Source organism: Caballeronia arvi, from assembly GCF_001544695.2.
GTDB lineage: Bacteria > Pseudomonadota > Gammaproteobacteria > Burkholderiales > Burkholderiaceae > Caballeronia > Caballeronia arvi.
In genome coordinates this window covers 56,367-114,037 of sequence record NZ_FCOM02000014.1, presented here as the reverse complement: position 1 = coordinate 114,037, position 57,671 = coordinate 56,367, and the positions used below count along the sequence as shown (strand labels likewise).

53 protein-coding genes (2 of these 53 cut by a window edge) are annotated in these 57,671 nt (G+C 63.9%); 8 read left to right on the top strand and 45 right to left on the bottom strand.

The window, feature by feature from the left end; translation table 11 throughout:
• The 9 genes from AWB74_RS18225 to AWB74_RS18185 all read right to left on the bottom strand — a co-directional run.
• On the bottom strand, positions 1–371 hold the 5' portion of the coding sequence (locus AWB74_RS18225; RefSeq protein ID WP_061148137.1) for a LysR substrate-binding domain-containing protein. Its footprint begins 538 nt before the window's first position; 371 of the gene's 909 nt are visible here — the first part of the coding sequence; the start codon lies at positions 369–371; its stop codon lies off the left edge, out of view.
• Positions 372–427: 56 nt separating this feature from the next.
• Positions 428–1,099 carry a GntR family transcriptional regulator gene (locus AWB74_RS18220; protein WP_061148136.1) on the bottom strand — a complete coding sequence of 224 codons (672 nt, stop codon included), beginning with the start codon at positions 1,097–1,099 and terminating at the stop codon, positions 428–430.
• A gap of 82 nt (positions 1,100–1,181) precedes the next feature.
• Positions 1,182–1,403 carry a dodecin gene (locus AWB74_RS18215; protein WP_061148135.1) on the bottom strand — a complete coding sequence of 74 codons (222 nt, stop codon included), beginning with the start codon at positions 1,401–1,403 and terminating at the stop codon, positions 1,182–1,184.
• A gap of 16 nt (positions 1,404–1,419) precedes the next feature.
• Positions 1,420–2,433, bottom strand: a complete 1,014-nt coding sequence (gene ilvC, locus AWB74_RS18210; RefSeq protein ID WP_061148134.1) for a ketol-acid reductoisomerase — start codon at positions 2,431–2,433, stop codon at positions 1,420–1,422.
• A 46-nt stretch (positions 2,434–2,479) separates the two neighbouring features.
• Entirely contained in the window at positions 2,480–3,478 is a 999-nt protein-coding gene (locus AWB74_RS18205; RefSeq protein WP_061148133.1) for a PDR/VanB family oxidoreductase, read from the bottom strand.
• An 84-nt stretch (positions 3,479–3,562) separates the two neighbouring features.
• Positions 3,563–5,110 carry a Rieske 2Fe-2S domain-containing protein gene (locus tag AWB74_RS18200; protein WP_061148132.1) on the bottom strand — a complete coding sequence of 516 codons (1,548 nt, stop codon included), beginning with the start codon at positions 5,108–5,110 and terminating at the stop codon, positions 3,563–3,565.
• A gap of 158 nt (positions 5,111–5,268) precedes the next feature.
• The gene (locus AWB74_RS18195) at positions 5,269–6,585 is read right to left on the bottom strand and encodes an MFS transporter (protein ID WP_061148183.1); all 1,317 of its coding nucleotides are present in this window, start codon (positions 6,583–6,585) and stop codon (positions 5,269–5,271) included.
• A gap of 103 nt (positions 6,586–6,688) precedes the next feature.
• Positions 6,689–7,531, bottom strand: coding sequence for a class II aldolase/adducin family protein (locus tag AWB74_RS18190; RefSeq protein WP_061148131.1), 843 nt, complete (start codon positions 7,529–7,531; stop codon positions 6,689–6,691).
• Between the two features lie 213 nt (positions 7,532–7,744).
• Positions 7,745–8,680 (bottom strand): LysR family transcriptional regulator, encoded by a 936-nt coding sequence (locus tag AWB74_RS18185; protein ID WP_061148130.1) that lies wholly within the window; start codon positions 8,678–8,680, stop codon positions 7,745–7,747.
• Positions 8,681–8,853: 173 nt separating this feature from the next.
• Here AWB74_RS18185 and AWB74_RS18180 point away from each other — a divergent pair, with 173 nt between their 5' ends.
• Entirely contained in the window at positions 8,854–10,071 is a 1,218-nt protein-coding gene (locus AWB74_RS18180) for an FAD-dependent monooxygenase (protein WP_061148129.1), read from the top strand.
• 169 nt (positions 10,072–10,240) lie between these two features.
• A complete protein-coding gene (locus AWB74_RS18175) occupies positions 10,241–10,888 on the top strand; it encodes a hypothetical protein (RefSeq protein WP_143749274.1) in 648 nt (215 codons plus the stop codon).
• Between the two features lie 51 nt (positions 10,889–10,939).
• On the opposite strand, the gene AWB74_RS18170 is transcribed toward AWB74_RS18175, so the two are convergent.
• The 7 genes from AWB74_RS18170 to AWB74_RS18140 form a co-directional block, all read right to left on the bottom strand.
• Positions 10,940–12,064 (bottom strand): branched-chain amino acid ABC transporter substrate-binding protein, encoded by a 1,125-nt coding sequence (locus tag AWB74_RS18170; protein WP_061148127.1) that lies wholly within the window; start codon positions 12,062–12,064, stop codon positions 10,940–10,942.
• Between the two features lie 68 nt (positions 12,065–12,132).
• The gene (locus tag AWB74_RS18165) at positions 12,133–12,483 is read right to left on the bottom strand and encodes a cupin domain-containing protein (RefSeq protein WP_061148126.1); all 351 of its coding nucleotides are present in this window, start codon (positions 12,481–12,483) and stop codon (positions 12,133–12,135) included.
• A gap of 14 nt (positions 12,484–12,497) precedes the next feature.
• On the bottom strand, positions 12,498–13,880 hold the full coding sequence (locus AWB74_RS18160; RefSeq protein WP_061148125.1) for an NAD(P)/FAD-dependent oxidoreductase: 1,383 nt from the start codon (positions 13,878–13,880) through the stop codon (positions 12,498–12,500).
• Between the two features lie 42 nt (positions 13,881–13,922).
• Positions 13,923–15,323, bottom strand: a complete 1,401-nt coding sequence (locus AWB74_RS18155; RefSeq protein ID WP_061148124.1) for an amino acid permease — start codon at positions 15,321–15,323, stop codon at positions 13,923–13,925.
• A 115-nt stretch (positions 15,324–15,438) separates the two neighbouring features.
• A complete protein-coding gene (locus tag AWB74_RS18150) occupies positions 15,439–16,908 on the bottom strand; it encodes a PucR family transcriptional regulator (RefSeq protein WP_061148123.1) in 1,470 nt (489 codons plus the stop codon).
• Positions 16,909–17,301: 393 nt separating this feature from the next.
• On the bottom strand, positions 17,302–18,291 hold the full coding sequence (locus AWB74_RS18145; RefSeq protein WP_061148122.1) for a D-2-hydroxyacid dehydrogenase family protein: 990 nt from the start codon (positions 18,289–18,291) through the stop codon (positions 17,302–17,304).
• A gap of 66 nt (positions 18,292–18,357) precedes the next feature.
• On the bottom strand, positions 18,358–19,719 hold the full coding sequence (locus tag AWB74_RS18140) for an MFS transporter (RefSeq protein ID WP_061148121.1): 1,362 nt from the start codon (positions 19,717–19,719) through the stop codon (positions 18,358–18,360).
• A 308-nt stretch (positions 19,720–20,027) separates the two neighbouring features.
• Between AWB74_RS18140 and AWB74_RS18135 the strand changes: the two genes are divergently transcribed.
• Positions 20,028–20,789 carry an alpha/beta fold hydrolase gene (locus tag AWB74_RS18135; protein WP_061148120.1) on the top strand — a complete coding sequence of 254 codons (762 nt, stop codon included), beginning with the start codon at positions 20,028–20,030 and terminating at the stop codon, positions 20,787–20,789.
• 20 nt (positions 20,790–20,809) lie between these two features.
• Here the strand turns inward: AWB74_RS18135 and AWB74_RS18130 are convergent, their stop codons facing one another.
• The 6 genes from AWB74_RS18130 to AWB74_RS18105 are packed head-to-tail and all read right to left on the bottom strand — an operon-like array spanning position 20,810 to position 28,929.
• Positions 20,810–21,745: a hydroxymethylglutaryl-CoA lyase gene (locus AWB74_RS18130; RefSeq protein WP_061148119.1), complete on the bottom strand. Its 936-nt coding sequence runs from the start codon at positions 21,743–21,745 to the stop codon at positions 20,810–20,812.
• A gap of 12 nt (positions 21,746–21,757) precedes the next feature.
• Positions 21,758–23,119 carry an MFS transporter gene (locus tag AWB74_RS18125; RefSeq protein WP_061148118.1) on the bottom strand — a complete coding sequence of 454 codons (1,362 nt, stop codon included), beginning with the start codon at positions 23,117–23,119 and terminating at the stop codon, positions 21,758–21,760.
• 51 nt (positions 23,120–23,170) lie between these two features.
• Complete coding sequence (locus tag AWB74_RS18120; protein WP_061148117.1) at positions 23,171–23,983, bottom strand: enoyl-CoA hydratase-related protein; 813 nt, start codon at positions 23,981–23,983, stop codon at positions 23,171–23,173.
• Positions 23,980–25,131 carry a CaiB/BaiF CoA transferase family protein gene (locus tag AWB74_RS18115; RefSeq protein ID WP_407642450.1) on the bottom strand — a complete coding sequence of 384 codons (1,152 nt, stop codon included), beginning with the start codon at positions 25,129–25,131 and terminating at the stop codon, positions 23,980–23,982. Before AWB74_RS18115 ends, AWB74_RS18120 begins: the two co-directional genes overlap by 4 nt.
• Before the next feature lie 14 nt (positions 25,132–25,145).
• The gene (locus tag AWB74_RS18110) at positions 25,146–26,879 is read right to left on the bottom strand and encodes a hydantoinase B/oxoprolinase family protein (RefSeq protein ID WP_061148116.1); all 1,734 of its coding nucleotides are present in this window, start codon (positions 26,877–26,879) and stop codon (positions 25,146–25,148) included.
• Between the two features lie 4 nt (positions 26,880–26,883).
• Complete coding sequence (locus tag AWB74_RS18105; RefSeq protein ID WP_061148115.1) at positions 26,884–28,929, bottom strand: hydantoinase/oxoprolinase family protein; 2,046 nt, start codon at positions 28,927–28,929, stop codon at positions 26,884–26,886.
• A 187-nt stretch (positions 28,930–29,116) separates the two neighbouring features.
• Here AWB74_RS18105 and AWB74_RS18100 point away from each other — a divergent pair, with 187 nt between their 5' ends.
• Positions 29,117–30,058, top strand: a complete 942-nt coding sequence (locus tag AWB74_RS18100; protein ID WP_061148114.1) for a LysR family transcriptional regulator — start codon at positions 29,117–29,119, stop codon at positions 30,056–30,058.
• A 20-nt stretch (positions 30,059–30,078) separates the two neighbouring features.
• On the opposite strand, the gene AWB74_RS18095 is transcribed toward AWB74_RS18100, so the two are convergent.
• From AWB74_RS18095 to AWB74_RS18065, 7 genes are all read right to left on the bottom strand, one after another.
• Positions 30,079–30,837 carry a glucose 1-dehydrogenase gene (locus AWB74_RS18095; RefSeq protein WP_061148113.1) on the bottom strand — a complete coding sequence of 253 codons (759 nt, stop codon included), beginning with the start codon at positions 30,835–30,837 and terminating at the stop codon, positions 30,079–30,081.
• Between the two features lie 119 nt (positions 30,838–30,956).
• Positions 30,957–32,213 carry a cytochrome P450 gene (locus AWB74_RS18090; protein WP_235024615.1) on the bottom strand — a complete coding sequence of 419 codons (1,257 nt, stop codon included), beginning with the start codon at positions 32,211–32,213 and terminating at the stop codon, positions 30,957–30,959.
• Positions 32,214–32,257: 44 nt separating this feature from the next.
• A complete protein-coding gene (locus AWB74_RS18085) occupies positions 32,258–33,475 on the bottom strand; it encodes a porin (protein WP_061148112.1) in 1,218 nt (405 codons plus the stop codon).
• Positions 33,476–33,572: 97 nt separating this feature from the next.
• Positions 33,573–34,064: a hotdog family protein gene (locus tag AWB74_RS47335; protein WP_235024614.1), complete on the bottom strand. Its 492-nt coding sequence runs from the start codon at positions 34,062–34,064 to the stop codon at positions 33,573–33,575.
• 19 nt (positions 34,065–34,083) lie between these two features.
• On the bottom strand, positions 34,084–35,232 hold the full coding sequence (locus AWB74_RS18075) for a CaiB/BaiF CoA transferase family protein (protein WP_061148111.1): 1,149 nt from the start codon (positions 35,230–35,232) through the stop codon (positions 34,084–34,086).
• The gene (locus AWB74_RS18070) at positions 35,229–36,236 is read right to left on the bottom strand and encodes a ketopantoate reductase family protein (protein ID WP_061148110.1); all 1,008 of its coding nucleotides are present in this window, start codon (positions 36,234–36,236) and stop codon (positions 35,229–35,231) included. The genes AWB74_RS18075 and AWB74_RS18070 overlap by 4 nt, the downstream gene beginning before the upstream one ends.
• Before the next feature lie 162 nt (positions 36,237–36,398).
• Positions 36,399–37,331 (bottom strand): AraC family transcriptional regulator, encoded by a 933-nt coding sequence (locus tag AWB74_RS18065; RefSeq protein ID WP_087039078.1) that lies wholly within the window; start codon positions 37,329–37,331, stop codon positions 36,399–36,401.
• Between the two features lie 118 nt (positions 37,332–37,449).
• Between AWB74_RS18065 and AWB74_RS18060 the strand changes: the two genes are divergently transcribed.
• From AWB74_RS18060 to AWB74_RS18050, 3 genes are read left to right on the top strand one after another with little or no spacing between them, the layout of a single operon-like run.
• The gene (locus AWB74_RS18060) at positions 37,450–38,247 is read left to right on the top strand and encodes an SDR family NAD(P)-dependent oxidoreductase (protein ID WP_061148109.1); all 798 of its coding nucleotides are present in this window, start codon (positions 37,450–37,452) and stop codon (positions 38,245–38,247) included.
• A gap of 19 nt (positions 38,248–38,266) precedes the next feature.
• Complete coding sequence (locus AWB74_RS18055) at positions 38,267–38,473, top strand: hypothetical protein (RefSeq protein ID WP_061148108.1); 207 nt, start codon at positions 38,267–38,269, stop codon at positions 38,471–38,473.
• 1 nt (position 38,474) lies between these two features.
• On the top strand, positions 38,475–39,434 hold the full coding sequence (locus AWB74_RS18050; protein ID WP_061148107.1) for a LysR substrate-binding domain-containing protein: 960 nt from the start codon (positions 38,475–38,477) through the stop codon (positions 39,432–39,434).
• A 4-nt stretch (positions 39,435–39,438) separates the two neighbouring features.
• Here AWB74_RS18050 and AWB74_RS18045 read toward each other — a convergent pair whose 3' ends face one another.
• The 16 genes from AWB74_RS18045 to AWB74_RS17970 form a co-directional block, all read right to left on the bottom strand.
• The gene (locus tag AWB74_RS18045) at positions 39,439–40,614 is read right to left on the bottom strand and encodes a CaiB/BaiF CoA transferase family protein (RefSeq protein ID WP_061148106.1); all 1,176 of its coding nucleotides are present in this window, start codon (positions 40,612–40,614) and stop codon (positions 39,439–39,441) included.
• 24 nt (positions 40,615–40,638) lie between these two features.
• The gene (locus AWB74_RS18040; RefSeq protein ID WP_061148105.1) at positions 40,639–41,886 is read right to left on the bottom strand and encodes an NAD(P)/FAD-dependent oxidoreductase; all 1,248 of its coding nucleotides are present in this window, start codon (positions 41,884–41,886) and stop codon (positions 40,639–40,641) included.
• Positions 41,883–42,134: a ferredoxin gene (locus AWB74_RS18035; RefSeq protein ID WP_061148104.1), complete on the bottom strand. Its 252-nt coding sequence runs from the start codon at positions 42,132–42,134 to the stop codon at positions 41,883–41,885. The genes AWB74_RS18040 and AWB74_RS18035 overlap by 4 nt, the downstream gene beginning before the upstream one ends.
• A 43-nt stretch (positions 42,135–42,177) precedes the next feature.
• A complete protein-coding gene (locus tag AWB74_RS18030) occupies positions 42,178–43,353 on the bottom strand; it encodes a cytochrome P450 (RefSeq protein WP_235024613.1) in 1,176 nt (391 codons plus the stop codon).
• Between the two features lie 87 nt (positions 43,354–43,440).
• Positions 43,441–44,136, bottom strand: a complete 696-nt coding sequence (locus tag AWB74_RS18025) for an SDR family NAD(P)-dependent oxidoreductase (RefSeq protein WP_061148102.1) — start codon at positions 44,134–44,136, stop codon at positions 43,441–43,443.
• A gap of 176 nt (positions 44,137–44,312) precedes the next feature.
• A complete protein-coding gene (locus AWB74_RS18020; RefSeq protein ID WP_235024612.1) occupies positions 44,313–45,980 on the bottom strand; it encodes an ATP-dependent acyl-CoA ligase in 1,668 nt (555 codons plus the stop codon).
• Positions 45,977–46,873, bottom strand: coding sequence for an acyl-CoA thioesterase (locus AWB74_RS18015; RefSeq protein WP_061148101.1), 897 nt, complete (start codon positions 46,871–46,873; stop codon positions 45,977–45,979). The genes AWB74_RS18020 and AWB74_RS18015 overlap by 4 nt, the downstream gene beginning before the upstream one ends.
• Positions 46,873–47,184: a 2Fe-2S iron-sulfur cluster-binding protein gene (locus tag AWB74_RS18010; protein ID WP_061148100.1), complete on the bottom strand. Its 312-nt coding sequence runs from the start codon at positions 47,182–47,184 to the stop codon at positions 46,873–46,875. The genes AWB74_RS18015 and AWB74_RS18010 overlap by 1 nt, the downstream gene beginning before the upstream one ends.
• Before the next feature lie 36 nt (positions 47,185–47,220).
• Complete coding sequence (locus tag AWB74_RS18005; protein ID WP_061148099.1) at positions 47,221–48,480, bottom strand: NAD(P)/FAD-dependent oxidoreductase; 1,260 nt, start codon at positions 48,478–48,480, stop codon at positions 47,221–47,223.
• On the bottom strand, positions 48,477–49,640 hold the full coding sequence (locus AWB74_RS18000; RefSeq protein WP_061148098.1) for a CaiB/BaiF CoA transferase family protein: 1,164 nt from the start codon (positions 49,638–49,640) through the stop codon (positions 48,477–48,479). Before AWB74_RS18000 ends, AWB74_RS18005 begins: the two co-directional genes overlap by 4 nt.
• Complete coding sequence (locus tag AWB74_RS17995) at positions 49,637–50,503, bottom strand: enoyl-CoA hydratase-related protein (RefSeq protein WP_061148097.1); 867 nt, start codon at positions 50,501–50,503, stop codon at positions 49,637–49,639. The genes AWB74_RS18000 and AWB74_RS17995 overlap by 4 nt, the downstream gene beginning before the upstream one ends.
• 29 nt (positions 50,504–50,532) lie before the next feature.
• On the bottom strand, positions 50,533–52,032 hold the full coding sequence (locus AWB74_RS17990; protein WP_061148177.1) for an aldehyde dehydrogenase family protein: 1,500 nt from the start codon (positions 52,030–52,032) through the stop codon (positions 50,533–50,535).
• A 36-nt stretch (positions 52,033–52,068) separates the two neighbouring features.
• Positions 52,069–53,211, bottom strand: coding sequence for an acyl-CoA dehydrogenase family protein (locus AWB74_RS17985; protein ID WP_061148096.1), 1,143 nt, complete (start codon positions 53,209–53,211; stop codon positions 52,069–52,071).
• 24 nt (positions 53,212–53,235) lie between these two features.
• Positions 53,236–54,174: a cupin domain-containing protein gene (locus AWB74_RS17980; RefSeq protein ID WP_061148095.1), complete on the bottom strand. Its 939-nt coding sequence runs from the start codon at positions 54,172–54,174 to the stop codon at positions 53,236–53,238.
• A gap of 42 nt (positions 54,175–54,216) precedes the next feature.
• The gene (locus AWB74_RS17975) at positions 54,217–55,134 is read right to left on the bottom strand and encodes a fumarylacetoacetate hydrolase family protein (RefSeq protein WP_061148094.1); all 918 of its coding nucleotides are present in this window, start codon (positions 55,132–55,134) and stop codon (positions 54,217–54,219) included.
• Entirely contained in the window at positions 55,131–56,810 is a 1,680-nt protein-coding gene (locus AWB74_RS17970; RefSeq protein WP_061148093.1) for an FAD-dependent oxidoreductase, read from the bottom strand. Before AWB74_RS17970 ends, AWB74_RS17975 begins: the two co-directional genes overlap by 4 nt.
• 440 nt (positions 56,811–57,250) lie before the next feature.
• Between AWB74_RS17970 and AWB74_RS17965 the strand changes: the two genes are divergently transcribed.
• On the top strand, positions 57,251–57,671 hold the beginning of the coding sequence (locus tag AWB74_RS17965; RefSeq protein ID WP_061148176.1) for a spinster family MFS transporter. Its footprint extends 1,235 nt past the window's final position; the window shows 421 of its 1,656 coding nt (coding positions 1–421); its start codon is at positions 57,251–57,253; the stop codon falls past the right edge of the window.

Here is a 57,671-nt window from a genome sequence, read left to right as displayed (position 1 = left end):
ATCGTTACGTCGGGATGGTCTCGCATGAACTCGGGCAGTCGCGGGCCAAGCCATTTCGCCGCGAAACTCGGCGCGCAGTGGACCACCAGAACTTGCGCCTTCGGGGAAAGCGCCACGTCGCCGCACGCTGCCTCAATCACATCGAAGACACGGCCGAGACTTTCCTGCAGCCGCAATGCTTCCTGCGTCAGCTCGACTCGCCGATTCCGCCGATGGAAGAGCTTGCGGCCGAAATACTCTTCGAGCTCTTTGACCTGATGACTGATCGCAGATTGCGTCAGATGCAGTTCTTCTGCAGCAAGCGTGAAGCTTTGCAGACGCGCCGCCGCCTCGAAGGCGCGCAGCAACACGAAATTCGGGATCCGCCTCATCGTTGCAACTCTCGTGGCGTGTCGAACGCCGACGCGGCGGCATCCGACTTAACAGTCTAGTTTTGGTGCGCGAGGGCCTCCTCAACTCTTGGGATGAGGTTCTCGCGCGCCATCCGAACGTGGCGCTCGCTGAGTTCCATTGCCAGCGCCTCGTCGCCATCGGCGATGGCGGACGCGATTCCCGCATGCTCGTCCCAGATGGACTTGCGTTGGGTCGATGATTGCAGCACCGCCCCCATGACCCGCCGAAGATGAACCCAATGCGAACGGGCGGTCTCCGCGATCAATGGATTTCCCGATGCAGCGTAAATGGAGAAATGGAACGCCACGTCGGCTTCGATCATCGCGCTCACATCCCGCCCCTTCGCCACCTTCCGCCCGTTCGCCATGATCTGCGGATCGATCTTCCAGCGCTTCTGGGCAGCGAGACGCGCCGCGAGAGAATCCAGCGCTCCCCTGATCTCATAGAGGTGACTGATCCACTCGGGGTCCAGCGGTGCAACCAGCAGCCCACGTCCGGGCGCGTCCCTGACCAGACCATCCTTCTTCAGCAGACGCAGCGCCTGGAGAACCGGCGAGCGAGAAACGGCGAGCTGCTCCGCGATTTCCTCCTGCGTAATCCGGCTTCCGGGTGGAAGCGATCCATCGCTGATCGCGTCCAGCAGGACCTTGTACACTTCATCGACATAGTCGGTGCGGGCCTGAAGCCTGACCAGAGTTGCGGCCATGATTGTGCTCTTTGGATACTGAATACTCCAGCATATCGCCGTGCGCTAGCACATGCAATAGTCGCTGGCGTAGCCCCTTTCTCTAGTCATCCGAGACGTGCTCGATGCGCATCCCGACTTTGACGGTCACCTGCCAATGCATGACCTTTCCGTCTTCGATCTGACCGCGCGTCTCCACGACTTCGAACCAATGGAGGTGCCGCAGGGTCGTCGATGCCTTGGTCAACGCTACGCGCACCGCGTCATCGCTCGAAGTCGGCGATGAACCCGTCAATTCAATCAGCTTGTACACATGTTCAGACATGATGTCCTCCAGGACTCTAGTTGCGCGACTTGTCCACCAAAGCATTCTTCGCGATCCACGGCATCATCGAACGCAACTGAGCGCCCACCGTTTCGATCGGGTGCTCCGCCATCAACCGTCGACGTGCCGCCAGGGTCGGTGCGCCCGCGCGATTCTCGAGGATGAAGCGCTTTGCATATTCACCCGTCTGGATATCGCGGAGCACCTGTTTCATCGCTGCTTTGGTCTCCGCTGTGACGATGCGCGGTCCCGTTTCATACTCGCCGAACTCGGCATTGTTCGAGATGCCGTAGTTCATATTGCCGATGCCTCCCTCGTAGATGAGATCGACGATCAGCTTGAGTTCATGCAGGCACTCGAAGTACGCCATTTCAGGCGCATAACCTGCTTCGACCAGGACCTCGAAGCCGGCCTTGATCAGATCGACGGTGCCACCGCAGAGCACCGTCTGCTCCCCGAAGAGATCCGTTTCAGTCTCCTCTCGAAAGGTGGTCTCGATGATGCCCGCGCGACCGCCGCCCGTAGCCACGGCGTAGGCCAATGCGATTGCGCGTGCCGTACCGGACGCATCCTGTGCGACCGCGATCAAATGGGGCACGCCGCCGCCTTCGGCATAGGTGCTTCGGACAGTGTGGCCGGGTGCTTTCGGCGCGATCATGATCACATCGAGGTCTGCGCGCGGCGCTACTTGTCCATAGTGGATGTTGAAGCCGTGCGCGAAGCCCAATGCAGCGCCTTGCTTCGCCCGCCGAGCCACCTCCTTTTGGTAGACATCGGCGATATGCTCATCGGGCAGCAGCAGCATGATGATATCGGCATCCTCTACGGCATCGCCGATGGCGCTCACCTTAAGTCCCGCGTTTTCGGCCTTCGACCACGACGGACCTTCGCGCAATCCGACGATCACATCGATGCCGCTATCTCTCAGGTTGAGCGCGTGCGCATGACCTTGCGAGCCGTATCCGATGACTGCAACCTTCTTGTCTTTCAACAGCGTCAAATCCGCGTCTTTATCGTAGAAGACTTTCATTTAAACATCGCCTTTGATTTTGAACTGACCCACCACCACAGAAACCTCACAGGTCGAGTACCAGTTCCTTGCTCGTCGCTCTCGACACGCATGTCGTGAGGTACTCCGTCTTTGCCTCGTCGCTCAGGATGAAGTCGTTGTGCTCGACTTCGCCCTCCAGATAGCGGACCTTGCAGGTCGCGCATAATCCGGCGCAGCACGATGTCTCGACGGTAACGCCCGCGGCGCTCAGGGCATCGGCGATACTCTGATCCCGCTGGACAGGAATCACCTGGCCCGAACTGGCGATCTTCACGCTGAAGTCGCCCGCAGCGTCAGACGCTTCTCTCTCGCTGACCGGCCGCGCGGGCGCCTTGAAGTGCTCGAAATGAACGCTGCCTGCCGGCCAATGGGCGGACGCATCCGCACACGCTTTCATGAAGCCGCCGGGGCCGCAGTAGTACACGTGCGTTCCGGGTCTCGGTTCGCTCAGCAAGCGACCGATGTCGAGGCCGGCGCCGGGTTGACCGCCATCGAAGTGGTAATGGAGCTTCCCGCGATCTCTCAGCGCTTCGAGTTCGGCGGTGAAGGCCGCATACGCGAACTCCTTCGCGCAGTAGTGCATCTCGAAGTCGATGCCACTCGCTTCGAGTTCGTGCGCCATCGCCTTCAACGGCGTCACGCCGATGCCGCCGGCAATGAGGATCACTCTCCGCGCATCCTGAATCAGATGAAAGTGATTCCGTGGCTCGCTGATCTTCACGATATCCTGCACGCGGATCTTGTCGTGAACGGCTTTCGAGCCGCCCCGTCCGCTCTCGTCGCGCAGCACGGCGATGACGTAGCGCTTGCGATCGCCTGGCGAATTGCACAGGGAATATTGCCGGATCAGGCCATCGCCGACATAGATATCGATATGCGCGCCTGCGTCGAACGGAGGCAGATCCTCGCCTTCAGGGTCAACCAGTTCGTAAGAGTTGATTCCTTTTCCCTCGAATCGGATTTGCTTGACCAGAAGCTTCAGCGTCGTCTTCGTGGGATTCGGCTCTTCCATTACGGTGTCCATTTCTGTTCCTGTCTGCTGCTGTCAATGAAGCTGAGGTTCAACCGGGCGGTTAAGGCAAGGCCCACCCGCTCCGCCCGTGCCTGCTTACCCCCTGGTCGATTGCTCCATCTCATCCAGCTTCGCGCGCACGAAATCGGCACGCTCCTGCCCCTTCAGATTGAGGCTTTCGCTTTCGGCGAGGATGGCGACGACCTTCTTGGTGACGGCACGGCGTTGCGCGACCTCGCCCTCGACCGTTGCACCGATCGGAATGTCGAAGACATTGCCGGTACAGAAGCTGTTCGGCGCGCCGGCGTTGTCCCGCAACCATTGCGCAAAGCCTTGTGCTGACGCAGCGGCGTTCGTCCCGCGCACCGCATCGCGAAGCAGTTTGCGGAACTGGTAGACGCCCGCATCGAACTTGGTGGGATTCTCGAGCGCATGAACGGCGATCGGACGCTGGCTGATGATCGCTTCGTAATCGCCCGGCGCATGCTGCGCATCCTTGTAGTTCGCCCGCTCGCGATGGTTCGAGGGAATCGGAACCAGCTCGTCGATCTTGTACTTACCGAAGCGCTCCGGACGACGCATGGCGACCTGACCATCGAGAAAGTCGATGCTCTCGTAGCCCACCAGTTCCTTCTTCCCGATGCCACGCGTGTCGATGCCGGGGCCCATGACGCGCCAGCCGATCATCTTGCTGTTTTCATCGTCGACGGGCACGGTCCAGCGGATGATGTGGAAGCGGCTGAACAGCTTCTTCTTTTTGCCGTCTTCGGACGTGTAGGCATGCAGGCTCAGATTGGGCAACACCTGATGCTGCACCCGGACGAAGAGCCGGTCGTCATCGACACGGCGCGCACCCGCGCAGGCCAGGCTTCGGCCGCCTTGCACCGGAACGAACTGCATGTCCGGCGCGACTTCCATCGATGCAGCGCCGACCTCGTCGAACGTGGTCTCCTGGAATTTTCCATTCACCACGTTCTTCGCGGCGTGCAGGGCGGTCGGGTGGAAGTTGTCTGCCGCGTTGTCCTGCACTTGCAGCCAGTTGCAGTGCTGGAAGTTGCTGTAGGGAACGAGTTCATCGCCGGGGGCGACCGTGAAATCACCCTCCCACTCCGGGAACGGCGGCTCGGCGTCGGGCGGTCCCATATAGGCGAAGACGAGCCCGTTGCGCTCGACGGCCTTGTAAGCGCCTTGCTGAATGGAGCAGGCGTATTTCTCGGCTTCCTTTTCTTCGCCCTTCGGAAAAGGTACGTGCAGGCACGAGCCGTCGACATCGAACACCATGCCGTGATAGCAGCACTGAATGCCCTTGTCGAGAATCTTTCCGTATTCGAGCGATGCGCCACGATGCACGCAATGAGCGTGCAGAACACCGACCGCGCCACTGCCGTCGCGGAAGGCGACCAGCTCTTCTCCGAGGATCTTCAGAAAGCGCGGCGTGTCGGTGAGCTCCATCGACATGCACACCGGATGCCAGAAGGCGCGCATGTATTCGCCCATCGGCGTGCCCGGACCCGTCTCGGTCAGCTCGGGGTCGTGGCCGGGCACCTTGCTCGCGTAGTAACCACCGTACGGAATCAGCTTCTTCACCGTCGGTGCGCCGCCGGCGCTCTTCTGACCCTCGACCTTTTCGCACTTGACGCTCATGTCCTGCTCCTTTCAATGTGGGAATCTGAGTACGGCATTCTGTGGTCCGAACTCTGTATCCAAAGATTAGGCTCAAATTTGGGCAGTGTCTTTATGGGTAAACACTAGTTCAGGCACGCCCAAAGCCCTTCGTAACGGCCTCCGTCCGAGGGGACGGTTCAGTTGCGCGTCTTGCGGGAAGAATTGACGAGCTTCGCGGGCACGGTGAACACGAGAACACTGCCGATCACGAGGCTCGCTGCCAGTGCGAGCACGGCGTTGCCTGTGTTGCCTGTCGCGGTTTGGACGAACCCGATCAGCGACGGACTCACTACACCCGAGATGCTTCCCACCGAATTCGCCAGGGCGAGTCCCGCGGCAGCAGCGGCGCCGCTGAAGATTGCCGGTGGCAACACCCAGAATTGCGAGATCGTCGTCATGACGCCCATCGTGCCGACCGTCAGCGCGATCATGGCAAGCGCCGTCGAATTGGCGTACATCACGCTGAAAACCAGTCCCGCAGCCCCGACCAGTCCTGGAATGGCGAGGTGCCAGCGACGTTCACCGCTCGCATCGGAGGTTCGGCTGACGAAGATCATGGCGACTACCGCCGCGCCATACGGTATCGCCGTCAGCAAACCGATATTCATCGGGCTCGATACGCCGCTGGCTTTGATCAGCGTCGGCAACCAGAAACTCACGCCGTACAGGCCCATCGTGAAAAAGAAGTAAATCGCGCTGAGCAGAAGAATCTTGGGATTGATCAAACCGTCTCGGACAGAATGCAGGCTGTGCTCGGGGGTTTCGTCGCTCAGATTGCGCTCGATCATTTGCTTCTGCGAATCCGTCAGCCAGTTCGCGTCCTTGACTTTATCGTCGAGATAAAAGAATGCGACGACGCCGAGTATGACTGTCGGAACGCCTTCCAGCAAAAAGAGCCATTGCCATCCGCTCAATCCGTACGAACCCGAGAGACGCGTCATGATCCAGCCGGAAATCGGCCCGCCCAGCACGCCCGACATCGGAATGCCTGTCAGAAAAAGCGCGGTGACTTTGCTGCGCCGGGAAGCCGGGAACCAATACGTCAGATACAAAAGAATCGCCGGAATAAACCCTGCTTCAGCGACGCCCAGCAAGAACCGCATGATGTAGAAGCTGGTCGGGGATTTGACGAAAAGCATGCACGCGGAAAGCGCGCCCCACGTGACCATGATTCGCGCGATCCAGCGTCTTGCGCCTACTCGCAGTAAAAGCAGATTACTGGGAACCTCGAATAGCAGATATCCGACGAAAAACACACTCGCGCCGAGTCCATAAACCGCATCGCTGAATCCGAGATCCTTCAGCATTTGCAGCTTCGCGAATGCGACGTTGATCCGATCGAGATAGGCGAATAGATAACAAATAAATAGAAACGGCAAAATCCGCCACATGACCTTGCCATACGTGGAGGTTTCGTCGGTTGCAAAGAATGCGGCCTGACTGGGGGAACTCATCATGTGTCTCCTGTTTTGAATAGCAGTGAAGGCGTCGACGCTCATGCGTTCTTTTCGCCAACACTTCGCTTCGGCGGACTTGTGCCGGGCCTGCCTCGACCGATCAGTCGAACATGTCCGGCTGGGTCGCCACGAGGTCGGTCCAGATGGTCTGGAAATGCAGCCAGCCGATGTAGTCGCTGCCGACGTGCTCGCGGCTGTAGCGCGCGCGATCTTCGGGCACGAGCTTCGGCGTGATGCCGGTCGCGTCGATCATCAACTGTTGCTGGCAGCAGCGCTCGAGCGCGATGAACCAGAACGCGGCCGACTCGATGCTATGACGGCTCGCCGTGAGCAGTCCGTGATTCTGGTGGATCGCGGCCTTCACGCCCTTGAACGCATTCGCGACCTTGTTGCCGCCCTTCACTTCGACGGCGACCTTGCCCGCCTCGTCGCCGATCACGACATGGTCTTCGAAGAACGCGCACGCATCCTGCGTGATCGGCGCGAGCGGCTTGCCGAGCGCCGCGAAGGCCGTTCCGTACGTCGTGTGCGCGTGACACATGGCGACGATATCCTGATGCTGTTCGTGGACGGCCGCATGCAGAACGAAGCCGGCGCGATTGAGCGCATAGTCCCCTTCGACGACGATGCCTTCATGGTCCGCACAGATGAGGTTCGACAACTTCACTTGCGAGAAATGCACCGCCATCGGATTCGTCCAGTAGAGGCTCGGGTTCTCCGGATCGCGCACCGTCAGGTGGCCGGCGAAGCCATAGTCGTAACCCTGGAGCGCGAACGCGCGGCAAGCCGCAACCAGACGTTCCTTCAGATACTGGCGATGCTCGGCCATGTTATTGAACTCGGGCACCGCGGGATAAATCAGGCCTTCCTGGTCGGGTTCATAAATCGAGGTCTTGCCCGGTTTGACGATCGACTGCGGCTTTTCAATGACTTCGCTGGACATGGGGTTTCGCTCCTGTGATGGTGGTTAGACGATGCAGCCCTTCGATACGTCTGTTGGGGGCTGCTCAGAACCGGTTGATTCCGGCTCGTCGATGACACCATCTTGAGCGGCGCGTCGGGTCGTGACAAACGACAGTTGTTCATTCGCGCATGAGTCAGCGTCATGTATCGGTGGAAACGATGAGCGCGCGTCGCAGCACATTGACGCACTGTCTCACACGGTCTTCGTCTTGCGCGTCTCTTTCGCAGAGTCCGCGAAGAGGTCGATCACCATCCCGCGCAGCCAACGATTGCCTTCGTCCTGGTGGACTCGCGCGTGCCAGAGCAAATGGATCGGCGCGGCGGGCAAGGTCGAGGGCAAAGCGCGCAGGCTCAGTGAGAACGGCGCTGCAAGTTGCAAGGCCAGTCGCTCCGGCACCGTGGCGATCAGATCCGTGCGTTGCAGGATGTAGCCGACGCTCATGAAGTGCGGCACCGTCAAACGCACGCGGCGCTGCACGCCTCGCCGTTTCAGCCAGTCGTCCACCTGACCGTGCCCGGTGCCGGCGGACACCACCACCAGATGCTCGGCTTCACGCCACGCAGCGAGCGTGAGCGGCGCGTCTTCGAGCGCATGGCCGCGCCTGAAAAGGCAGACATACCGCTGATCGAACAGGCGGCGCTGATAGAAACCGCCCTTGAGTTGCGGCAGCAGGCCGATGGCGAGATCGACCCGGCCCTCGGCCATCTCGTTGCTCAGATCGACGGTCGTGTCGCGCACGGTATTGAGCGCGATGCCCGGCGCCTCGCGCGAGAGTCGTTCGACGAGTGCGGGCAGAAAGACGACTTCGCCGATATCGGTCATGCCGATCGTTATCGTGCGTGTGGCGCGCAGCGGATCGAACCCCGTCTCGGGATTGAGTGCGGCGTGCAGGATCGCGAGCGCATGAGTCACCGGCTCTGCCAGGCGCAACGCGAACGGCGTGGGCACCACGCCGCCCGGCCCGCGCACGAACAGCGGATCGCCGAGCCGCCGACGCAGTTTGGCGAGCGCGTTGCTCACGCCCGGCTGACTCATGTTCATCTGCTCGGCCACCGTCGATACGCGCCGTTCCTGCATCAGGCGTTGAAAAAGCAGCAGCAGATTCAGATCGACATCGCTCAGGTTCATGGCGCGGATATCCCAGGCTCATTGATTTCAGTGATGACGCGGATTCACGCCATTTTATTGTGGAATGGACGATCAGTGACGAGAATTCAGACAAGGCCCCACGCATCCGACTGTCAGCACAGCAAGCGTGCCGCGCCGACTCAAACACACAGTCTGAACACTGGAGACACCTCATGGGACAGTTGGACCTGAAGATCGCAATCATCGGTGCGGGCATCGGCGGGCTCACGCTCGCGCTCGCACTGCGAGAACGTGGCGTCGACGCGCAGCTCTACGAGCAGACCGACGAGCTTCGCGAGGTCGGTGCGGCGGTCGCGCTGTCGGCGAATGCAACGCGGTTCTACGAGCGCATGGGACTGCGCGCGGCCTTCGACGCGGTGTGCGCCGAAATTCCCGCGCTGATCTATCGGGACGGGCGCAGCGGCGATGTCATCGGCGCGCATCGCGGCGAACCGAGCTATCGCCAGCAGTTCGGAGGGTCCTATTGGGGCGTGCATCGCGCGGACCTGCAGGCCGTGCTGTCGAACGCGGTCGGCCGGGAGCGCATCAATCTGAGCCATCGGCTGACCGATCTCGTGCAGCATCCGGATCGTGTGAGCCTGAGTTTCGCCAACGGTCGACAGATCGACGCCGATCTGGTCATCGGTGCGGACGGAGCGCGCTCGATCACGCGGCGCTGGATGCTCGGCTACGACGATGCCCTGTATTCGGGCTGCTCAGGCTTTCGCGGCGTGGTGCCGGCCGAACGCATGGATCTGCTGCCCGATCCCGAGGCCATTCAGTTCTGGGTCGGGCCACAGGGCCATCTGCTTCATTATCCGATCGGCGATAAAGGCGATCAGAACTTTCTGCTCGTCGAGCGTCATCCTTCGCCGTGGCCGTCGCGCGAATGGGTCGCGCCCGCGAGCGAAGGTGAGCAGATGCGGCTATTCAAGAACTGGCATCCGGCGGTGGTGCAGATGATCACCGCGGTGCCCATCAGCCAGCGCTGGGGTTTGTTCCATCGCCCCCCGCTCGGGCGCTGGAGCAAGGGGCGCGTGACGCTCATCGGCGATGCCGCGCATGCGCTCGTGCCGCACCACGGCCAGGGCGCCAATCAGTCGATCGAAGATGCGGTGGTACTGGCCGCGCAACTGGCTAAGGCAGGCCCGGGTCGCTGGCGCGAGGCGCAGGAGGCCTACGAGCGCTTGCGGCGCGGTCGTACGCGCAAGGTGCAATACGCTTCGATCACGACGGCTGACGTGCTGCATCTGCCGGACGGACCCGAAGCGCAGGCCCGCAACGCCCGCCTTCGTGGGCGCGAGAGCCTGATGAATCACCTGGACTGGATTCACGATTTCGACGCTCTGGAGCAAGAGCCGACTGAACGCCAGGGCGGTACGTGGCTTTGAATTGCGCGCTCGCGGGCATCGGCCGATGTCTTTGCTTGCGAAAGCGATATGCCCGTCTATGATTGAGACGGCAGACGGACACGCGATTCTTTCGATGGAGACCGCGATGGATGCATTCCTGTCACGCCGGAGAGGATTCATCAACGCGGTTGCCGGCGTATCGAGCGTGGTGAGCGTTGCGCTGTTGAGTCTGGCAGCGCCGCGCGATCTGCTCGCGCAAACCGGCGGAACCTGCATTCCCGTGAGCGAACGAACGACCGAATTCGGATGCTTCGTCCATGCGGAGCAGCACCTTCAGGAACTGCCAAGCGGTCCGATCTATTGGCATATCGATCGTTTTCCGAGCCGCGCATCCGCGGAAGCTGCTAGACAAACCAATGGAACGGTCGTCGAGATCCTCGGGCACGTCTGGCTCTTCACCATCGCGGGCAAGTCTCGGGCTTCATCGGCGGGCGAACATATCGCCGATGTCGGTCCTTTGGCGCTTCCCCAGGCCCGGTCCCTGATGGCCACCTACATGGAAGGAGACTTCAAACCCGGCATGCAGTCGACGATCCATCGGCATCCCGGCACCGAAGCCTGGTTTGTTCTCAGTGGCGCACAGTGTCTCGAAACGCCACACGGCGAACAGATCGGCCGGCCGGGCGCGCCGCCCGTAGTCGTTCCTCCCGGCGAACCGATGCTCCTTACCGGAATCGGCAAGGAGCGGGGACACTGGCTGGTGCTCATCCTGATGGATGCGACGATGCCCCGTGGGTCGCCTGCCGACGACTGGACGCCGAAGCATACGTGTGAACGCATCGGTTCCAGTGGCTGATTGGCCGCAGGTTACGCGGATCGAGATCACGTCTTTCCGTGACGTCGCCGCTTACCTGACATAAGGAACGGGCAAGCCGTTTCGAATGACATACACGGTTGTCGGCGCGCCCTTCAGATTCCCCTCGGCATCGAAGGAATACGTGCCGGCTATCCCCTTGTATTGTTCCTTCGCCAGTTGCGCGATCAGCTTGCTTTTGTCGGTCGTCGTCGCCGCCTTCGACATGGCGTCGGCCAACATCTTGACGCCATCGTAGTAATTGACCGCATAGACTTGCATGTCGATGTGATAAGTGTCTTTGTACTTCTTGATGAATTCTCTGCCTTCCTCGGTCCGGTCCAGGGCGGTTCCACCCTGGGAGCAGTAGACAATCGAGGCCGCATCGCCTGCCACTCTGCCCATATCGGCTGTACAGATGGCATCTCCTCCAAGCAGCTTCGCTTTCAGACCGCGCTGCCGCATCTGTTTGACCATCGGCGCAGCTTGAGATGCGTAGCCACCGAAGAAAATGACATCGGGGTTCTTCGCTTTCAGCGCCGTGAGGACGCCAAGGAAATCGGTCGCCTGGCCGTTGGTGAATTGCTTGTCGATGATTTCGAGGCCGTTCGCCTTGGCTGATTCCTCGAACTGTTCCGCGATGCCCTGTCCATAGGCAGAACGGTCGTCGATGATCGCAACCGTCTTCGCCTTCAACTCCTTCGCCGCAAAGTCTCCCATCGTCCCGCCGAGCTGGGCGTCGCTGGCGCCGATCCGGAAGATGTTCTTGAAGCCTTGCTTCGTGATCGCGGGATTCGAAGCCACAGGCAGGAGCGGAACCCCTGCATTGTTATAAACGCGAGACGCGGGAATAGCCACGCCCGAGTTGTACGGCCCCAGAACAGCGACGACATTGCGGTCAACGAGAATCTGCGCAATCTGAACGCCGGTTTTGGGGTCGGCCTGATCATCTTGCGACTCCAGTTTGAAAGTGACCTTCTTGCCCGCTACCAGCACGCCTTGCTTATTGAGTTCGTCAACGGCCATTCGCGCGCCGTTTTCATTGTCCTTGCCGTTCGCCGCTTGCGGTCCCGTGAGCGGGGCCGAGTGTCCGATCACGACGACTTCCTGTGCCATTGCCGGCAGCGTCAGCGTGACCGCTGCGCAGGCTGTCACGCCAAGCGAAATCAATTTATGCATGCTTCGTCTCCAGACAACAGGTCGGTGTGATAGATGCCGTGCCGTCTGTGCCGACGGCGTGCATCGCGTTAATAAATAGCGTAGATCTTGCGAACGGGTTCGAGTACATCCCAGCGCCCCGTCCATCCGAGCGGCAGGATGACGAGGTCCCCACCGGTGATTTCGGTCACCTCGCCCGTCGAGTCATCGGTGAGCCTGGCGCGGCCGGAAATGATGTACGTGAACTCCGTATCGGGGCGGTTGATTACCGGCCAGCCGCCTGGCTGACATTCCCATATGCCCAGATTGCCGACCGCCTCCGGCGCAACAGACTTGACGGCAATCTGGGGATCGCCGCTATCGGCCCCGGCGCGCTGGCCGGCTGAGGCGAGTCGGGCCGAAGCAATATCGGCGGCTTTGACGATGGTGAACTTCGCCATGTATCACTCCTTTTTCAATGAGCACCGGTCAGCTTTTCGAGAACCCGTGCTGTACGCGATGGTTGGTTGGTTACACGTTCTTCGAAATCACTGAAGCCCGCCGCCGTGAGACCGCCATTGATGCCGATCCAGCGAAAAGGCTCCGGCTCCCAGGCCGGCGAGCGATGGTTCACGACAGGCAACCGGTTGATCTCTTCTTCGCGATCGAGAATCAGATTGCGCAGGATGCGGCCCGCCAGGTTGCTCGTGGCGACGCCATCGCCGACGTAGTTTCCCGCCCAGGCGATGCGCGCGTCCTTGTCCATACTCACGGTCGGACACCAGTCCCGCGACACCCCCAGCGCGCCGCCCCAGCGATGCGTGATGCGGGCATCGGCGAGATCGGGGAAGAACTCGAGCATCGCGGCGTGGATGTTGGCATGCACCTTGTCGACCAGTTCATCCTCGGGTGCGATTCTGGAGCCGAAGCGGTAAGGCGCGCCGCGACCGCCAAACACCAACCGGCCTTCCGCCGTCACCTGTCCGTACACCCTCAGGTGGCGCATGTCATTGAACGCCAGGCGATGATCGAGCCTCAGCCGTTGACGAAGCGCCTGCGGCAGAGGCTCTGTCGCCAGCACCAGCGAATAAAGCGGAATGACGGAGCGGCTGTTCGACGGCAACTGGCAGGAAAATGCCTCGGTTGCACGCACCACCGTCCTCGCCTTGACGCCACCGTGCGCCGTGCTCACCTTTCCAGGCGCGATGTGCAGCGCGGCCGTCTTCTCGAAGATTCGCGCGCCCATTGCTTCCACGACGGCTCCCAGTCCACGCACCAGCTTGCCGGGATGAATCAGCGCGCAATGCTCGGTATAAATGCCGCCCAGCACACGCTCGGCGCCGATCCGCATCGAAGCTTCCTTTGCATCGAGCGCGCGCCATTGATCCGGCAATCCAAAGCGAACCGATGCATCGACCGAGGCTTGAATTCGATCGAACTGCGGCCGGCTGCGTGCAAGCGAAAGAAAACCTTGCTTTGCATAATCAGCATCGATGCCTTCGAGATCGAGCACACGCCCGATTTCGTTCACGGTCTCGTTCATCGCTGCCTGCAGATGCAATGCCGCGGCGTGCGAATACATGTGCGCCACGCGTTCGAGCGAGATCGGAAATATCGCCGACGCCCAGCCGCCGTTGCGGCCCGAAGCGCCGAAGCCGACCGTTTCCCGCTCCAGTAGAACGACGTTCAGCGACGGCTGCGCCTTCAGCAGATAGTACGCAGTCCATAGCCCCGTATAACCTGCGCCGACGATGACGACATCGGCCTGCTCTTCCCGCTCCAGCGTTTCGCGCGCGCGCAAATGTTCATGCCACAGCGGGCGGTTCGGAAGTTGCGTCAGTTCTTGTGCCGATGGCATCCCTCTCTCCTACCAATCCAGGTTCTTGTTCCGATTCCCACGTCATGTCCGATTTGCCACCGATGGCGTCGCGGTCCGCGCCTGCTTGCGCTTGCCCTTGACGCAGAACACCGGGTACGAGGCCAGGATGACGATCAGCGCGATGACGCTTTGAAGAAGGCTGATCTGGCTCTTCGGATCGAGCGCCATGCTGACCAGTACGGCGACGATGGTGACGGTCACGAGGAGCGGCAGCCACGGATGGCCCCACATCCGGAGCTTCAGCAGGCCCCGACGTTCCCACTCGCTCCTCAGCCTGAGTTGCGACAGACAGATCATCAGATAGACGAACAGAAACACCGCACCCGACGAGTTGATCAGGAACAGGAAGACCGTGTCGGGCCAGAGCGCTGCGATCACCACACATCCGTAGCCGACTACCGTCGAAGCGATCACGCCCCGTGCAGGCACGCCACGGCCATTGACACGTCCCAGCCACTTCGGCGCCTCGTTGTTGGAACTGAGGACCAGAAGCAGACGCGACGATGTATAGAGTCCGGCGTTGAGCACGGACAGCACGGCCACGAGGATGACGGCTGTCAATACGGTTGCGGCACCCGGAATGCCGATCCTCTCGAGCGTCGCCACGAACGGGGATTTGCCCGGCACGATGTCCGTCCACGGCTGAGCCACGACGATGAAGAACGCTGAGAGAACGAAGAAGACCAGGATGCGGGCCATCACCGTGTTGACTGCACGGCGGACGTTGCGCTCGGGGTGCTCGGATTCCGCCGCCGCGATGGTGGCGACTTCCACGCCGGTCATCGAGAAGATCACGACCACGACGCCCGTGAACAGCTTGCCCACGCCTTTGGGAAAGAAGCCACCGTGTGCGGTGAGGTTGGAGAACGTCGCCGTCGATGCTGGCCAGACATGGAAGACGTAGGCGCCCGCAATGATCAGAAAAGCGGCGATGGCGATGATCTTGACGCCCGCAAACCAGTATTCGGCTTCTCCGAATGACTTGACGGACAACAGATTCAGTGCCGTCATCATGACCATCAGCCCTAGCGAGATGATCCAGACGGGAATGGCAGGAAACCATGCATGGATGGTCTGCCCGCCTACGACGGCCTCGAAGCCGACCACGATCACCCAGAAATACCAGTAGAGCCAGCCCATCGCATAACCGGCGATATCGCCATAAGCGAGGCGCGCGTAATCGACGAATGAACCCTTCATCGGTTGCGCCGCGGCCATTTCGCCCAACATGCGCATGATCAGCGCGACGATCAACCCTGTGATGGCATAGGTGATGAACGCGCCGGGGCCCGTCGACGCAATGACTGCGCTAGAGCCTACGAACAAGCCAGCGCCGATCACGCCTCCGAGCGCCAGCATGCTGATATGCCGGGTTTTGAGGGCGTGTTTCAGCCGCGGATCGAGCTCCGTCTGGACAGGCATGAGGTTGTCTCCTGGAAACGATTTGTCTTTTGTGACCTCCATTAAAAGCAATATGAGCCGGCAAAACCATGCGCAAAATTCCGGCTCGGAGACCGGCTTTTGTACAAATGTATGACTATCGATCCGAAGATTTCGATAGATCATCCGACAGCAGATTGGCAGCCTTCCCCGCCTGAATGGCCAGCCACAGCCGGGTGATGCCGTCGGTGGTGGTCGATTTGACGCCACTCAGCTGCTCGATCTGCTTCAGGCGATAGACAAGCGTCTGACGATGAATCGCCAGGTCGAAGGCGGTGGATTTCCAGTTGCCGTCGTTCTCAAGAAAGGTCATGAGCGTCGTGAGCAGCGCGGTCGCGTGGACGCGGTCGTACTCGATCACGGGACCGAGATAGCGGCCCACCAGCGCGCTCGCCTCGGCGAGCGACCTCGGCATCGTGATGGTGCCGGTTTCGATTTCACCGTAGCGCACGACGCCCGTTCCGACTTCACGCGCCTGTGCGAGCGCGAGGCGCGCCTGTCGCACGCTTTCGCGAAAGCCGGCTGTCTCCGTGACCGGCCCGCTGATGCCGAGCACCGTGCCCTTGCCCAGATCGAGCCGCAGGCATTCGATCGTGTCGGCGTCATCCTGAGCCAGCGCGAGCAGCACGTCGTCTTCCAGCAGCAACGGCGGGCGGGCCTGCAAAGCGGGCGCATGATGAATCTCTGCGACGCTCCACGTCCCTTGCTTTCCTGGAGAGACCGCGAGCACGACGAGCGTTCCCGTCAACCCGCGTCGCTCCAGAACCGGACGAAAGGAGAACTCGGCCTCGCCGCGCAACAGACTGCGCAGAAGCGCCGCGCCTTCTTTTCGAAGGTTGTCGCGGTCGATCATCATGCGTTCCAGCTCGATCTCGAGCAGGCCGAGAAGAGAGCGCACCAGCAGCGGGTCTTGCAGGGCTTCCGCGTCCCGGCGGCAAATGACCAGATTCGCCCTCGCCCGGCCGCCGATGGCGACGCGTTCCACGAAGCCCGGATGGGTCTCATCGGAAGACGGCAAGGCGCGCGAGGAAACGATGATCGAGCCGCTGCCAGCATCTTCGATTGCGAGACCGAGCCGCAACCGGTCCGAGAGAACGGTCAGTCGTCCGGCCATGTCCGGCACTTCGCGCAGTGCCGTCGCATATGTTTCGAACAGTTGTTCGCTGGCCCTGAAGCGGTCGCGCTGCGCTTGCAGCACACTTTCGATCACATGCCTCGACAACTGCACGAATTCGAGCTCGAAGCTCGCTGCGAGTACGGGAAACATGAGACGGTCTGCCGCTTCGAGCATCTCGCGCGACAGCTCCGGCGCATCGGCCTGGCGTGCGACAACCAATGCACTGGCATTGCTATGGGCCAGTTTCTCGAGCCAGCTCACCTGGTCCGACGCGTTGCGCGGCATGCCCACACCCGTCGTCATGACCAGATTGCCGGCAGCAATCCATCTCCAGGGATCGGGAAGGTCGACGGCATGGGCCCAGTTGATCGTTCGCATCAGTCCGGAGACGCCGCCAAGGACCGCCAGCTTCAGAGATTCGGTATCGAGCAACGCCTGCACGGTAATCATCGGTCGCACTTGGTAGGTAGATAGCGGGGATGAATGGAACGCGTCGTCATGCCGTCGACCTTGTAACCGGTCAGGCATGACATGGCATCGCCAGTCTTCAGAAGTCCTGGCGTGGCGTAAGTGTGAACTATCGTGGGGGCGGGATAAAGCCTGACGGGATCTGAAAGCGAAGCGCATCCGCAAGCGCTGAGCTGGGACACGGCGCGGAGCGCAGGCGGCGCGGCTTCCGGTTGGGGACGGTTTGACTTGCCGCTGCGGCGGGCTCGGCGCCGGGATCAACTCGGGCGCCTGGCGCGCAGTCTCGGATCATGCAGCGGGCGGCATCGTTATCGTGGAACAGCCGTCGCGCCCAATGGGCATCATTGGACGTCCGTGGCCTCAGCGATCGACCCGCTATGCAATTTGTGTCGTATAACTGATTTCACGTCGCGCAGGCGTAAGCACACGGACAGGCGTACCGCTTATCCAGGCTCGAATGTTTTCGACCGACTCGCCATAGTAGAGGCGATAAGACTCATCGGTTACGTAACCAATATGCGAGGTCGCAATCACATTGTCCAGAGACCGGAAAGGATGCTCTGCCGGCAACGGCTCCTGATCGAAGACATCGAGCGCGGCGCACGCAATCCGCTTCTCGCGCAGGGCATCGATCAGGGCTTGCTCGTTGACGATCGGTCCGCGCGCAGTGTTCACCAGCAGGGCGTGCCGCTGCATCATGCGCAGCTCCCTCGCGCCGATCAGATCGCGTGTCCGGTCCGATAGCCGCACGTGAACCGAAAGGATGTCGCTTTCGGCGAGCAATGCTTCCTTCGACACGTAGAGCGCGCCACACTTTGCGGCTGACTCTTGCGTCATATTCTGGCTCCATGCGATCGCGCGCATCCCGAAAGCCTGGGCTACCCGTGCGGTCGCGCCACCGGTGTAGCCGAGGCCCAGCAGTCCGATGGTCTTGCCATGCAGGTCGCTGCCCACCGAGACTTGCCAGCCTCCTCTTCTGAACGACGCGACTTCGCGTGGAATGTGCCGCGTCGCCGCAAGAATGAGCGCCCACGCAAGTTCCGCCGCCGCAGTAGGTGAGGATGCGGTTCCGCACACCGTGATGCCGAGGTCCTGGGCCGCTTCGATATCGATGGCTGCGTTCCAGGGCCCCGTGCTCGCCAGCAACTTCAGATTCGGCAACCTCGACAGGACGCTGCGCGTGAACCAGGTGCGCTCGCGCATCACGCAGAGGATGTCGTAGGGTTGCAGACGTTCGATCAGATCGTTCTCGTCACTGATCGTGTCCGTGAAGACGGTGATGTCGGCGTGTTCACGCAAGCTGTCCCAGTCTCCGAACCGAAGCGCGGTGTTCTGGAAGTCATCGAGAATGGCAATGTTGTGCATGTGTGGGTCTTTTCCTGTCGAAACGATTCGGGCCGCGACGACCACCGTCCTGTCCACCAGTGCGGTTCATGCCCGCGCTTGCGTATGACGTCTGAAGCCGAGCAGCATGACGAGAATGCCCGCCACGAGTATCGCCGTCATCACGTAAAGGCCGCTGACGAGCGTTCCCGTCGCGGTCTTGAGCCATCCGATGACGAACGGACTGCAAAAGCCGCTGAGCAAGCCGATGCAATTGACGAAAGCGATGCTCGTCGCCGCCGCCGGAGAGCCGTTCAGATAATCCGCCGCGAGCGACCAGATGAGCACGTTGGTGGCGAAGATGCCGACGCAGGCGACCGTCAACAGCGCAACGGTCAAAGCGGGAGAGTTCGTCGGATGCGATACGAGCAACAAGGCGGCGGCGCCTATGAAACCCGCGATGGCCGCATGCCAGCGGCGCTCGAGCATCCGGTCCGAGCTTCGGCTGATCGCGACCATGCCGATCGCGCCCATGCCGTACGGTATGACGGAAAGCCATCCGAGCACGGAGAGATTTGAAACGCCCGAGTCTTTCAAGACAGTCGGAAGCCAGAACGTCACCGAATAGGTTCCGCAGACGAAGGCGAAGTCGATGAACGCGAGCATGTAGACCTTGGGGTCCGAAAGCGCCTCCGCCAGTTTCGCGTGTCCCTGATGCCCGGCTCTGCGTTTTCGCTCCGTCTCGACTTCGAAACCCTGACGCAGCACGCTCTTCTCCGCTTCAGTGAGCCACCGCGCCTTGTCGATGTTGTCGTCCAGCAGAAACAAGGTGACCAGACCGAGCACGACCGCCGGCAACGCTTCGACGATATAAAGCCATTGCCATCCGGCGAGATTGGCGACATGGGCAAGACTCGTCATCGCCCATCCCGACACCGGGCCGCCGACGAGACCCGCGACCGGAAAGCCCACCATGAAGCACGCAATGATCACGCCGCGCCTTCGCTCCGGAAACCATGAGCTCAGGTAGAAGATCACGCCGGGGAAGAAGCCCGCCTCGAAGACGCCCAAGAGCAAACGAACGATATAAAACTGCGTGACGTTCGTCACGAACGCGGAGCACGCCCCGACGATTCCCCAGCAGATCATGATGCGCGCGATGGTTCGCTTCGCGCCCATGCGCCTGAGCAGCATGGCGCTCGGTACCTCCAGCAGGCAATACGACAGAAAGAAGATGCCGGCACCCAGGCCATACACGCTGTCGCTGAAGCCGAGCGCATCCTGCATCTGAAGCTTCGCGTAGCCGACATTGATGCGGTCCAGGAACGCGACGACATAGCACACGAAAAGCAAGGGCACGATGCGAAGCGTGACTCGCAGGTAGAGCGCTCGCTCATGCGCGCTCGTCATCGAGCCGGACTGCGGAGATTCGGCTGACGCCGCATCGGAATCTAGAACGGACTGGTTCACTCGCTGTCTCCACGTTTTACGGCCTGGGCCAATGTGATCGACTTACTCCTGCTCCATCCCTGCATGCTTCGACGGTCCCGGCAATCAGGCCAGTCTAGGGAACATCGATGCGCGACGAAATTGAAAAGTACCGATCAGGTGAGACGCCGCGGTTATATCGGTGATAACCAGTAAGCGGCGATCTTCAACGCATCGCGTGATCGGTTGCATGGCGGCTTCATCTCTGAGACGATTTGCACAGCGCGGCATCACGATGAAATCGCAAGACCGCTTCGATCTTTCGCGCGCACATCGATCAGGAGACCGACTTGAAAAGCAGCACACCGAACGACCGGCCGCGTAACGCATTCAACTTCGTCCTGATCCACGGCGCCTGGCACGGCGGCTGGGTCTGGCGATTCGTAGCGGATGAACTCATCGCGCGCGGCCATCGCGTCATGGCGCCGACCATGACCGGACTCGGCGAGCGCCGCCATTTGCTTGCGTCGGCAACGTCGCTCGATGTGAACATCGCCGATATCGTCAACGTCATCGAAGCCGAGGAACTGAACGATGTCGTGCTCGTCGGCCACAGTTACGGCGGTCTCGTCGCGTCGGGCGTCGCCGACCGTGTTCCACGCGCGCTGCGTACCATCGTATTCCTCGACAGCCTGCTCGTGGAAAGCGGACGATGCGCGTTCGATGTCCTGCCTGCGACCGTCGTCGACGAGCGCATGGAATCGGTCAGAGCGAGCGGCCAGTCCCTCGCGATGCCCGTCAGCGGCCTGAAGGGGACCGGCATTCCGGACGATCATCCGCGTGCCGGCTGGGTCCATCGGCGACTCACGCCGCATCCGCTTGCGACCTACACCACGCCGCTCCTGCTCGAACATCCGCTCGGCAATGCACTGCCTTGCACTTATGTGCATTGCGCGAATCCCTCGTACGACACGCTGGCGCCCGTGCGCGAACATGTTCGCTCGCATCATCCGGACTGGGGCTGGGAGAGCATCGACACCGGCCACGACGCGATGGTGCTCGCGCCCGGCCTGCTTGTCGATCTGCTCGAACGGCTCGCAGCGGCAGTCTAGCCCGTTTCGCACCAGCGGGCTCATGCGGCGATCGCTTCCCGATGCACGAAGGTCTTCGGCAATCCCGCGCGGGCGATCGCGCCCGTGAACGGCTCGCCCGGCAGCCATGCGGCGATCGTCTCGCGAATCGCCAGCAGCCTGCCGATATCGATGCCCGTGCGCAGCCCTTGCGCGTCGAGCATGAACACCGTGTCCTCGGTATTGATGTTGCCCGTTGCGTTGGGCGCGAACGGGCAGCCGCCGAGCCCGCCGAGCGATGCATCGAATGCGCGCACGCCCGCATCGAGCGCGGCCATGACGTTGGCCAGGCCCAGACCGCGCGTATCGTGGAAGTGGCAGGCCACGGGCACTTGCCCCGTGAGCGCCAGGACCCGCCGCATCAGCGCATGCACCTGTGAGGGATTGGCGTAGCCCACCGTGTCGGCGATGGTGATCTCCTGCGCGCCGGCTTCCATGAGTGTTTCGACGAGCCCGAGCACGATGCTTTCTTCGACCTTGCCCGCGATCGTGCAGCCGAACGCGGTCGCCACGCCCGCGCCGAGCACGACGTCGCGGTCCAGTTCGTCGCGCGCCGCCGCAATGCGCACGAAGTCCTCCACCGACTCCGCCGTGCTGCGCCGCACGTTCTTCAGGTTGTGCTCGTTGCTCGCGGAGAGCACGTAATGCACCTTGCTCAGGCCTACGTCGAATGCGCGCTGCGCGCCCTTCAGGTTCGGCACCAGCGCCGCGGCATGCAGGCCGTCGATGGCAAGCGCCCCTGCCGCGACCTCGGCCGCGTCCGCAAATTGCGGCACGACTTTGGGCGGCACGAACGACGTCACTTCGATATCCGTCACGCCCGCGTCGACGAGGCGCGCGCACCATTCGAGCTTCTGCCCGCTCGTGAGGATGGTTCGCACCATCTGCAGGCCGTCGCGCAAGCCGACTTCGCGTATCTGCACGTCTCTATCGTTCATGGTCCCTCCGGTTCAGATCGTCGCGTCCGCGACGGCGTCGCTGCCTTCATCCGCATGACCGGCGCCGGCCGCGCGGCCCGAGGTCGACGGCGCGAGCACCACGGCGGCGATGGCGCCGAGCACCATCAGCAGCGCGATCGCGCCGAGGCCGCCCGCCATGCTGTTGGTCATGGTCTTGATCCCGCCGATGATCATCGGGCTGACGAAGCCGCCGAGCAGGCCCACGCAATTGATCACCGCGACGCCGCCCGCCGCGCCGCTGCCGCGGATGTAATCGGTCGAGATCGCCCAGATCAGCGGGTTCGGTGCGAGGATGCCCGCCGTCGCCACCGACAGCGCCGCCAGCGACAGCGCGAGATTGCCCGTCGTGAATCCCGCGACGACCAGGCCGGCCGCGCCGCACACCATCGCGACGGCGCAATGCCAGCGCCGCTCCATCGTGCGGTCCGAATGACGGTTCAGCGCGATGAGCGCGATCCAGCTCACGAAATACGGGATCGCCGAATAGCAGCCGATCTGCAACGCGCCCGACACGCCCGCGCTCTTGATGAGCGTCGGCAGCCAGAAACCGATCGCAAACACGCCCGCGATCTGCGTGAACCACACGAAGCCCATCACGTAGACGCGAAAGTCCTTCAGCGCGCGGCCGAAGGTGTGCTCCGCGTGCTTCGTCGAGACGCTCGAACTCCTGCGGATGTCGTCGAGCACGACGGCCTTCTCGCTCTCGGTGAGCCACTTCGCCTGCTGCGGGCCGTCATCGAGAAAGAAGAACGCGATCACGCCGAGCACGCTCGCGGGCAAGCCCTGCACGATGAACATCCACTGCCAGCCGTGCAGGCCGAAGTAGCCGTCGAAGTAGGTCATCAGCGCGCCCGACAACGGCCCGCCGAACAGACCCGCGATGCCCGTCGCACAGGTGAAGATGGCGATCACCTTGGCGCGCCGCTCGACCGGATACCAGCGCGTGAGATAGAAGATCACGCCGGGATACAGCCCCGCCTCCGCGAGCCCGAGAAAGAAGCGCACGGTGTAGAGATGCGACGGCAGCGTGACGAACGCCGTGCCCGCCGCGATCAAGCCCCACAGGATCATGATGCGCGAGAAGGTGCGCTTCACGCCGATACGCGCGAGCAGCAGATTGCTGGGCACTTCCATCAGCACGTAGCCGAGAAAGAAGATGCCCGCGCCGATGCTGTAGGTGAGATCGCTGAAGCCCACGTCGTGCTTCATGTCGAGCTGCGCGATGCCGATGTTGATGCGGTCGAGAAACGCGAACACGTAGCACAGGAACAGGAACGGGATGAGCCTGCGCGTGATCTTGCTGTAGGTCGCTTCGGCCTTTGGTCGGTCGAAGCTGCCGATGTCGGGTGTCATGTCTGTCTCCTCCGGTGAGTCCGGAATTTGGTTAGGCCGTGCTGTTATGGTCTAGCGGCCTTTGAACCGGGGCGCGCGCTTCTCGTTGTAGGCGCTGATGCCTTCGAGGCGATCCTCGGTCGGAATCAGCCGGTTGTACGCTTCGATTTCCAGATACAGCCCGGTGCGCAGATCGCCCTGCATGCCGAGGTCGATCGCCTTCTTCGCCTGCGCGACCGACAGCGGCGCACTGGTGCAGATGTCGCGCGCCGCGTCGATGGCGTCGGCCAGGACCCGCCCCGGCTCGCACAGCCGGTTGACGACGCCCCATGCCAGCGCTTCCTGCGCCGTGAACTTCGCGCCGCGCAGGATCAGCTCCTTCGCCCGCCGCGCGCCGATGGTGCGCGGCAGTTGCTGCGTGCCGCCGCCGCCCGGCATGATGCCGCGTTTCACTTCGGTGAAGCCGAATACCGCGTGGCTGGCGGCATAGGCGAAGTCGCAGGCGAGCAGCAGTTCGAGTCCGCCCGCGACCGCCGCGCCGTTGGCCGCGCAGATGACCGGCACCGGACAATAAGTGAGCGCGCGGTTCATGCGCTCGAACAGATAGTGCTGCACGCCGAACTGCTCGTCGGTCATGCCTTCGCGCTGCTTCAGATCCGCGCCGCCGCAGAACGCGCGCTCGCCCGCGCCCGTCAGGATCACGCAGCGATACAGCGCCGGGTCCGCTTCGAGCGCGCCGAATACGCGGATGATTTCTTCGCCCATCTTCGTGCTGATCGCGTTTGAGACTTCCGGGCGATCGAGCTTGACGATGAGGATCTGTTCGTCGATTTCTTCGAGCGTCAGCGTGTCGAGCGCGCCGACCTGTTGCGATGCAAGTTTCAAGATGTCTCCAGTGGCGTCTTCGCCAGCAGATGATTGTGTTCGCCGAGCTTCGGCGTGACGCCGATGTGCGCGGGCCGCGCACCGCCGAACGAGATCGGCACGCCGACGACGGTGGCCGCGCCGTCGTCGGTGGTGCGCAGCAGATCGAGTGCTTTGGTCTGCTCGTGCTCCACGACCTGATCGATGGTCTGGATCGGGCCGCACGGAATGCCGGCTTCGTCGAGCGCATCGAGCCAGTGCGCGATGCCGTGCTTGCGGAACCCGGCATGCAGCAGCTCGATCAGCTCGACGCGATGGCTCACGCGCGCGCCGTTGGTGACGAAGCGCGCGTCGTCCGCGAGCGCGGGGATCGCGAGCACGCTGCACAGGCGGCGGAACAGGCGGTCGTTGCCCGCGGCGACCATGATCGTGCCATCCGCGCATTCGAAGGCCTGATGCGGCACGATCGCGGCCGTCCCCGAGCCCCAGCGCCCCGGCAGCACGCCCGAGGCGAGATAGTCGGCGATCTGGATGCCCGCCCAGCTGATCGCGGTCTCGTACAGCGACACCGACACGACTTCGCCCGCGCCCGTCGCCTGCCGTCTGAAGAGCGCGGCGAGCACGCCGATCGCGGCCCAAAGCCCCGTGCCCATGTCGTTCACCGACACCGGAATGCGCGACAGCGGCTCGCCCGGCTGGCCGAGGAAGCTCATCAGGCCGGACAGCGCCTGCACGAGCGGATCGTAGCCGGGCTTGTCGGAGAGCGGTCCCGCCGTGCCGAACGCGCCGAGATTGCAGTAGACGAGCGACGGCTTCATGCGCAGCATTTCGTCGCCGCCGAGACCGTATTTCTCCGTGCCGCCCGCCTTCAGGTTCTGCAGCACGACATCGGCGCGGCGCGCGATCAGTTCGCGCAACGCCTGCGCCTCATCCGGATTCGACAGCGACATCGCGATACTCTGCTTGCCGTGGTTCACCGCATGAAACAGCGCGGCCGCGCCATCGACGAAAGGCGGACCCCAGTCGCGCGCGTAATCGCCGTGCTCCGCGCTCTCGATCTTGATGACCTCCGCGCCCAGCGAACCGAGGATCATGCCCGCATACGGCGCGGCGAGACTGTGGCCGATCTCGATCACGCACACGCCCGCGAGCGGCAGACTCCTGCTCATGGCTTCGTCCGCGTTCATTGCGCCGCCACTTCGAGCGGTGCGTCGGCGGTTTCCTGCGTCTGGCCGTAGAGACGCAAGGCCGCATCCGCGCTGATGTAGCCATCGGCGATGTCGGCATCGATACGCGTCTGCTCGCGTTCGCACGGATCGCCGTAGCCGCCGCTGCCCGCGGGCTGCACCGTCACGCGATCGCCGCGATACACGACCGTCTGTCCGCCCTTCGCCGCGACCTGGTGCTCGCTGCCGTCCGCGCGCTCGACGACGCACTGGAAGCGCGTGCCGGGCTGTCCGCCGAAATGGCCTTCGGGCGCCGAACGTCCGCGTTCGCCGGAGACGGTGAAGGTGGCTTCGTCATACTCGACGCGATACACGCGCCGCGAGGTCAGCCCGCCGCGCCGGCGGCCCGCGCCGCCGCTGTCGGTGACGAGCGACCATTCCTCGACCATCAGCGGTGAAGTCGCCTCGATCATCTCGATCGACTGGCTGCCCGCGTTGCCCACATACACGCGCACGCCGCTCACGCCGTCCTTGCCCGCACGCGCACCCATGCCGCCCGCGTGGACGTCGTGCATGGTGACGAATTCCTGGCCGGTGCGGGCGATGCGCGCCGCATCGGTGTCGCGTCCGCTGAAAATGCCCGCGCACGACGCGCAGTTGCTTTGTCCGGTGATGCGCTCCGGCACCGCGGGCGCGAGCGCCTTGAGCAGCAGATCGATCACGCGCGGCGAGGTCTCGGTGTTGCCCGACACGACCGACGCCGGATAGCGGCAGTTCAGCACGCTGCCTTCGGGCGCGATGATCGTCACCGGCCGATAGCAGCCCTGGTTGACCGGGATGCCCGGATCGGTCAGCGCCTTCACGGTGAACCAGGTACTGTTGCACGTCACCGAAAGCGGGCAATTGATGCCGCCGCGCGCCTGCGGGCCGCTGCCGGTGTAGTCGAAGGTGATCTGGTCGCCCGTCTTGGTGATCTTCACCTTGAGGAGCGGCCGCTCCTGTTTCCAGCCCGGCGCTTCGATCGGATCGAGATACTCTTGCGCCTCGTAGACGCCGTCGGGAATGCGCGCGATCTCCGCGCGGATCAGTTTCTCCGAGTGATCGAGACTCTGGCTCATCACGTCGCGCAGCGCCTCGGCGCCGTATTTCGCCACCAGTTCGCCGATGCGCCGGTCGCCCACGAACGTGCCCGCGTATTGCGCCTGAATGTCGAGCAGCAGTTCATGCGCGTTGCGGCTGTTGCGCGTGAGCAGGTTGAGCATGTCCTGCACGGGCGCGTCGTTGCGATAGAGAAACACCGGCGGAATGCGGATGCCTTCGGCGAACACGTCCCACGTCGTGACCGTATAGCTGCCCGGCGACTGTCCGCCGATGTCGGTCCAGTGGCCGCGCGTCATCACGAACGCGACGATCTCGCCGTCGACGAACACGGGCCGCGTGAACTGCACGTCCGGCTGATGATTGCCGCCGCCGACGTAGGCGTCGTTGCTGACGATGACGTCGCCCGCGCGCAGGTTCTCGCGCCCGACCGCTTCCACCGACACGCGCGTCGAGATGACGGCCGAGCCGAGCATCGTCGGAATGTCGTTGCCTTGCGCGACGAGCTGCATGTCGGCGTCGAAGATGGCGGCCGACGAATCGCCGCTCGCGTGCATGAGCGGGCTGCCGGCGGTGCGCATCATCGCGATCTTCATTTCACGCGCGACCGCGAAGAGACTGCTGCGGATGATTTCGTAAGTGACGATATCCATGAGTTCAGGCTGCCAGTTCGATGACGAGATTGAGATCGGGATCGACGCGCGCGACATGCGACGCCTTCAGCACGGCGCAACTGCTGTGCTCCTCGATGACCGCCGGCCCTTCGATGGTCGCGCCGACCGGAATCTGCATGCGCGCGAACACCGGCAGCGTGCGCACGCCGCCATCGAAATACACCTCGCGGGTGCGGACCGGCTTCGGCGGTTCGCCGCCAGCGGCGCTCGCGACGCCGCCGCGCCAGCCGGTCGCCGTCACGAGTTGCAGGCGCACGTTGGCGACCACCACCGGCTTGTCCTTGCTGACGAAGTTCCATTGCCGCCGATGCGCGTCCTCGAAGGCTTGCGCGAGCGCTGCGCGGATGCCCTGCGCCTCGCCCTGCACTTCCACGGTGATGACATCGGGCTGTCCTGCGTAGCGGCAATCGGCGAGGCGTACGACTTTCACGCCCTGCGCCTCGACGCCGTGACGCCGCAGCTCGTCCATGCCAAGCGCTGTCAGCTCGTCGAGCGCGGCGTGCAGTGCCGCGTCGTCGATCATCGCGAGATCGCTTTCGAGGGGGCGCTGATAGTCGTATTGCTGATCCGCGACCGTCATGCCGAACGCGCTGAACAGACCCGGCAGCGGCGGGATCACCACGCGGCGGATGCCCATTTCGTGCGCCAGATCGACCGCGTGCACCGGCCCCGCGCCGCCGTAGCAGATGTAGGAGAACTCGCGCGGATCGTAACCGCGCTCGACCGTCATGATGCGGATGGCCTGCGCCATCAGCGCGTTCGCGACCGAGCGCACGACCTGCGCGGCTTCGGGCACCGACACGCCCAGAGGCTTCGCGATCACGTCCTCGACGACGCACCATGCCGCCTGCGCATCGAGCCTGAATTCGCCGCCGAGAAAACTGTCGGGATCGATATAGCCGAGCACCAGATTGCAGTCCGTGACAGTCGGACGCGTGCCGCCGCGTCCATAGCAGGCGGGACCGGGATCGGCGCCCGCGCTCTCCGGTCCGATGCGCACGCCGCCGCCCGCGTCGATCCACACGATCGAGCCGCCGCCCGCGCCCACCGAATCGATGTCGATGCTGGGCGAACGCACGGTATAGGTATGCAGCAGGCTCTTGTTGCGCAGCTCGGGGCGGAAGTCGCGGATCAGCGAGACGTCGAAGGTCGTGCCGCCCATGTCGCCGAGGATCGCGTTCCTGAGTTCGCTCTTCTCGCAGTTGCGGATCGCCGCCGACACGCCGCCCGCCGGCCCCGATTCGAGCAGCACGATGGGTTTGTCCGCGACCATCGCCGGGCTGGCGAGACCGCCGTTCGACTGCATGAAGAGAAACTTGCCCGCGAAACCGTGCTGCGCCAGCGCGCCGATAAGCCGGCCGATGTAGCGCCCGCACACGGGCCCGAGCATCGCGTTGATGACCGTCGAGCTCGCGCGCTCGTATTCCATCGATTCGGGATTGACTTCGTGCGATGCGCAGATGAAATGATTCGGCAACAGGCGGCGCAGCGTATCCACGGCCTCGCGTTCGTGCTGCGGATTCACGTGCGCGTGCAGAAAGCACACGGCGACGGCTTCGATATCCGACGCGCGGATCTGTCCGGCGAGCGCTTCGAGCTGCGCGTGATCGAGCGGCGTTTCGATGCTGCCGTCATGGCGCAGCCGCTCGTTCACTTCGAGCCGCCAGCGCCGCTCGACGAGCGGACGCGGATTGTCGAACAGCAGATCGTAGAGATCGGCGCGATCGTGCCGCGATACGCGCCTGAGTTCCAGGATGTCGCGAAAGCCGCGCGTCGTGACGAGCGCGGTTTTCGCGCCGGTGCCCTCGACGACCATGTTGGTCGCCATCGTCGTGCCGTGGCCGAGAAACGAGACGTCCGCGCTGTCGGTGCCCGACAGTTCGAGGATCTTGCGGAAGCCTTCGATGGTGCCGATGACGCGATCCTTCGGCGTCGTCGGCACTTTGGTCGACCAGATGCGCCCTGTCTCGTCGTCCACCATCACGACATCGGTGAAGGTGCCGCCGACATCGAGTCCGATTCTTTTCAATTTGCCTCTCTCCCTGTGGATGCGTAGATTTCTCGTTCGCTTGCTCACGCCGCGTGTGTTCCGGCATGATCGAGCCGCGCCGCTAGGCGCCGGGCCGTGACGAACATCGACCGAGCCAGTGTAAAGAGGCATCGACGCGGCCAGATAATGAAACCTTCCGATCAGGTGAGACGCTGGAGTTATATCGGTGATAACCAGTATCGATGCGATATTGCGACGACTGCGCGGCAATCACGTCGCGCTTCTGATAGCGCTGGACGACCACGGCTCGCTGCGAAAAGCGGCGCAGCAGGTGTCGCTCTCGCAGCCCGCGACGACCAAGTCGCTGCGCGAAATCGAGGCGATGTTCGGCACGGAGCTTTTCGCCCGTTCGCCGCGCGGTATCGTGCCGAACGAGCTCGGACGCTGTGTCATCCGGCATGCGCGCGCCGTGCGTTCCGAGATCGGCGCGCTGCGCGACGAGCTTGCGGCCATCATGCGCGGCGGTGGCGGCATGCTCGCCATCGGCGCCGTGATGGGCTCGATGCCCGAATGGCTCGCGCCAATCCTGCGCACTTTGCGGGAAGTTCAGCCGGACGTGTCCGTCGAGGTATGGGAGGACAACAGCGCGCGCCTGCTATCGATGCTCGATCAGCGGCTGCTGGATCTCGTGATCGGGCGGCCGAGCATCAGCGTCCATCCGGAAGCTTACGATTTCATTCCGCTCGAGGTGGAGGAAGTGTGTCTGGTGGTGGACGGCGCCGATCCGCTGGCAAGCGTGCAGCGCCTGTCGCTTGCGGAACTGGCCGACAACCCGTGGATCGTGCCGCAGGCCGCCCTGCCGATGCGCTCCCTGCTCGAACAACTCTTCGACGACGCCGAGCTTCCCTTCCCGCGATACGCGATCGAGACGTCTTCGACGTTCGCCACGCTGTCGTTGCTGCGAGCAAGCGCGGGGACGGTCGCACTGATGCCGTTGAAAGTTGCCCAGTACTTTCAGGCGCACGGAATGATGGCGGTGCTGCCGATTCGCATAGAGCGACGCGGTGCGCCCTATGGAATCGCAACGCGTCGCGGGGCTACGGCGACCGCCCCGGTACAGAGATTCATCGAGCTATGCAAGCAGAAGCGGGACGAGCAGCTCGGTTAGGGTGCGCGGCGCGCGACGCGTCAACGCGCGGTAGCGCCGCCGTCGACGGGCAACGCCACGCCGACCACGAAAGACGCCGCATCCGAGCACAGCCACACCACGGCGTTCGCTATTTCCTCCGGTTGCGCCATCCGCCCGAGCGGATTCGCCAGCTTCGCGCGTGCGCTCAGTTCGTCGCCGAAACGCGCGCGCGTGAGCGCCGTTTCCACGAGCCCCGGACACACGGCGTTCACTCGGATGCCCCGCGCCGCGAACTCGATCGCCGCTGCCTTCGTTAGCCCCACGACGCCGTGCTTGGCCGCGCCATACACGCCGTCGGAAGGCACGCCGACGAGCCCGGAACGCGATGCGTTGTTGACGATCGCACCCTTCCCCGCGGTCAGCATGTGATCCAGTTCCGCCTTCATGCAATGCCATACGCCTTCCAGATTCACGGCCATCACGCGATCCCAGTTTTCCTGAGTGGAAACGTGCAGGCTCGCAGCGCGATCCGGCACGCCCGCGTTGTTGAACGCCATGTCGAGCGCGCCGAAGCGCTCGACCGTCGATCGCACCATCGCCTCTACGGACGCGGCGTCCGTCACATCGACTTCGATGAACAGCGCCTGCGCGTCATACCGCGTCTCGATGAGCCTGACCGTCTCCGCGCCGCCCGCCACATCGGCGTCCGCCACGACGACGGCCGCACCGTCGCGGGCGAACGCGAACGCCGTGTCCCGTCCGATGCCCGACGCGCCGCCGGTCACCAGCGCGACCTTTCCAACTCCTTCCCGATTCATGCGCTGTCTCCCCTGGTTGGCTATGCCGCTATCGCAAGGCTGGCGAACAGTGCGATCAGCTCGTCGAACGTTGCCCGCAAGCTCTCCATGAATGAATGCCTCGTCATCATGACCTCGCTCTACCAGCGGACGGGCAACGCTTTCAGCCCGTAGACGAACGACTTGTCCTTGTATTGCAGCGCCTCTTCAGGCACGGCGAGCTGCAGATTCGGGAAGCGTTTGAAGATCGTCTCGAACACGACCTGCAGTTCGAGCCGCGCGAGCGGCTGACCGAGGCATTGATGAATGCCGAAGGAAAACGCGACGTGCGATTGATCCTTGTTGTCGCGATGAATATCGAAGCGCTCCGGATCGGGGAATGCAAGCGGGTCGTGATTCGCGCCATGCAGCAATGCCAGCACGCCTTCGCCCTTTCGAATCAGTTGCCCGCCGATCACGACGTCTTCTGTCGCGACCCGATTCGAGTTCATGTGCGTGATGGAATGAAAACGCAGCATCTCTTCCACGGCTCGCTTGACGAGCGACCCGTCCGCCATCATCGCCGCGCGTTGCCCGGGATGCTGAAAGAAGCTCAGCAGCCCGAGGCCGATCTGATTCGCAGTCGTTTCGTGGCCGGCGAGATAAAGCAAGGTCGCCATCTGCACGGCGTCCGCATGCGACACCTTGCCGGGATTGATCCACTCGATCGCCATCCGGCTCAACAGATCGCTGCCATCGCGCGGATCGCGCTCCTTCTCCAGCAACAGCGCATCGATGTATCGATTCATGTGTTGCGCCGACTCCGTCAGCGCTTCGGGCGAAATCGACAGATCCATCCGGTTGCCGCTCCATTTCTGCAGCTTGTCGTGATCCTCGTAAGGCACGCCGAGCATGATCGAAATGACGAGCGACGGCAGCGGCAACGCGACCGCCTCGATGAAATCGGCGGGCGCGCCGTGACGCTCCATGTCGTCGAGAAGCTGATCGAGTGAACGCTGAACCAGCGGGCGCAACTCCTGCATGCGCTTGGCCATGAACTCCTTCGTCAGCGTGCGGCGATACTGGCCATGCTCGGGCGGGTCCATCGTGATGAAGGTCTGATACGACTTCGACTGCGCCGCCCGCGACGGCGAGACGAACGGAAATCCAGGCGTCAGCGGCGACGCGCTGAAGTGCGGGCTCGTCATCACTTCGCGGAAGTGCTCCATGTCGGTCACGAGCCACGCGAGACTGCCGTCCCACAGGCTCACCTGAACGACAGGCGCCTGCTCGCGCAGCAAAGCGTACTGTCGCGGCGGAACCAGCGGTGCGGCGCCGTCTCGCGGCCACGGAAAGCGCTCCGTGGCGAACGGGCATGTGAGCGTCGTCTCATGCGTCCTCGTCTCATGCGTATTCATGTCTTCCTCGCAGTGTGATGGAAAAGCGCTCGTGCGATCGCGCTCTAGAATCGATGTCTCATGCCGACGCGCAGCACGACCTGATGCGGCGTATTGGATGGCGTGATCGTCAGATAAGACGCCACCGCCGATTGCCCGGTCGAATCCACGCCGGACGCAATCTGATAGTTCGCCATGAAGTAGACGTCGGTGCGTTTGGAGAGGAAGTAATCGACCGACGCATTGAACATGTGGTACTTCGCGCTGTCCTTGCCATTGACCGCGCCGCCCACGAGATAGTCATACGAGCCATTCAGCCAGAGAAACGGCGTGATCGCATAACGCGCGAACACGTTATAGCTGTTGAAGACGGCATTGCCGGTATAGCCTTTCGGATTGGTCAACGCGAGATTGCCCGACGATGGCGAATTCAGATCGCCGAACGTGATGTGCGAATAATCGAATCCGACGATGACGCTCTGCACCGCGTATTGAAACGCTGCGCCCATGACCTGGTAATAGCCCGCCGATGCAAAAGCGCCATACACAGGGTTGGTCTGAACGCCGCTCGTTGCGCCGAGGTTATTGGCGGTGGCCGAACTGTTCGGGTTGTTGCCAAAGAACGAGCGGTTCGGATCGCGGGCCCGCAAATACGCCACCGCCGCGGTGAAAGGGCCGTTCGAATACGATCCGCCAGCGGAATAGATGCTGTTCGTGCCGAACGAGCCCGCGACGCCACCGAAGCTATACAGTCCGCCGAACTTGAATCCGCCATACGTGTTGCTGGTGAACTTGACCGCGTTGTTCACGCGATAGGTATTGCCGAAGTTATTGATGTCGTTGCCGTGCAGCGCGTAGGTGCCGTTGCCGACCGCACCGGTGATCGGCCCGATGTAATCGACTGCCGAATCGTACTGTCGGCCGATCGTCACCGTGCCATACGGCGAAGCGAGTCCGACATACGCCTGTCGGCCGAACAGGTTGCCGCCCTGTGCAAGCGAGCCCGTGCCGATATCGAAGCCGTTCTCCAGCACGAAGATCGCCTGATAGCCGCCGCCGAGATCTTCGGTGCCGCGAAATCCCAGCCGGTTGCCCTGCATGATGCTGCTGCTCATCGCGTACTGAGGGCTGCCCGTGCGTCCGCCGGGCGTGGCGGTTTGCGCATTGTTGGCGAAGTTCAGACCGTAATCGATGATGCCGTAGATCAACACGTTGCATTGCGCCGAAGCCTGCGCCGACACAAACAACACCGCGGCGGCGGCCGGCCATCTCCAATATTTCATTGCTGTCTCCATGTCTCATATCTTCGAGACTTTTGATTGGTTGTACTACATTAGAAATTCGTGATTCGATCCAGCGGATTCATCTCCTTTGCCCTGCTCAGCGACAGCTCAGATCACGCGTGCACAAGGACAGATGCGGCATGCCGGCCACGCTGGCCGGACGAAACCGGTACAGCACGCTCGCGCGCATCACCGGACCGGCCAGAACATCGCACTCCATCGCGCATTCGAAATTCAGTTGCCAATGGTCGCCCGCCGGTTGAACGGCCTTCACGGTCGCGCCGACACGCAATCCCGAACCGGTGGGAACCGGCTTGACGAATTGCAGTTGCTCGATACCGTGAAGCGTCACGTTCAGCGTGTCTTCCAGCATGTAGATCTGCTGCAGCAGCGGAATCAGCATGGCGAGCATGACGCTGCATGGCACGAACGCCTGATCCGCTGCGCCGCTATCGCCCGCCGCGCGATCATCGGTCAGCGATTCGAAGCGCTCGATCGTGGCCTGATCGATCTCGATCCAGTCGCTGTGACCCAGATGAAAACCCAGACAGGCACGGATGCCGTCCACGCCGCTCAGGATGATGGGCACTGGTCTCTCCGTATCCGTTTCATGACCCGAGCAGTTCGGCATTGCCTTCGCCGAGCGCAGGCGCCGCATGATGGGGTTTGAGCAGATGCCCGTTGAAGCGCGCCGGATAGCGTATCGCCCGGACGGCGCCGGAAGGCGTATCGAGCTGCGAATAAAGCTCGTTGTGCCGCACTTGCGGGTCGTTCAGATGCGCGTCGGGCGCATTGACGGGACCGGCGGGCACATCGAGTTCGCGAAAGCGCGCGAGCCAGTGCGCCGTCGTCTTCTGCCTGAGCGGCGCTGCGATGCGCTCGAAGAACGCATGCGTCATGTCGCGCTTGCTGGTGATCTTCTTCAGCTCGTCTTTCCATTCGGGATGCCCGACGGCATCGAGCGTGCGGCTCAACTGCTTGCCCGACACCGGCGACACCACCAGATAGCCGTCGCTCGTCGCGAGCACGGGCTGCGGCGCGAGCGTCTCGGACGATGCATCGTCGATGAACGCGCGGTTATGGAACATGTCGGGGAAGTTGTAGTAGGAGAGCATGTCGAGCATCGACGTCTCCAGATGAATCGCTTTCTGCGCGCGGTCCCGCGCGATCAATCCGGAGAGCGCCATCTGCGCGGCGAAGATCGCGGCCACCTTGTCCGCCACGAAGGTATTCGTCGCGCGCGGCGTGCCGCCCGCCGCCTCGTAGCTCAGCAGGCCGGTACGGCCCTGGATCAGCGCGTCGAAGGCGGGCTCCGCGGCGAGATCGCCGTCCGGGCCATAACCCGTGATCGAAAGCTGGACGATGCGCGGGTTCAGCTCGCTCATGGCCTCGAAGCTCAGGCCGAGCGACGCCGACACATGCGGACGCCAGTTCTCGATATAAAGATCCGCCTCACGCAGCAGCGCCTTGAACTTCGCGAGGTCGTCGGCGGACTTGAGATCGAGCGTGACGCTGCGCTTGCCGCGATTCGCATTGGTCCAGACCGTGCCCACGCCCTTCCAGCCGTGGCCGAAATTGCGATACGGATCGCCCGCAGGCGGCTCGACCTTGATGACGTCGGCGCCGAGATCGGACAGCATCTGCGCGCAGAACGGGCCCGAGATATAGCTGCACGCTTCGACGATCTTCACGCCGGCGAGCGGGCGTCTGAAGGCATTGTCGTCGGGCGTCGCGGCCATCGTGGATGCGTGTGTCATGCGTGTTGCTCCTGTGTTTTGATTGCATGCGCCGCCGTGACGGCGCGCAGTTGCGCCATCGCGAGCACCATGTCGAGAACGGGTGTGGCCACATCCGTGAGATCGCGCAGCGCGCGAATCGAGCGGCTCAGCGGTTCGAGTTCGAGCGGACGTCTGGCTTCGAGATCCTGCAGCATCGACATCTTGTGATGCGACGCACCGACCGTCAGCGCTATGCGCTTGTCCGGCGCCGGTCCGATCGTGAGTCCCAGTTGAGCTGCGATGCCATCGGCTTCGGACATCATCGCCCTGACGACGGGCAGCACGCCGCCCGCCTCGGCCATCTCGCCCAACGTGCCCTGCGTGAGCAGCGCGACGGGATTGAACGCGAGACTGTTGACGAACTTGACCCAGATCGCGGCGCGAATGTCCTTGTTCACCTTCGCGTCGATGCCGCTCGCGCACAGCAACTCGCTCAATGCGCGCACGCGGGGAGAGTCGCTGCCGTCGAGCTCGCCGACGGGACAGCCGGCCTTCGCGCCGTCCTGCACGATGACGCCCGGCGCGCTCGCATGCGCGCCGATCCAGTAGACGCAGCCCAATACCTGCTTCGGCGCGATGGCGCGCCACTGGCGTCCGTCACGATCGAGCGCGGGCAGTTGGCTGCCATCGAAACGGCCGGGGAACGCGTGAAAGAAGTAGTAGGGAATGCCGGTGGTCGGCGGCAGCACCGTGGTATGCGGGCCGATCAGCGGCGCGATCTGTTCGAGCGCCGCATCGACCTGATGCGCCTTGAGCGTGATGAACACATAGTCCTGTGCGCCGAGCTCGCGTGTGTCGGAGGTGGCGCGCACGGGCACCGTGAACGCTTCCCTCGCGGTTGTCACGCGAAGCCCGTGTTCGCGGATGGCGTCGAGCGTCTTGCCCCGCGCGACGACGCTCACCTCGCAGCGCCCGGCGCGCGCCAGATGCGCCGCCAGATAGCCGCCGATTGCCCCGCCCCCGAAAATGCATACCTTCAGCATAGTGCGCTCTCTTGCGAATCCGATTGGCCGCGCGGAGCATCGCTTCAGAGAAGAGCGAGCGCCAGCGCCTGCGATGACCACAAGATACGGGCCGCGCCAGCAAGAGGGGAAATACTAAAAAACGATGATTCAAGCAGATCGGCGTATAGCTGGGAAAGACGGTTATCGCGCGGGCTGCTCGCTTCGTCGCGCGCGTCTGAAGGCGGCGGGCGCGACGCCCGTGGCGCGGCTGAATGCCGTGCTGAACGCGCTGTCCGAGTAGTAGCCGATGGACAGCGCGATATCGATCATCGACCGTTCGCTGTTGATGAGCGCGTCCTTCGCGAGCGCGATGCGCCAGTTCGACAGATACGTGGCGGGCGCGACGCCGACACGCTCGGCGAAGCGCCGCGCGAACGCGGCGCGCGACATGCCGACGTCCTTCGCGAGCAGCTCGACGGTCCAGTGACGCGCCACGTCAGCGTGCATTTTCTGGAGCGCGAGGTGAATGTGCGGATCGGCCATGCCGCTGAACCAGCCCGCCTCGCGCGCATCGATCCTCGTCAGCGGACGCCGCCACACTTCGACCAGCATGATTTCGACGAGCCGGCTCATCACCAGATCGCGTCCCGGCAGATCGCAGCCGGACTCCTCGCCGATCAGCGCGATCAGGCGCGATAGCCGCCCGGCTTCCTCGTCCGACGCACGGATGTACAGAAAGTCCGGCAGCATGCCCGAGAACAGCGCGGTGTGCTCCGGGACGATCTCGAAGTACCCGCCGACGAGACGCACCATGTCGCCGCCCGCGCCCTCGTCCCATCGCACGTAATCGTGGCTCGCGATGCCCTCTTCCAGCGCGTGCAGCGTAGCGCTCGTATCGAGATCGCTGACGAGGCAGTAGCGGGCCGTCGTGCGCATGAGCAGGTAGTCGCCCTGGCGCATCAGGAGCGGCTCGCCCTGACGCGGCACGTACCAGCATTGCCCGGTGACGACGAGACAGAACACGGGCATGTCGCGCGACGGCACGCTCATGCCCCATCGACCGTGCGCCTCGACCGTTCTCCAACTGATCGCCTGCGGCCGCATGAGCCGGATGATGTCGGTGAGGATGTCCATAATGAGACGATCGATAAATTTTAAGAGACGGGCTCTTATAGATTAACTCAATGTGTTGCCTTAACTTGTACTGCAACGACCGGTGCATTCATCGGAGAAAACAAGAAGGAGACACGCAATGAAGCTCAAGGACCGCATCGTCGTGGTCACGGGCGCGGCGCAGGGCATGGGCCGCGCGATCGCGATCGAGGCAGCCCGCCAGGGCGCGGCATGGGTCACCCTCGCCGACGTGCAGGAAGACCGCGGCGCGACGGCCGCTCACGAAGTCGAGCGGGCGGGTGCGAAAAGCATCTTCATCCGCACGGACCTGTCCAACACGGAATCGATCCGCCACATGATCGACGAGACCGCGCGCCTCGCGGGCGGCATCGACGTGCTCGTCAACAACGCGGGCGTCACCGACGACGGCCTGACCGGCCGCTCGCCGACCATCGAAGACCTGCCCGAAGCCGTCTGGGACACGGTCATGAACGTCAATCTCAAGGCGATGTGGCTCGCGAGCAAATTCGCGGCGCCCTGGCTGCGGCGCTCCACGAAGAGTCCCGCCATCGTCAACGGCGCATCGGTCGCGAGCAGCGTCGCGTATCCGGGTTTGCCCGCGTATGCGGCGAGCAAGGGCGGCGGCGTCATGCTGACCAAGGCCATCGCACTCGATCTCGCCGATGCGGGCATCCGCTGCAACGCCTACGCGCCGGGCGCCATCGACACGCCGATGCTGTCGCATAGCGTCGAGCACGCGCAAGACCGCGAGAAGGCCCGCGCGCGCCTGTGGGGCACGCATCTGCTCGAGCGTCTGGGGCAACCCGAGGAAGTCGCGAAGCTGGTGTGTTTTCTCGCCTCCGACGAAGCCTCGTTCTCGACGGGCAGCACCTTCAGCATCGACGCCGGCACGCTCGCGTGGCGCGGCGTCCACTGAACGCGGGCACGGTGACGCGATGCGAGCCACGGACCTGCGCGGCGCGAAGTCGGTTCTGGCATGCCGCCTGGCCCGCACGCTGTCTCTCGCGCTGTATATGAGCGACCCGATCCGTCAGATGGCCGACGAGCGCCTTGTTGCCGCTTATGTCGGCGAGCCGGAATCGAACCTGCGTGGGCCGGTCGACACGATCGGTTTCACGCGAACAGCAAGGAAGGAACGCTGACATGAACATGCGCCAACTCCAGTACTTTCTCGCCGTCGCCGCCGAGCTGAATTTCACGCGCGCGTCGGAACGCGTGAACATCGCGCAGCCCGCGTTGAGCGCGCAGATCATCGCGCTGGAAGACGAACTGGGCACGCCGCTCTTCACGCGGGAAAAGCGCAAGGTGCTGCTCACGCCGGCAGGCGACATTCTCGTCGAGCATGCGCAGCGGGTGCTCAACACGGCGACGGCGGCGATCGCGGCGGTGCGCGCATCGGGACGCGGGGCGCGCGCGCATCTGATCGTCGGCTCGATCTACACGGCGATCTACTGCTTCCTGCCGAACACGCTGCGACTCTTCAACACGCTCGCGCCGAATTCGGATGTGAGCCTGCAGGAAATGACCATCTCCCAGCAGATCGCGGGCCTCAAGGAAGGCCTGATCGAAGTCGGGGTCGTGCGCGGACATGTCTTCGATCACAGCATCGTCACCGAGCTGCTGTATCGCGAGCTGCTCGTGGTCGCCGTGCCCGCCGGAAGCGAATACGACGTGCCGGGCCCGGTCGATCTGCACGATCTCGCGACGTGGCCGCTCATTGCAGTGGCGCGCGGCACGGCGACGGAGCGCGGCTATGGCGACAAGATCCTGGACATCTTCGAGGACGCGAACCTCAAGCCCAACGTCGCGAAAGAGGCCCACGACATGCATACGTCCGCCTGTCTCGTCGCGGCGGGCGTGGGCGTCGCCGTCGTGCCGGCCGTCATGCAGCTCATGCAGCCGCACGGCGTCGCCTACCGGCCGCTCGCCGTCGATACCGCGGGCGTCTCGCTGTCGCTCGCCTGGCACAAGGACCGCGTGCCGCCGCTGCTCAACGCGTGGCGCGAAGCCGCGCGCACGAACGCGGCGCAACTGATCGCGCGTCATCCGGAATATTTCATCGATACTTCCACGCCGCGTCTGGTCGAAGCCGCGGCCGCCTGAGCGCTCATCGCGGCTCGTTGCATGCTTCCCGCAGCCAGTCGTCGATCTCTTCGCTGTGCTCGCCAAGACGCGGCGCCGCGCTCACCTCGGCTGCGCGCGCGCCGTGAAAGCGCACCGGCGCGCGCATCTGCAAGTAATCCCCTTCCGACGGATGCGTCCTGCGCTCGAAAAAGCCTACCGACGCCAGATGAGGATCGGCGAGCACGCCGTCGAGATCGCGGACCTCCGATGCAGGAATATCGCATTCGGCGAACAGCGTGAGCCAGTAACGCAAAGGCCTGTCCGCCACGATGCGCGCCATTTCCGCGTGCATCCGGTCGAGCGCGTGAAAGCGCTCGCGCGCCGTGCAGAGCCGTTCGCGCGCGAGAAAGTCCGCGTGCCCCGTCACGTCGAAGAAACGCACCCAGCGTTCGTCCGTATAAGGCGCGACCGCGATGTAGCCGTCGAGACACCTGAGCGGCTGGCGCAGCGGATCGAGTTGGCGCGGATAGCCCGCCGGATCGGTCGGCGGGATCAGCGCGCGGCCATAGAGATGCTCCTGCAACAGGAAATGCGTGAAGCACTCGAACATCGGCACTTCGACGGCCTGACCTTGGCCCGTCCGCTCCCGATGCAGCAACGCGCCGAGCACGGCATAGGTCGCGTGCAGGCCGGCGACCTTGTCGGCCATCGCCATCGGCAGATAGCGCGGCGCAGGGTTGCCGTCGGCGCGCGGCAGAAGACTCGCCGCCCCCGATGCAGCCTGGATGATGTCGTCGTAAGCGGGCCGGCCCGCATACGCCCCGCCTTCGCCGAAACCCGTGCAGTGCACATGCACGAGGCGCGGATGCAGCGCGCGGATCGCGTCGTAGCCGAGGCCCAGCCGCTCGATCGCGTCGCGGCGCAGGTTGTGGATGAACACGTCGCAGCGGGCCAGCAGACGCAAGAGCGAAGCCTTGCCGCGCGGCGTCTTCAGGTCCCACACGACGGACCGCTTGCCGCGATTGAGCGTCATGTGCGCCGGCCCCATGCCGCGCGTTTTCGCGGGCCGCCCGACGCGCCTGATCTCGTCGCCCGCGAGTGGTTCGATCTTGATGACGTCCGCGCCCATTTCGGCGAGCGTCGCCGTGCAATACGGGCCGAAGATCACCGACGTCATGTCGAGAATGCGGATGCCGTCGAGAATGGGCGATGCAGCCATGAGTGTGTTTCTCCGCGCCAGCGCTCAGACCGTTTCGTCGAGCGTCAGCAGCAGCTTCAGGTCGAACGAGGGATCGGCGGCCTGCTCGCGCGTCGGACTGATGCGCCGTTGCAAGAGTCGCCGCGCGGCCATGTGTTCGGCTGGCCGGTTGCACGATTCGACGCCCGTCAGCCGATGATGCCGGTAGCGGAACACCGAGAACGCGCCGGATGCGGGGTCGCCGCGCACGACGCTGCTATCGAGCCTGCGCGCGACGCCCGCGATCTGCAGCCGCGCGCCGCCCTGATCGCTCCAGAAGACCGGCGTTTGATCGTAAGGCGTCGAATCGCCGAGCAGCGCGCGGGCCACATGGCGCGCCTGATCGACCGCGTTCTGCACGGATTCGAGGCGCAGCAGATCGCCGCCGTCGAACGCGTACGGAAAAGCCGCGCAATCGCCGATGGCCGAGATCGCCGCATCCGATGTGCGCAGACGCGCGTCGACGATGATGCCGTTGTACACCGACAGCCCGCACGCAACCGCAAGCTCGCTGTTCGGCACCACGCCCGCGGCCACTAGCACGAGATCGGCGTCGAGCCGCGTGCCGTCGGCCAGTTCGACCGCGCAGACGCGATCGTCGCGGCCGACGATGCGCTCGACGCGCGCATCGAATGAAAAGCGGACGCCCGCGGCCTCGTGATGCGCCGCGTACGCCGCCGACATCTCCGCCGAGATCGCGCGCTTCATCACGCGGTCCACGGATTCGACCACATGCACGTCGCGACCTTTCGCGGCCGCGACGCTGGCGACTTCCAGACCGAGGAAGCCGCCGCCGATCACGACCACGCGACGCGCGTCTTCGAGTTGCGTTTTGAGCCGATGCGCATCGGAGAGCGAACGAAGCGACACGATGCCATGCGCCGGCTGCGCCGCGAACGTCAGTGCGCGATTGCGCGATCCGGCCGCGAGCACGAGATGATCGTAGGGCACGACGCGCCCCGACGACAGCGAAAGACGCCTGCGCCGGCGATCGATCGCAGCGACGCGCTCGCCCGCCAGCCGCTCGATGCGCGCATCGTCGAACCAGTGCGGTTCTTCGAGACTCAGGTCGTCCGCCGTCACGTCGCCCGTGATAAAGCTCTTCGACAGCGGCGGCCTCTGATACGGCAGACCCGCTTCGTCGCCGATGAGCCGGATCGCGCCATCGTAGCCTTCGTCGCGCAGGGAAGCCGCGGCCTGCAGCCCGGCCTGCCCCGCGCCGACGATCACGATCGATTCGGGCCGCGCGTTCACTGCTCGCGCTCCGGCGTCGCCGCGTCGTCGTACACCTTCTCGACCTTGATCGCCTTCGACGGGCATTTGCGCGCCGCGCCCAGCACCTTGTCGTAGAGCGCTTCGTCCGGTTCCGTCTGCAACAACTTGACGACGCCGTCCTCGTCGCGCTGATCGAATACATCGGCGCTCGACAGCACACACAGTCCCGCGCCGACGCACACGTCCTGATCGACTGCGACGTGCAATTTGAAGTTTCCGTTTGCCATGCCCTGCTCTCCTTCATCGCTACGATGAGCGCGCTGCGGTTGATTACCAGGTGACGGGCAGGGCTTCGAGACCCTGCACGAAATGATCGCCCTTGCCTTTGATCTCTTCGAGCGGCACGGCGAAACGCAAGCCCGGCATGCGCTCGAAGAGCGTCGCGAACACGACCTGCAACTCGACGCGCGCAAGCGGCTGGCCAAGGCACTGGTGAATGCCGTAGCTGAACGCGACGTGATGATCGGCCTTGCGCGTGATGTCGAAACGCTCCGGCTGCTCGAACGCCGTCGCGTCGTGATTCGCGCCGGAAATCAGCGCGATCACGCCGTCGCCCTTGCGGATCATCTGTCCCGCCACTTCCACGTCTTCCGTCGCGACCCGGAACGCGTTGTAGTGCACGATGGTATGAAAGCGCAGCATTTCCTCGACCGCATTACGCAACAGCGACGGGGTCTCGCGCAGCAGGCGCAACTGGTCCGGGTTGGTCAGAAAGCTGAAGACGCCAAGCGCCATCTGGTTCGCGGTCGTTTCGTGGCCAGCCATCAACAGCAGCTCGGCCATGATGACCAGCTCGCGATGCGACAGATGCCCCGGCCGCACCTGCTCGACGATCAGCCGGCTCAGCAGGTCCGTGCGATTCTCCGCGTCCTTCGCGCGCTCGGTGATGAGCCGGTCGAGATACGACAGAATGCGGTCGGACGCCGCCTTCGGGATCGACGGGTCGACATCGAGCAGCACCTTGAGGCGGCTTTGCTCCTGAAAGAAGCCGTGATCGCACGCGGGCACGTCGAGCAGGCCCGCGATCACTTCCGACGTCAGCGGCAGAAAAAGATCTTCGACCAGATTCGCGGGCGGGCCTTTTTCCAGCAGCTCATCGACGAGCCGGTTGAAGATCGACTCGATGCGCGGGCGCATGTCGCTCACGCGCTTGATCATGAATTCCTTGGTCAGCATGCGGCGAAAGTGGCCGTGCTGCGGCGGGTCCATGCGGATGAACGCCGGCTCGAGATCGAGCACCGCATTGCGCGCCGGCGACAGGCTCGGAAAGCCGCTCACGTGCGGGTCGCCGCTGAAGCGGTTGTCGCCGAGCACGGCGCGCACGTCGTCGTAGCGCGTGAAGAGCCACGCGTCGCGGCCGTCCCACATGCGCACCTTCGCCGCCCCCGGCTGCTGCTGGAAATCGCGGTACTCCGCGGGCGGGACGAACGGACATTGCCGTGGCATCGGGAACGCCGGCTTGCTGAAAGGACATCCAGACATAGCGCCTCCCGTCACATCCATTGAATGATTGAGTTCATGTCGGCGAGCCGCTTACAGACCGCCATTGACGTCGAGCGTCGCGCCGGTCACGTAGCGGGCGTCGTCGCTGACGAGAAAGCCGATCGCCGATGCGATTTCTTCCGGTTCCGCCGCGCGTTGCAGGCCCGAGCCCGCGATGAGCTTGTCGCGGATTTCCTTGGGCACCTTCTCGCCCATCGCGGTATTGATGGTTCCCGGCGACACCGCCGCGACGCGAATGCCATGCGGCCCGAGCGGCTTCGCGAGACTCTTCGTCAGATTGATGACGGCCGCCTTCGAGCCGCCGTAGTCGGTCACGCCGCTGCCCGCCGTCGCGACGATCGACGCGAGATTCACGATCACGCCGCCGCCGCCCGCCTTGACCAGACGCTTCGCCACTTCCTGGCTGAGAAAGAACGGCGCGCGCGCATTGACGCCGTAGGTAAAGTCGTAATCCGTGGGCGAGATATCGAAGAACGTCTTGCCGTGCCAGACACCCGCGTTGTTGATCAGCACGCGGATCGTGCCGTGTTCCTCGTCGATGGCTTCGACGGCCGCGCGAATCTGCGCGATATCGGTCACGTCGCACTTGCGGTAGGCATAGTCGCCCTTGCCCGACTCGGCCACGTCGAGCCCGACGACCTTATAGCCGCGCTCTCTCAGGTTCTTGCAAATGGCTTGTCCCGTCAGGCCGTTCGAGCCCGTAACGACTGCAACGCTGCTGCTCATGTGTCACCTCTTCTCACGATATGGTCTTGAACCGGTTCATCTTCATGCGCGCTCTGAGTCGAGCGGCTCAGGCTCAAGATTCGCGCGCCGGGCGTTGCAGGTCCAATACTGTTTTACGAGATCGTGAGACCGAATTCCTATAGTTGCTATCGTTGCCCCGCCGTCACGCCGACGCTTCAGCGTCGAACGACGATGCCCGCGCGCTCGCGATCCCAGCAGTCGGCCGTGATGCCTTCCGCGCGCAGCCGATACTTCTCGACGCGCTCGCTTGGCGTCTTCGGCAGGCTGTCGCGGAACGCGACGTAGCGTGGAATCGCGAAGTAGGCGAGCCGCGGCTCGCACCAGCGGATGAGATCGGTTTCTGTGAGCAACTCGCCGCGCCTCAGCACGATGACGGCCTTCACGTCGTCTTCGCCCAGGTCCGAAGGCACGCCCACCACGCACGATTCGAGCACGGCCGGATGCGCGCCGATCACGGCCTCGACCTCGAACGACGAGATGTTCTCGCCGCGCCGCCGCAATGCCTGCTTCTTCCTGTCGACGAAGTGGAAGTAGCCGTCGTCGTCCTGGCGCGCGAGATCACCGGTATGAATCCAGAGATTGCGAAACAGTTCGAGCGTCGCGTCGGGGTTCTTGTAGTAGCCGCTCGTGCCGAGAAACGGACGCTGCGGCCTCACGACCAGCTCGCCCGTCTGTCCGCGATTTACTTCGTTATCCAGATCGTCTACGACACGCACATCGTAGCCCGTGATCGCCTTGCCGCATGAACCCGCGCGTCGATCCTCGTATGGATTGACGAGACAACTGCTGCATTCGGTCATGCCGTACAGCTCCAGCAGGCGCGTGTCGAAACGCGCCTCGAACGCATGCCAAAGATGCGGCGGCGCGGCGGCGCCCACCATCAGGCGCAATGGATTGTCGGCATCGAGCGGAGATGGCGCCTGCTTCATCAGAATCGACAGCATCCCGCCGATGAACTTCGCCGACGTGCAGTTCCATCGGCGGCAATCGTCGAGCATGCGGCTCGCCGAGAAGCGTTCGACGAATACGGCCTGCGCATCGGCGAGGATCGCGGGACCGGTCGTGCCGTGCGCGCTCGTGTGAAAGAACGGCAGGCCGGTGTAGAGCACGTCTTCATCGGTGTAGCGCGCATACCGCGCGGCCTGCGACCAGATCTCGTACCAGTAGTGATGGCTGATCAGCACGCCCTTCGAGCGCCCCGTCGTGCCGGATGTATAGGAGATGGTCGATAACTGCCTGAAGTCCACGGACACGCCCGGCGCCGTTTCCGCGCGCGACATCAGTTCGTCGAAGTGCAGCACTTCGCGTCCCGGCCAGCCCGCGAGAGACGGCGTCGTGCCTGCATCGACGACGATCGTGTGATGCAGCTTCGGCAGCCGATCCGCGATCGCGCCGAGCGCTTCGGCATACGCGGGCTCGGCGACGAGCGCGACGCAATCCGCATGGTCGATCTGATACGCGAGGCCTTCGCCTTTCAGCGCGACGTTGATCGGCACGCACACCGCGCCGATCTTGTTCAGGCCGAACCACGCGAGCAGAAACTCGACGCGGTTCGCGAGCATCAGCGCGACCTTGTCGCCGGGTCCAACGCCGAGTGCGCGAAAGCCGTTCGCCGCGCGATTCGACGACGCATTGAGTTCTTCGAAGCTGACGGTCCGGTCCTGAAAGCGGAACACTTCATGATGCGGATGCCTTCGCGCCTTGTCTTCGATGATGTGACCGATCACGCACTCGGTCTGCGCATAGTCGTGCATCGTCCATTCCGACCATCTGCGTTCGGCGCGTTCGAACTTGTCGTCCCACTGACCCATCGTGTCGCTCACTGTGGCTGGTTCATCGTTTGCGCGGCGGGGTCACGCGGAATTTCATCGTCGATGACCCGCATCAGCCCTTCCTGCATCGCCGTGCCGATCCGCCGCCCGTCCTGATACAGCGCGCCCATGCCCAGACCGCGATTGTTCGTGGCGCTCGGCCCGCTCATGTCGTAGTAGAACCACGCATCGGGCCGCGCGGGCGCGTGAAACCACATCGCGTGATCGAGGCTCGCGGAGCGCGTGCGGCCGTCCATCGTGCCGTGGCCGCGCGGGCGCATCGCGGTGGTCATCAGGTCGAGGTCGCACGCATAGGCGAGCACGGCATGACACAGCAGCGGATCATCGCCGCACGGCTCGCGCAAACGGCACCAGAGCCCGTTGACGGGCGCCATCGCGCCGGGATCGAGCCACGGACGCCACATCTCGCTGCGGCGCTCGAAGAGCCGCATGATCGTCGACACATGCGAGCGCCGATGTTCCAGCAGATGCGCCTCGCGCGCGAAGAAATCCGCTTCGGCGGGCATCCGTTCGGGCGGCGGCACGTCCGGCATCGGCGACAGACGCGCGTGATCGCCCTCGGCCGCCTGAAACGACGCCGCGCCGATGAACACCACACGCTCCTCCTGCGTGACCGTCACCCGGCGTGTGCTGAAGCTGCGGCCATCGCGCACCGGCTGCACGTCGAAGCGGATGCGCTTCGTCACGTCGCCGGGGTGCACGAAATAGCCTTGCATCGAATGCAGGCGATGCGACTCGCGCACGGTCTGTCCCATCGCCATGATCGACTGCGCGAGAAGCTGACCGCCGTAGATGCGGCGCACGCCATCGACGAGCGATTCGCCCGTGAACACTTGACGACTCGTCTCGCGCACCCGCAGGATCGCCAGGAGGTCACTCACCATCAGCCGGGAATCGCGACGACGAGGCCATCCAGTTCCGGCGTGATCTCGATCTGACAGCTCAGGCGGCTGTTGCTGCGCGGCACGCCGATGCCTTCGAGCATCTCGCGCTCGATATCGCAGGCTTCGCCGACCGCGCCCATCCACGCATCGTCGACATGCACCTCGCAGGTCGCGCAACTGCACGCGCCGCCGCATTCGGCGACGATGCCCGCGATCATGTTGTCGATGGCGCCCTGCATCACGGAACTGCCGAGCGGCACGTCGACTTCCGTGATCTCGCCGCTCACCTGCACATATTTGACGACTGGCATTGCACACCTCTCTCTGGCTGAATCAATCGGACTGCTTCAATCCGACTGCTGCATGGTTTCGAACAGCGACTTCAATGGATACGCTTCATCGGCAAGACGCGCCGCATCGACCGCGACGCCTTCGGCGATCAGCCGCTTGCTGAGCATGAATTCCTGCGCGCGGTTGACACAATCGGCCGCGACCAGACGGCCGCCCTTCAGATAGAACGCGCTGAAGCTGCGGCCCGCGTCGCGCGCGCCGCGCACGACGACTTCGTCGTAGCCCGCGTTGAGACCCGCAATCTGGAGCTTGATGTCGTATTGGTCGGACCAGAACCACGGCAGCGCGCGATACGGCTTGTCCTTGCCGCACAGCGCGGCGGCGGCGGCCTTCGCCTGCTCGGTCGCGTTGGGCACGGATTCGAGGCGAATGCGCCCGTAGTACGGCGACGGGTGCAGCGTGCAGTCGCCCGCCGCGACGATGTCCGGGTCCGAAGTCCGCGCGCAGGCATCGACGACGATGCCGTTATCGACATCCAGTCCCGCCGCTTCCGCCAGCTCGACGTTCGGCGCCACACCGACGCCGATCACGACGAGACTCGCGGGCAAAGCCGTGCCATCGCGCAGAATGATCCGCTCGACGCGTTCGCCGCCTTCGAAATGATCGACGATCACGCCCGTACGGATATCGACGCCCTCTTCCCGATGCACGCGCTCGAAGAAGTCCGACACCTCCGGCGCGGTCACACGTGCGAGCACGCGCGGCGCCATTTCGAGTACCGTTACATGCATACCGAGACGCCTGAGCACGGCCGCCGTCTCCAGCCCGATGTAACCGCCGCCGACAATTGCGGCATGCCCGCCCGGTTGCACATGCCGCCTGATGCGGTCGATGTCCGCTATGCCGCGCAAATAATGCACGCCTTCGAGCTGCGCGCCGGGAAGCGCAACGGTGCGCACGCGCGTGCCGGTGCACAGCGCGAGCTTGTCATAAGCGAGCGATGCGCCATCGCGCAGCGTCACCGTCTTGCGCTCGCGATCGATCGCGACGACCCGCTCGCCCAGACAGAACTCGATGCCGAGTTTGCCGTAAGCGTCTTCGGCGCGGATCAGCAGATCGTTGCTGCTCTTTTCGCCGAGCAGATACGCTTTCGACAACGGCGGCCGGTGATATGGCAGATGCGGCTCGTCGCCGATCACGACGATGCGCCCTTCCCAGCCTTCCTGCCGAAGACTCGGCGCGAGTTGCGCAGCCGCATGGCTCGCGCCGACGATGATGCAGGTCCGCTCCACGATGTTCTCCTTGCCGTCGCTCATTGCGTCACGGCAGGCCATGCGCCGCCTGCCCGTTTCAGCACTTCCTCGCTGTGCTCGCCGAGCATCGGCGGCGAGCGGTCTATGCGCGTCGGCGTCGCGGAGAAGTTGAGCGGATTGTTGATGATCCTGAACTCGCCGCCCTTCGGATGCGGCAGCGTCTTCAGCAGGTTATCGACGACATGCGGATCGCTGAACACTTCGGGCCACGTGCGCACCGCGCCGTAGATCGCGCCCGCCGCCGACAGCCGCGCTTCCCATGCGTCGAGATCGCGCGTCGCGAAGATCGCGGCGAGCCGTTCGTTGACGAGCTCGCGATTCGCGAGACGCGCCGCCTTCGTGGCGAAGCGTTCATCGGTCTTCAGTTCCGGCGCGTCGAGCGCGTCGCAGAGCACCTGCCAGAACTTGTCGTTGATCGTGATGATCATGATGTCGCGGCCATCGGAGGTCGCGTACGTGTTGTTCGGCACGATGTCCCAGTGCTGGTTGCCCATGCGCGAGGGCGTTTTCGCGGTCAGGTCGAAATAGACGTCGCGCGGCACCTGACTGAAGATGCTGGCATCGAGCATCGACAGATCGACGCGCTGGCCTTCGCCCGTGCGTTCGCGCGCCTGCAACGCGGTGAGCATGCCGATCGCCGCGAGCAGCGCCGTGACGAGATCCGAGAACGGAAAGCCCGTCTTGAGCGGCCCGGATTCCTCGGTGCCCGTGACCTGCATCACGCCCGAGATCGCCTGGATGATCATGTCGAGCGCCGGCCGGTTGCGGTCGCGGCCGTTGCGGTCGAAGCCCGAGATCGAGCAATAGACGAGGCGCGGATTCAGCTCGCGCAGCGCTTCATAACCGATGCCCACGCGCTCCGTGAAACCCGGCCGGAAATTTTCGACCAGCACGTCGGCTTCGGCCGCGAGCGCGCGCGCGGCGGCCTGTCCTTCCTCCGTCTTCAGATCGATCACGATGCCGCGCTTGTTGCGGTTCACGCCGAGAAAGAACGCGCCGTCGCCGTTAAGCGTGGTCTCGCCGGAGCGGCGGAACGGGTCGCCTTCCGGCTGCTCGACCTTGATCACGTCGGCGCCGCAATCGCCCAGCATCATCGTCGCGAACGGGCCCGTCATCATCTGCGTGAAGTCGAGCACTTTCAGGCCTTGCAGCGCCGTCCTCATGCTTTTTCCTTTTCGGTGTAGAACGCTTCGCGCTCGTGATTCGATGCGCGCACGCCCTTGTCGCGCCGCTGCTTCATGAAGTTGTATTCGTCGGGCTCGTAGCGCACGTTGGTGGCGAGCGCGTGCAGAACGTGACCGTATGAGAATTGCGCGTCGATGCCGAGCGCGTTCATCGCCAGATTCGTGGCGGCCTTGCCCATCACGATGCCGTCGCGCGGCAGCCGCACGATGCGTTCCGCCCATTCCTCGCCCGCGTCTTCCAGCGATGCGCGCGGCACGACCTTGTTGACGAGGCCGTTGGCGAGACAGGTCTGCGCGTCCCAGACGTCGGCCATCAGCAGTAATTCGCGCGCCTTGCGCGGACCGAGCGTCATCATTTCCCAGGCGGCGAAGTAGGCCGCGCCGGAGAGCCCGAGCTTCTGCTCCGGATGTCCCATCTTCGCGGTATCGGCCGCGATGACGAGATCCGATGCTTCGGCCAGATACAAACCGCCGCCGAGGCAATAGCCCTTCACCAGCGACAGCGTCGGCTTGAGAAACTTGAAAATCCGCTCGAAGCGTTCGATGTAGCGCTTGTCGTGCAACAGGCGGGCGCGCTGGCTCGGCTTGCGCGGACGGCCCTTGTCGTCGTAAGTGGTTGCGCCGTATTCGGTGCCGACCTCCGCCAGATCGTGACCGGTGCTGAAGTCGTCGCCCGCGCCTTGCAGCACGACCACGCGCACGTCGTCGTCGGCTTCCGCGCGGTCGTAGCCGTCCATGAGCTGATCGAGCATGGCGCTCGTCATCGCGTTCTTCTTCTCCGGGCGATTGATGGTGATGTAAGCCCGGCCATCCTTCGCGACATAGTCGATGCTGCCTGTCATGCGTGTTCTCCTGTGCTTGATGGCGCGCGTCAGTTGTTCAGGTTGATCGCGACCGCTTTGACTTCGGTGTAGAGCTCGATGGCCTCGAAGCCGCGCTCGCGGCCCCAGCCCGATTGCTTGTAGCCGCCATAGGGCAAGGTCGCGTCGGGCGACGACAGCGCATTCACATTGACGATGCCCGCCTGCATGCGCCGCGCCATCTTGTGCGCGCGGCCGATGTCCTTCGTCCAGATGCTGGCCGCGAGCCCGTAGGTGGACGCGTTCGCGGTCGCGGCGATGCGGTCGAGGTCGTCGTCATCGAAGGACATCGCGCACAGCACCGGCCCGAAGATTTCTTCGTCATGCACCTTCATGCCGGGCTTCACGCCGGTCAGCACGGTCGGCTGCACGAAGAAGCCGCGCTCGCCCGACGTGCCGCCGCCCGCGTACAGCGTCGCGCCTTCTTCCTGTCCGCTATGGATGTAGCCGGCCACGCGATCGAGCTGGCGTCGCGAGATGACGGGGCCCATGTCCGTGCCCGCGTCGAGGCCGTGGCCCATCTTCATGTTGTTGGCGCGCTTCGCGATGAGTTCCAGCAGCGGCTCGAACGCGCGCTCGTGGACATAGAGCCGCGAGCCCGCCGCGCAGATCTGCCCGGCGTGAAAGAAGATCGACGAGCACACGCCCGCCGCGGCGGCTTCCAGGTTCGCATCGGGAAAGACGATCACGGGCGACTTGCCGCCCAGTTCCAGCGAGACGCGCTTGAGATTGCCGCTCGCCGCCTGCAGGATGCGCCGCCCCGTTTCGCCCGAGCCCGTGAACGCGACCTTGTCGACGCCCGGATGCGCGGCCATCGCAGCGCCGACCGGATTGCCGAAGCCCGTCACGATGTTCAGCACGCCCGGCGGAATGCCCGCTTCCAGCGCGAGTTCGCCGAGCCTGAGCGCGGTCAGCGGCGTCTGCTCCGACGGCTTCATGACGACCGTGCAACCCGCCGCGAGCGCGGGCGCGATCTTCCACATCGCCATGTTGAGCGGGAAATTCCACGGGATGATCTGCCCGACCACGCCCACTGGCTCGCGCATCGTGTACGCGTGCCACTCGCCCGCGAGCGACACGTTCGGCGTCTCGCCGCCCATCTTCGTCGTCCAGCCGGCCATGTAGCGCAGCATTTCGGCGATGCCCGCCACGTCGCCGTTGCGGCAGAACGGCAGCGGCTTGCCGCTGTTGATACATTCGAGTTGCGCGAGCCCGTCGCCGTGCGCTTCGATCAGATCGGCGAAGCGCAGCATCATGCGCGTGCGTTCCGAAGGCGTGACCTTGCGCCACGGCCCTTCGAACGCGCGGCGGGCCGCCTCGACCGCGCGATCGACGTCGCCGGCTGTCGCTTCGTCGACCGTGGCGATCACGTCGCCGGTCGCGGGATCGAGGATATCGGTGCGCCTGCCGCCATCGGAGGCGATCATGCGGCCGTCGATCAGCAGCCGATGTTCACGCGAAAGAAAGTCGCGCGCCGCCTCGCCCAGCGCCGGATGAAAACTCGTCGTCATGTCTGTGTCCTTCATGGTCAATGTCGTGGTCGCGCGTCACTTGCCGAGCAACTGCCGCGCGATGATCAGCCGGTGAATCTCATTGGTGCCTTCGAGAATCTGGTTCAGCTTCGCGTCGCGCATGAAGCGCTCGACGGGATATTCGGTCGAGTAGCCGTACGAGCCGTGCACCTGCACGGCTTCCAGCGCGGCTTCCATCGCGACGTCGGTGACATAGCACTTCGCCATCGACGAAAGCAGCGTGAGGCGGCTCGTGTCGCCCGCATCGATTTCCTGCGTGCTCGTGTAGAGCAGCGTGCGTGCGGCCTCGATCTTCATCGCCATGTCGGCGAGCTTGAACTGGATCGCCTGAAAGTCGCCGATGCGCTTGCCGAACTGGCGGCGGTCCTTCGCGTATTGCACGGATTCGTCGAGCGCGGCCTGTGCGAGTCCGAGCGACGACGCCGCAACCGATGGACGGTTCAGGTCGAGAATCCGCATGCATGCCTTGAAGCCCTGGCCTTCCTCGCCGAGCAGGCAATCGGCATCGACGCGCATGCTCTCGAAGAACACCTGGTAGCTCGGCGAGCCGTGACGGCCCATCTTCACTTCCTTGCGGCCGACCTTGAGGCCGGGCGTCTTCGTATCGACGAGAAACACGCTGATGCCGTCATGCCCGCGTCCTTCCGACGTGCGCGCGAACACGAGCATGAAGTGCGCTTGTGCGGCCCACGTGATCCAGCTTTTCTGCCCGTCGATCACATATGAAGCGCCGTCGCGGCGGGCCGTCGTGCGGATCGCGGAGACATCGGAACCGGCTTCCGGCTCCGTGATCGCCACCGACGAAATCGTGCGGCCCTTCGCGGCTTCCGGCAGATAGCGCGCCTTCTGCGCGTCGGTGCCGAAATGCAGCAGCGGCAGAATGAGGCCGATCGAGTTGTTCGCGCACAGCGTCGACGCCGCGAGCGACACCCGGCCGATCTCCTCCTTCGCGATGCACACCGAGGTCAGATCGCCGCCCGGGCCGCCGTATTCCTCCGGCACCCACATCTGCAAGAGGCCGAGATCGCCGAACACTTCGACGAGCGCCTCCGGAAAGTCGCGCGTCTCTTCCATTTCCGCGACGAGCGGGCGGACCCGTTCGTCCGCGACTCTGCGCACCATGTCGCGCAGCATCTCCTGTTCTTCGCTGAACTTCACCTTGTTCTCCTCGTATGCGCCGCGTCAGGGCAGCGTCACGTCGCGAAAGCCGAGCGCGCGCATCGCGGGCTCGTCGCTGACGCGAATCAGTTGCGCCTGTTCGGACAGGCTCTCGATCGTGAATGCATGCCAGCAGGGAATGGCGATCACGTCGCCGCGCGTCAGTTCGAGCGCGCCGAGCGGCTCGACCGTCACCCGCACCTGGCCGGATAGCACCGTGTACAGGTTGTTGTCGATGCGCGCACGCTGTGCGTGCGGTTCGCCATACGCCAGGCCGACCGACTGCACGCCGATGGTCTTCAGGCAAGCCGTGTCGAGATCGAACACGCCGTGCTCGCGCGCGCCGCGCTCCAGATCGGCGCGCTTGTGACGCATCGGCGAATACGGCTCGCGCGACGTCACGGGTTCGTTGCGCTGCGGGTGATCCTCGAAGAACATGCATTCGAGGTTCTGCACGAGCGGCACATCGAGAAAGTCGATCCAGAAAGCGGGCTCGTCGCCGAAATTGCTGTGGCCGTGCCAGTGCCACGACGGCGTGAGCACCACATCGCCCGGCGCGACGTCGATCTGCACGCCGTTGACGATCGTGAAGGTCTCTTTGCCCGCGTCGAGAATCAGGCGCAGCGCGTTAGGCGAATGCCGGTGCGAGCGCGCGGTTTCGCCGGGCAGCACGAGCTGATACGCAGCCACCAGATTGCGGCAGGTCGGATAGATGTTGCCGTCGATGGGATCGACCATGATCAGATTGCGCCGCTCCGCCTGTTCCGGCGACACGAAGGCGCACGCGGCGTCGAGCGCGGCGCGCGCATCGGCGTAGCGCCACACGGCGGGCACGAAGCGCGGGCGGGGCACAGGCCACATCTGCGGCGCTTTCTTGGCCCAGCCCGGCGACAGCGCGCGGGCCTGCAAGTCATCGAAGTAGGCTTCAGGCGCGGCGGGCGCCTCTGTGACGGTGTGCGACATCGCTGTTCCCTGTTCGTTTGTCTGCTTGCGAGGCGGTGCGCGTCACACCGCGAGACCGGCTTTCGCTTCGTCCCACACGGCGTGCGCGCCGAGCTCGCCCTGACGCACCGCGAGCTTCATCGAGCCGATACCGTCGATGACGATCTCCAGCACGTCGCCGTCCTCGACCGGTCCGACGCCCGCCGGCGTGCCGCTCGCGATGATGTCGCCCGGCTCCAGCGTCATCACGGCCGAGGACATCGCGATCATCTCGGGAATGTCGACGATCAGATTGCGCGTCGAAGCGGACTGACGCTCCTCGCCGTTCACGAAGAGGCGCATTCCGATGTCGCCGAAGTCGGCGATTTCATCGGCGGTCGTGATCCACGGTCCGGTCGGGCAGAAGGTATCGAAGGACTTGCGCATCACGCGCTCCTCCTTGCCGCGCACGACCATGTCGAGCAGGCAGGTGAAGCCGAACACGTAGTCGCGGGCTTCGGCGCGCGACGCGCCGCGCCCCCGCTTGCCGATGACGATGCCGAGCTCGCATTCGTGATGAATCTCGCGGCCCACGAGCGGCGGCAGCACGATGTCGTCGGCGGGACCGCTCAGGCTCGAATTCGCCTTCAGGAAAAAGCCCTGGCCGCTCGCCTTGTAGGTCGAGATCACGCCGCTGCCCGCGCCGTGCTTCATCTCGTCGATATGCGCGTGATAGTTCGCCGGAAACGCGATGACCTTGTTGGGCCACTGCACGGGCGCTTCGAGATGCACGCCGGCGAGCGGCCTGCTTATCGGCCCGCCTTCGCGCCGCGTCAGCGCATCGCGCAGCGCGGGGCCGTGCGTGTGCCAGCCGGCGATCAGGCGCACCATGCCGACGGGCGGCCACGCGCCCGGCTCCGCGCCCGCGAGATCGGTGACATCGATGACACGCTCGCCATCCACGATGCCGATGCGGCCCTGGTCGAAAGTGACGAGTTTCATCGCGTGACCACCTCTTCGGTGACGGCGGCTTCGGGCCTGACGGGATACACGCCGCGAATCACGTTGATCAGCGCTTCGGCGTCTTCGGGCGCAGCATCGGCACGCCATGCCACGTGGCCGTCCGGCCGCACGAGCACCAGCGCGCGTTCGTAGGCGGCGCGCGCCGCGTCGTTGCCGATATCGACGACCGTGAACGGCACGCCCGCGCGTTGTGCCGCGTCGCGCAGCACGTCCACGTCGAGCGATGCGTCGAAGCGCAGCAGCACGAAAGCCTGGCCGAAGAGATCGAGCGTCGAGCGGCCGGGCGCAAGCCATACGTGCGGCGCGCGATGGCCGGGACGCGAAGTCTGCGCGTAGGCGCTGACCGTGTCTTCCGGCTCCGGCGTGCCATCGGGCACGACGATCGACGAGCCTTCGTAGCGAAAGCCCAGATGAATGCCGATGGTGTACCACTCGCGCTTCATCATCGCCGTGTAGGCGTCGCCGAACACGCGGCGCGCTTCGTCGCCCGCTGCGCCCGGCTCGAAGACCGCCGGGCTCAGATTCTTGCGCGGCGTGAGCATGAGCTTGAGATTGCTGGTCGCCTCGTTGACGTTGCGGATCGCGACGGGGCGGCGCTCGAATTCATAGGTGTCGAGCAGATGCGCGCCGCCCCAGCCCTCGACCATCGCCTGCAGCTTCCAGCCGAGATCGACGGCGTCCTGAATGCCCATGTTCATGCCGAAGCCGCCTGTCGGCGAAGTCAGATGCGCGGCGTCGCCCGCGATCTTCACGCGCGCCGTGCCGTAGTTGTCGGCGACGAGCTGGCGACGGATCCACGGCATCACCGAGATGACGCGGAACTCGACATCGTCGCGGCCCACGGCGCGCCGGAACGCCGCCGCGACATCGTCTTCCGAGAGCGTGCGCATCTCGCCGTCGCCGACGATCGAAAAGCGCCACCAGTCGCGTCCGTTGATCGCGACCACGGTGCTCCAGGTGCCTTCCGGCCCGATGAAGATATATCGGTAGCCGGGCTTCTTGTCGTGCAGCGCCTCGAGCCCCTTGCATTCGATGATCGCGTTGGTCGTGTAGGTCAGCGCGGGCGCGCCCGTCATGCGGATGCCGAGCTTCTCCTTCACACGGCTCGCGCCGCCGTCGCAACCGACGACATACAGGCAATCGATCGTCTCTTCCTTGCCCGACGCCAGATCGCGCACGGTCACCGTGACGCCGTCCTCGCGTTCTTCGTGCGACACGTATTCGGTGGAATAGCGGACCTGCACTTTGCCGGTCCTCTTCGCGAAGCGCGTCAGGACCGGATCGAAGAAGTTCTGCGGGCAACGTTCGCGCTTTTGCGGGCTCTGCTCGGGGCGCGCCTCGTCGCGCACGCTCGGGAACGGCTCGCGGCCGAATTCATAGCCGCCCGCGAGCTGCGACACCCATGCGTAGTCCTGCGGATAGTCTCGGTTGTAGCCCGCGTTCTCGACATCGCCGACGATGCCCCAGCGGCGGCAGAACTCCATCGTGCGGATGCCGACCATGTCCATCTTCGGCTGAAACACGGTGCCGTCACCGCGCTCGATCAGCACGCAGGGAATGCCGCGCCAGCCGAGATCGCCCGCAAGGGAGAGGCCGATCGGCCCCGCGCCGACAATGACGACCGGGACGCGCCCGTTCGTTTCGATTTGCGCCATAGCTGAATGCTCCATCATGCTCCACGTATCGTTAGGACCTACGTCGCGCCGCCCTGTCTTCAGGCAGCGGCGCCTCGATGTGAAGCCACTCTAGCAAGCACCCCCGCGCCCCGACCAATACTGTTTGCAGAGGAATTCAGAGGATTTCCCTCTGGTTCGCACGCAAGGTTCTTCCTCTCAATGGATCGGAAAAACGTATTGGTTTCAGGGCGATATGCATGGCTATCCTGTGAAGCAGCCGATGGGCCGACGCGCCCCGGCAGCCGACAAAAGACAAGATCAGGAGACACGACGCCATGCCCGCCCATCGCACCGATTAGTCGCTTCCCGCGACGGTTCTTCAACGAGACCGGCCTGCCCGCGAATCCGGGCGCATGGCCGTCGATCCGCATACGCGCCGTGTCCAATCGCGCCCCGGCGCCGCATTTCAAAGGTTCGCCATGACCACCCATGAACGTCCGTGGTACCGCTGGTATGTGCTGTTCATCCTGACGCTGATCTACGCGTTCAGTTACGTCGACCGACAGATCGTGACCATCCTCGCGCCCTATCTGAAGCAAGACCTGGGCGTGTCCGACGCGCAGCTCGGCCTGCTCTACGGCACGTCGTTCGCGCTTTTCTACTGCGTGTTCGGCATTCCGCTCGCCCGTCTCGCCGATGGCTGGAGCCGCGTGCGCACGCTGGCGCTCGGACTGTCGTTCTGGTCGCTGATGACGGCGCTCTCCGGGCTCTCGCGCAATTTCGTGCAGCTCGGCACGGCGCGCATCGGCGTGGGCATCGGCGAGGCGAGCGCCACGCCCGCCGCCGTCTCGCTGCTCGGCGACTACTTCGAGCGCGCCCGGCGCGGCACGGTGCTCTCGC

Coding starts and splice junctions, on each gene's coding strand:
- AWB74_RS18220 (WP_061148136.1), bottom strand. CDS start 1,099: ATGGCCGCAACTCTGGTCAGGCTTCAGGCCCGCACCGACTATGTCGAT.
- AWB74_RS18215 (WP_061148135.1), bottom strand. CDS start 1,403: ATGTCTGAACATGTGTACAAGCTGATTGAATTGACGGGTTCATCGCCG.
- ilvC (WP_061148134.1), bottom strand. CDS start 2,433: ATGAAAGTCTTCTACGATAAAGACGCGGATTTGACGCTGTTGAAAGAC.
- AWB74_RS18205 (WP_061148133.1), bottom strand. CDS start 3,478: ATGGACACCGTAATGGAAGAGCCGAATCCCACGAAGACGACGCTGAAG.
- AWB74_RS18200 (WP_061148132.1), bottom strand. CDS start 5,110: ATGAGCGTCAAGTGCGAAAAGGTCGAGGGTCAGAAGAGCGCCGGCGGC.
- AWB74_RS18195 (WP_061148183.1), bottom strand. CDS start 6,585: ATGAGTTCCCCCAGTCAGGCCGCATTCTTTGCAACCGACGAAACCTCC.
- AWB74_RS18190 (WP_061148131.1), bottom strand. CDS start 7,531: ATGTCCAGCGAAGTCATTGAAAAGCCGCAGTCGATCGTCAAACCGGGC.
- AWB74_RS18185 (WP_061148130.1), bottom strand. CDS start 8,680: ATGAACCTGAGCGATGTCGATCTGAATCTGCTGCTGCTTTTTCAACGC.
- AWB74_RS18180 (WP_061148129.1), top strand. CDS start 8,854: ATGGGACAGTTGGACCTGAAGATCGCAATCATCGGTGCGGGCATCGGC.
- AWB74_RS18170 (WP_061148127.1), bottom strand. CDS start 12,064: ATGCATAAATTGATTTCGCTTGGCGTGACAGCCTGCGCAGCGGTCACG.
- AWB74_RS18165 (WP_061148126.1), bottom strand. CDS start 12,483: ATGGCGAAGTTCACCATCGTCAAAGCCGCCGATATTGCTTCGGCCCGA.
- AWB74_RS18160 (WP_061148125.1), bottom strand. CDS start 13,880: ATGCCATCGGCACAAGAACTGACGCAACTTCCGAACCGCCCGCTGTGG.
- AWB74_RS18155 (WP_061148124.1), bottom strand. CDS start 15,323: ATGCCTGTCCAGACGGAGCTCGATCCGCGGCTGAAACACGCCCTCAAA.
- AWB74_RS18150 (WP_061148123.1), bottom strand. CDS start 16,908: ATGATTACCGTGCAGGCGTTGCTCGATACCGAATCTCTGAAGCTGGCG.
- AWB74_RS18145 (WP_061148122.1), bottom strand. CDS start 18,291: ATGCACAACATTGCCATTCTCGATGACTTCCAGAACACCGCGCTTCGG.
- AWB74_RS18130 (WP_061148119.1), bottom strand. CDS start 21,745: ATGAACGATAGAGACGTGCAGATACGCGAAGTCGGCTTGCGCGACGGC.
- AWB74_RS18125 (WP_061148118.1), bottom strand. CDS start 23,119: ATGACACCCGACATCGGCAGCTTCGACCGACCAAAGGCCGAAGCGACC.
- AWB74_RS18115 (WP_407642450.1), bottom strand. CDS start 25,131: ATGAGCAGGAGTCTGCCGCTCGCGGGCGTGTGCGTGATCGAGATCGGC.
- AWB74_RS18110 (WP_061148116.1), bottom strand. CDS start 26,879: ATGGATATCGTCACTTACGAAATCATCCGCAGCAGTCTCTTCGCGGTC.
- AWB74_RS18095 (WP_061148113.1), bottom strand. CDS start 30,837: ATGAATCGGGAAGGAGTTGGAAAGGTCGCGCTGGTGACCGGCGGCGCG.
- AWB74_RS18090 (WP_235024615.1), bottom strand. CDS start 32,213: ATGAATACGCATGAGACGAGGACGCATGAGACGACGCTCACATGCCCG.
- AWB74_RS18085 (WP_061148112.1), bottom strand. CDS start 33,475: ATGAAATATTGGAGATGGCCGGCCGCCGCCGCGGTGTTGTTTGTGTCG.
- AWB74_RS18075 (WP_061148111.1), bottom strand. CDS start 35,232: ATGACACACGCATCCACGATGGCCGCGACGCCCGACGACAATGCCTTC.
- AWB74_RS18070 (WP_061148110.1), bottom strand. CDS start 36,236: ATGCTGAAGGTATGCATTTTCGGGGGCGGGGCAATCGGCGGCTATCTG.
- AWB74_RS18065 (WP_087039078.1), bottom strand. CDS start 37,331: ATGGACATCCTCACCGACATCATCCGGCTCATGCGGCCGCAGGCGATC.
- AWB74_RS18060 (WP_061148109.1), top strand. CDS start 37,450: ATGAAGCTCAAGGACCGCATCGTCGTGGTCACGGGCGCGGCGCAGGGC.
- AWB74_RS18055 (WP_061148108.1), top strand. CDS start 38,267: ATGCGAGCCACGGACCTGCGCGGCGCGAAGTCGGTTCTGGCATGCCGC.
- AWB74_RS18050 (WP_061148107.1), top strand. CDS start 38,475: ATGAACATGCGCCAACTCCAGTACTTTCTCGCCGTCGCCGCCGAGCTG.
- AWB74_RS18045 (WP_061148106.1), bottom strand. CDS start 40,614: ATGGCTGCATCGCCCATTCTCGACGGCATCCGCATTCTCGACATGACG.
- AWB74_RS18035 (WP_061148104.1), bottom strand. CDS start 42,134: ATGGCAAACGGAAACTTCAAATTGCACGTCGCAGTCGATCAGGACGTG.
- AWB74_RS18030 (WP_235024613.1), bottom strand. CDS start 43,353: ATGCCACGGCAATGTCCGTTCGTCCCGCCCGCGGAGTACCGCGATTTC.
- AWB74_RS18025 (WP_061148102.1), bottom strand. CDS start 44,136: ATGAGCAGCAGCGTTGCAGTCGTTACGGGCTCGAACGGCCTGACGGGA.
- AWB74_RS18015 (WP_061148101.1), bottom strand. CDS start 46,873: ATGGTGAGTGACCTCCTGGCGATCCTGCGGGTGCGCGAGACGAGTCGT.
- AWB74_RS18010 (WP_061148100.1), bottom strand. CDS start 47,184: ATGCCAGTCGTCAAATATGTGCAGGTGAGCGGCGAGATCACGGAAGTC.
- AWB74_RS18005 (WP_061148099.1), bottom strand. CDS start 48,480: ATGAGCGACGGCAAGGAGAACATCGTGGAGCGGACCTGCATCATCGTC.
- AWB74_RS18000 (WP_061148098.1), bottom strand. CDS start 49,640: ATGAGGACGGCGCTGCAAGGCCTGAAAGTGCTCGACTTCACGCAGATG.
- AWB74_RS17995 (WP_061148097.1), bottom strand. CDS start 50,503: ATGACAGGCAGCATCGACTATGTCGCGAAGGATGGCCGGGCTTACATC.
- AWB74_RS17990 (WP_061148177.1), bottom strand. CDS start 52,032: ATGACGACGAGTTTTCATCCGGCGCTGGGCGAGGCGGCGCGCGACTTT.
- AWB74_RS17980 (WP_061148095.1), bottom strand. CDS start 54,174: ATGTCGCACACCGTCACAGAGGCGCCCGCCGCGCCTGAAGCCTACTTC.
- AWB74_RS17975 (WP_061148094.1), bottom strand. CDS start 55,134: ATGAAACTCGTCACTTTCGACCAGGGCCGCATCGGCATCGTGGATGGC.
- AWB74_RS17970 (WP_061148093.1), bottom strand. CDS start 56,810: ATGGCGCAAATCGAAACGAACGGGCGCGTCCCGGTCGTCATTGTCGGC.